Source organism: Burkholderia catarinensis, assembly GCF_001883705.2.
Taxonomy (GTDB): domain Bacteria; phylum Pseudomonadota; class Gammaproteobacteria; order Burkholderiales; family Burkholderiaceae; genus Burkholderia; species Burkholderia catarinensis.
Window position 1 is genome coordinate 225,358 of sequence record NZ_MDEQ02000010.1, and the last position, 56,173, is coordinate 281,530.

51 protein-coding genes, 1 other RNA gene and 1 riboswitch (2 of these 53 running past the window's edge) are annotated in these 56,173 nt (G+C 68.8%); of the genes, 27 read left to right on the forward strand and 25 right to left on the reverse strand.

What is annotated here, in order from left to right; all coding sequences use genetic code 11:
- Positions 1-199 carry the 3' end of an MFS transporter gene (locus BFF94_RS18445; protein WP_128845733.1) on the forward strand. It extends 1,106 nt beyond the left edge of the window, so 199 of the gene's 1,305 nt are visible here — the last part of the coding sequence; the start codon falls outside the window, past its left edge; its stop codon occupies positions 197-199.
- Positions 200-293: 94 nt separating this feature from the next.
- On the opposite strand, the gene BFF94_RS18450 is transcribed toward BFF94_RS18445, so the two are convergent.
- The 3 genes from BFF94_RS18450 to hemC are packed head-to-tail and all read right to left on the reverse strand — an operon-like array spanning position 294 to position 4,458.
- A complete protein-coding gene (locus tag BFF94_RS18450) occupies positions 294-1,481 on the reverse strand; it encodes a heme biosynthesis protein HemY (RefSeq protein ID WP_128845730.1) in 1,188 nt (395 codons plus the stop codon).
- Positions 1,482-1,483: 2 nt separating this feature from the next.
- The gene (gene hemDX, locus BFF94_RS18455) at positions 1,484-3,457 is read right to left on the reverse strand and encodes a fused uroporphyrinogen-III synthase HemD/membrane protein HemX (protein WP_219139629.1); all 1,974 of its coding nucleotides are present in this window, start codon (positions 3,455-3,457) and stop codon (positions 1,484-1,486) included.
- On the reverse strand, positions 3,457-4,458 hold the full coding sequence (hemC, locus tag BFF94_RS18460) for a hydroxymethylbilane synthase (protein WP_219139630.1): 1,002 nt from the start codon (positions 4,456-4,458) through the stop codon (positions 3,457-3,459). Before hemC ends, hemDX begins: the two co-directional genes overlap by 1 nt.
- Positions 4,459-4,666: 208 nt before the next feature.
- On the opposite strand from hemC, the gene ppc reads away from it, so the two are divergent.
- A complete protein-coding gene (gene ppc / locus BFF94_RS18465; protein ID WP_219139631.1) occupies positions 4,667-7,693 on the forward strand; it encodes a phosphoenolpyruvate carboxylase in 3,027 nt (1,008 codons plus the stop codon).
- A gap of 118 nt (positions 7,694-7,811) precedes the next feature.
- On the opposite strand, the gene BFF94_RS18470 is transcribed toward ppc, so the two are convergent.
- A complete protein-coding gene (locus BFF94_RS18470) occupies positions 7,812-8,564 on the reverse strand; it encodes a class I SAM-dependent methyltransferase (RefSeq protein ID WP_219139632.1) in 753 nt (250 codons plus the stop codon).
- A gap of 223 nt (positions 8,565-8,787) precedes the next feature.
- On the opposite strand from BFF94_RS18470, the gene BFF94_RS18475 reads away from it, so the two are divergent.
- The 3 genes from BFF94_RS18475 (at position 8,788) to BFF94_RS18485 (ending at position 11,922) form a co-directional block, all read left to right on the forward strand.
- Positions 8,788-9,597: a helix-turn-helix transcriptional regulator gene (locus tag BFF94_RS18475; protein WP_219139633.1), complete on the forward strand. Its 810-nt coding sequence runs from the start codon at positions 8,788-8,790 to the stop codon at positions 9,595-9,597.
- Positions 9,598-9,734: 137 nt separating this feature from the next.
- The gene (gene argH / locus BFF94_RS18480) at positions 9,735-11,144 is read left to right on the forward strand and encodes an argininosuccinate lyase (RefSeq protein ID WP_128842752.1); all 1,410 of its coding nucleotides are present in this window, start codon (positions 9,735-9,737) and stop codon (positions 11,142-11,144) included.
- Positions 11,145-11,238: 94 nt separating this feature from the next.
- Positions 11,239-11,922, forward strand: a complete 684-nt coding sequence (locus tag BFF94_RS18485; protein WP_128842753.1) for an HAD family hydrolase — start codon at positions 11,239-11,241, stop codon at positions 11,920-11,922.
- Between the two features lie 83 nt (positions 11,923-12,005).
- Here the strand turns inward: BFF94_RS18485 and BFF94_RS18490 are convergent, their stop codons facing one another.
- From BFF94_RS18490 to apbC, 5 genes are all read right to left on the reverse strand, one after another.
- On the reverse strand, positions 12,006-12,806 hold the full coding sequence (locus BFF94_RS18490) for a lysozyme inhibitor LprI family protein (protein ID WP_372454234.1): 801 nt from the start codon (positions 12,804-12,806) through the stop codon (positions 12,006-12,008).
- A 26-nt stretch (positions 12,807-12,832) separates the two neighbouring features.
- Positions 12,833-15,112: an arginine/lysine/ornithine decarboxylase gene (locus BFF94_RS18495; protein WP_128842755.1), complete on the reverse strand. Its 2,280-nt coding sequence runs from the start codon at positions 15,110-15,112 to the stop codon at positions 12,833-12,835.
- Between the two features lie 81 nt (positions 15,113-15,193).
- Entirely contained in the window at positions 15,194-15,763 is a 570-nt protein-coding gene (dcd, locus tag BFF94_RS18500; RefSeq protein ID WP_128842756.1) for a dCTP deaminase, read from the reverse strand.
- A gap of 195 nt (positions 15,764-15,958) precedes the next feature.
- The gene (gene sodC, locus BFF94_RS18505; RefSeq protein ID WP_219139634.1) at positions 15,959-16,495 is read right to left on the reverse strand and encodes a superoxide dismutase [Cu-Zn]; all 537 of its coding nucleotides are present in this window, start codon (positions 16,493-16,495) and stop codon (positions 15,959-15,961) included.
- A 133-nt stretch (positions 16,496-16,628) separates the two neighbouring features.
- A complete protein-coding gene (apbC, locus tag BFF94_RS18510; RefSeq protein ID WP_219139635.1) occupies positions 16,629-17,720 on the reverse strand; it encodes an iron-sulfur cluster carrier protein ApbC in 1,092 nt (363 codons plus the stop codon).
- 349 nt (positions 17,721-18,069) lie between these two features.
- On the opposite strand from apbC, the gene BFF94_RS18515 reads away from it, so the two are divergent.
- The 4 genes from BFF94_RS18515 to BFF94_RS18530 all read left to right on the forward strand — a co-directional run bounded on the left by BFF94_RS18515 (position 18,070) and on the right by BFF94_RS18530 (position 23,778).
- Positions 18,070-18,714 carry a YiaD family glycine zipper/OmpA-like lipoprotein gene (locus BFF94_RS18515; RefSeq protein ID WP_128843294.1) on the forward strand — a complete coding sequence of 215 codons (645 nt, stop codon included), beginning with the start codon at positions 18,070-18,072 and terminating at the stop codon, positions 18,712-18,714.
- 372 nt (positions 18,715-19,086) lie between these two features.
- The gene (metG, locus tag BFF94_RS18520; protein WP_128843295.1) at positions 19,087-21,240 is read left to right on the forward strand and encodes a methionine--tRNA ligase; all 2,154 of its coding nucleotides are present in this window, start codon (positions 19,087-19,089) and stop codon (positions 21,238-21,240) included.
- Between the two features lie 296 nt (positions 21,241-21,536).
- Positions 21,537-22,655 (forward strand): radical SAM protein, encoded by a 1,119-nt coding sequence (locus BFF94_RS18525; protein ID WP_246637361.1) that lies wholly within the window; start codon positions 21,537-21,539, stop codon positions 22,653-22,655.
- Complete coding sequence (locus BFF94_RS18530) at positions 22,639-23,778, forward strand: DNA methyltransferase (RefSeq protein WP_128843296.1); 1,140 nt, start codon at positions 22,639-22,641, stop codon at positions 23,776-23,778. The genes BFF94_RS18525 and BFF94_RS18530 overlap by 17 nt, the downstream gene beginning before the upstream one ends.
- A gap of 24 nt (positions 23,779-23,802) precedes the next feature.
- On the opposite strand, the gene BFF94_RS18535 is transcribed toward BFF94_RS18530, so the two are convergent.
- A complete protein-coding gene (locus BFF94_RS18535) occupies positions 23,803-27,834 on the reverse strand; it encodes a translocation/assembly module TamB domain-containing protein (RefSeq protein ID WP_219139636.1) in 4,032 nt (1,343 codons plus the stop codon).
- Positions 27,835-27,862: 28 nt separating this feature from the next.
- The gene (locus BFF94_RS18540) at positions 27,863-29,689 is read right to left on the reverse strand and encodes an autotransporter assembly complex protein TamA (protein WP_219139651.1); all 1,827 of its coding nucleotides are present in this window, start codon (positions 29,687-29,689) and stop codon (positions 27,863-27,865) included.
- A gap of 265 nt (positions 29,690-29,954) precedes the next feature.
- On the opposite strand from BFF94_RS18540, the gene BFF94_RS18545 reads away from it, so the two are divergent.
- From BFF94_RS18545 to panD, 4 genes are all read left to right on the forward strand, one after another.
- Positions 29,955-30,143 carry a DUF3460 family protein gene (locus BFF94_RS18545; protein WP_128846807.1) on the forward strand — a complete coding sequence of 63 codons (189 nt, stop codon included), beginning with the start codon at positions 29,955-29,957 and terminating at the stop codon, positions 30,141-30,143.
- A 4-nt stretch (positions 30,144-30,147) separates the two neighbouring features.
- Positions 30,148-31,020 (forward strand): segregation and condensation protein A, encoded by an 873-nt coding sequence (locus BFF94_RS18550; RefSeq protein WP_128846805.1) that lies wholly within the window; start codon positions 30,148-30,150, stop codon positions 31,018-31,020.
- Positions 31,021-31,293: 273 nt separating this feature from the next.
- The gene (panC, locus tag BFF94_RS18555) at positions 31,294-32,133 is read left to right on the forward strand and encodes a pantoate--beta-alanine ligase (protein ID WP_128846802.1); all 840 of its coding nucleotides are present in this window, start codon (positions 31,294-31,296) and stop codon (positions 32,131-32,133) included.
- Between the two features lie 44 nt (positions 32,134-32,177).
- On the forward strand, positions 32,178-32,564 hold the full coding sequence (panD, locus tag BFF94_RS18560) for an aspartate 1-decarboxylase (RefSeq protein WP_128846800.1): 387 nt from the start codon (positions 32,178-32,180) through the stop codon (positions 32,562-32,564).
- A 130-nt stretch (positions 32,565-32,694) separates the two neighbouring features.
- On the opposite strand, the gene BFF94_RS18565 is transcribed toward panD, so the two are convergent.
- From BFF94_RS18565 to BFF94_RS18580, 4 genes are all read right to left on the reverse strand, one after another.
- Positions 32,695-33,354: a ParA family protein gene (locus tag BFF94_RS18565; RefSeq protein ID WP_128846797.1), complete on the reverse strand. Its 660-nt coding sequence runs from the start codon at positions 33,352-33,354 to the stop codon at positions 32,695-32,697.
- A gap of 136 nt (positions 33,355-33,490) precedes the next feature.
- Positions 33,491-33,904, reverse strand: coding sequence for a DoxX family protein (locus tag BFF94_RS18570; RefSeq protein WP_219139637.1), 414 nt, complete (start codon positions 33,902-33,904; stop codon positions 33,491-33,493).
- A 150-nt stretch (positions 33,905-34,054) separates the two neighbouring features.
- Positions 34,055-34,195 carry a hypothetical protein gene (locus BFF94_RS18575; protein WP_164497755.1) on the reverse strand — a complete coding sequence of 47 codons (141 nt, stop codon included), beginning with the start codon at positions 34,193-34,195 and terminating at the stop codon, positions 34,055-34,057.
- An 82-nt stretch (positions 34,196-34,277) separates the two neighbouring features.
- The gene (locus tag BFF94_RS18580; RefSeq protein WP_219139638.1) at positions 34,278-35,780 is read right to left on the reverse strand and encodes a cobyric acid synthase; all 1,503 of its coding nucleotides are present in this window, start codon (positions 35,778-35,780) and stop codon (positions 34,278-34,280) included.
- A 60-nt stretch (positions 35,781-35,840) separates the two neighbouring features.
- On the opposite strand from BFF94_RS18580, the gene cobU reads away from it, so the two are divergent.
- Genes cobU through BFF94_RS18600 form a run of 4 tightly spaced genes read left to right on the forward strand, consistent with a single transcriptional unit; the run spans position 35,841 to position 39,271 of the window.
- Positions 35,841-36,395 carry a bifunctional adenosylcobinamide kinase/adenosylcobinamide-phosphate guanylyltransferase gene (gene cobU, locus BFF94_RS18585; RefSeq protein WP_128847905.1) on the forward strand — a complete coding sequence of 185 codons (555 nt, stop codon included), beginning with the start codon at positions 35,841-35,843 and terminating at the stop codon, positions 36,393-36,395.
- Positions 36,389-37,333 (forward strand): adenosylcobinamide-phosphate synthase CbiB, encoded by a 945-nt coding sequence (gene cbiB / locus BFF94_RS18590; RefSeq protein ID WP_219139639.1) that lies wholly within the window; start codon positions 36,389-36,391, stop codon positions 37,331-37,333. Before cobU ends, cbiB begins: the two co-directional genes overlap by 7 nt.
- Positions 37,326-38,345, forward strand: coding sequence for a threonine-phosphate decarboxylase CobD (cobD, locus tag BFF94_RS18595; protein ID WP_219139640.1), 1,020 nt, complete (start codon positions 37,326-37,328; stop codon positions 38,343-38,345). The genes cbiB and cobD overlap by 8 nt, the downstream gene beginning before the upstream one ends.
- Positions 38,342-39,271, forward strand: a complete 930-nt coding sequence (locus tag BFF94_RS18600; RefSeq protein ID WP_219139641.1) for a cobalamin-binding protein — start codon at positions 38,342-38,344, stop codon at positions 39,269-39,271. Before cobD ends, BFF94_RS18600 begins: the two co-directional genes overlap by 4 nt.
- A gap of 28 nt (positions 39,272-39,299) precedes the next feature.
- Here BFF94_RS18600 and cobC read toward each other — a convergent pair whose 3' ends face one another.
- From cobC to BFF94_RS18625, 5 genes are read right to left on the reverse strand one after another with little or no spacing between them, the layout of a single operon-like run.
- The gene (gene cobC / locus BFF94_RS18605) at positions 39,300-39,884 is read right to left on the reverse strand and encodes an alpha-ribazole phosphatase (RefSeq protein ID WP_128846933.1); all 585 of its coding nucleotides are present in this window, start codon (positions 39,882-39,884) and stop codon (positions 39,300-39,302) included.
- On the reverse strand, positions 39,869-40,645 hold the full coding sequence (locus tag BFF94_RS18610; RefSeq protein ID WP_128846936.1) for an adenosylcobinamide-GDP ribazoletransferase: 777 nt from the start codon (positions 40,643-40,645) through the stop codon (positions 39,869-39,871). Before BFF94_RS18610 ends, cobC begins: the two co-directional genes overlap by 16 nt.
- Positions 40,635-41,690 carry a nicotinate-nucleotide--dimethylbenzimidazole phosphoribosyltransferase gene (gene cobT / locus BFF94_RS18615; protein WP_219139642.1) on the reverse strand — a complete coding sequence of 352 codons (1,056 nt, stop codon included), beginning with the start codon at positions 41,688-41,690 and terminating at the stop codon, positions 40,635-40,637. The genes BFF94_RS18610 and cobT overlap by 11 nt, the downstream gene beginning before the upstream one ends.
- Before the next feature lie 52 nt (positions 41,691-41,742).
- Entirely contained in the window at positions 41,743-42,558 is an 816-nt protein-coding gene (locus tag BFF94_RS18620; protein ID WP_219139643.1) for an ABC transporter ATP-binding protein, read from the reverse strand.
- Entirely contained in the window at positions 42,555-43,574 is a 1,020-nt protein-coding gene (locus BFF94_RS18625; protein WP_246637362.1) for a FecCD family ABC transporter permease, read from the reverse strand. The genes BFF94_RS18620 and BFF94_RS18625 overlap by 4 nt, the downstream gene beginning before the upstream one ends.
- 138 nt (positions 43,575-43,712) lie before the next feature.
- Positions 43,713-43,961: riboswitch (cobalamin riboswitch) on the reverse strand.
- Positions 43,962-44,115: 154 nt separating this feature from the next.
- Here BFF94_RS18625 and BFF94_RS18630 point away from each other — a divergent pair.
- The 5 genes from BFF94_RS18630 (at position 44,116) to BFF94_RS18650 (ending at position 46,491) form a co-directional block, all read left to right on the forward strand.
- Positions 44,116-44,466, forward strand: a complete 351-nt coding sequence (locus tag BFF94_RS18630; protein WP_128842930.1) for an ATPase — start codon at positions 44,116-44,118, stop codon at positions 44,464-44,466.
- The gene (locus tag BFF94_RS18635) at positions 44,463-44,777 is read left to right on the forward strand and encodes a cell division protein ZapA (protein WP_011352906.1); all 315 of its coding nucleotides are present in this window, start codon (positions 44,463-44,465) and stop codon (positions 44,775-44,777) included. The genes BFF94_RS18630 and BFF94_RS18635 overlap by 4 nt, the downstream gene beginning before the upstream one ends.
- An 81-nt stretch (positions 44,778-44,858) precedes the next feature.
- A non-coding RNA gene (gene ssrS, locus BFF94_RS18640) (6S RNA) lies at positions 44,859-45,040 on the forward strand.
- A 71-nt stretch (positions 45,041-45,111) separates the two neighbouring features.
- Entirely contained in the window at positions 45,112-45,573 is a 462-nt protein-coding gene (locus tag BFF94_RS18645) for an EVE domain-containing protein (RefSeq protein WP_128842931.1), read from the forward strand.
- A gap of 177 nt (positions 45,574-45,750) precedes the next feature.
- Complete coding sequence (locus BFF94_RS18650; protein WP_128842932.1) at positions 45,751-46,491, forward strand: SIMPL domain-containing protein; 741 nt, start codon at positions 45,751-45,753, stop codon at positions 46,489-46,491.
- 111 nt (positions 46,492-46,602) lie between these two features.
- On the opposite strand, the gene lgt is transcribed toward BFF94_RS18650, so the two are convergent.
- Entirely contained in the window at positions 46,603-47,493 is an 891-nt protein-coding gene (lgt, locus tag BFF94_RS18655) for a prolipoprotein diacylglyceryl transferase (protein ID WP_128842933.1), read from the reverse strand.
- A gap of 91 nt (positions 47,494-47,584) precedes the next feature.
- The gene (locus BFF94_RS18660; protein ID WP_219139645.1) at positions 47,585-48,514 is read right to left on the reverse strand and encodes a LysR family transcriptional regulator; all 930 of its coding nucleotides are present in this window, start codon (positions 48,512-48,514) and stop codon (positions 47,585-47,587) included.
- Positions 48,515-48,650: 136 nt separating this feature from the next.
- Here BFF94_RS18660 and ilvD point away from each other — a divergent pair, with 136 nt between their 5' ends.
- The gene (gene ilvD / locus BFF94_RS18665; RefSeq protein ID WP_128842935.1) at positions 48,651-50,324 is read left to right on the forward strand and encodes a dihydroxy-acid dehydratase; all 1,674 of its coding nucleotides are present in this window, start codon (positions 48,651-48,653) and stop codon (positions 50,322-50,324) included.
- 127 nt (positions 50,325-50,451) lie between these two features.
- Positions 50,452-50,778: a c-type cytochrome gene (locus BFF94_RS18670; RefSeq protein WP_128842936.1), complete on the forward strand. Its 327-nt coding sequence runs from the start codon at positions 50,452-50,454 to the stop codon at positions 50,776-50,778.
- Positions 50,779-50,922: 144 nt separating this feature from the next.
- On the opposite strand, the gene BFF94_RS18675 is transcribed toward BFF94_RS18670, so the two are convergent.
- The 3 genes from BFF94_RS18675 to BFF94_RS18685 are packed head-to-tail and all read right to left on the reverse strand — an operon-like array spanning position 50,923 to position 53,672.
- Positions 50,923-51,684 carry a DUF2486 family protein gene (locus tag BFF94_RS18675; protein ID WP_128842937.1) on the reverse strand — a complete coding sequence of 254 codons (762 nt, stop codon included), beginning with the start codon at positions 51,682-51,684 and terminating at the stop codon, positions 50,923-50,925.
- A 25-nt stretch (positions 51,685-51,709) separates the two neighbouring features.
- Positions 51,710-52,126, reverse strand: a complete 417-nt coding sequence (locus tag BFF94_RS18680; RefSeq protein ID WP_128842938.1) for a DNA polymerase III subunit chi — start codon at positions 52,124-52,126, stop codon at positions 51,710-51,712.
- 34 nt (positions 52,127-52,160) lie between these two features.
- A complete protein-coding gene (locus tag BFF94_RS18685) occupies positions 52,161-53,672 on the reverse strand; it encodes a leucyl aminopeptidase (protein ID WP_128842939.1) in 1,512 nt (503 codons plus the stop codon).
- A 122-nt stretch (positions 53,673-53,794) separates the two neighbouring features.
- On the opposite strand from BFF94_RS18685, the gene lptF reads away from it, so the two are divergent.
- The 3 genes in view from lptF to BFF94_RS18700 are tightly spaced (at most 27 nt apart) and all read left to right on the forward strand, a layout consistent with a single transcriptional unit that may run on beyond the window.
- Positions 53,795-54,886 (forward strand): LPS export ABC transporter permease LptF, encoded by a 1,092-nt coding sequence (gene lptF, locus BFF94_RS18690; RefSeq protein WP_128842940.1) that lies wholly within the window; start codon positions 53,795-53,797, stop codon positions 54,884-54,886.
- 3 nt (positions 54,887-54,889) lie between these two features.
- Positions 54,890-56,038 carry an LPS export ABC transporter permease LptG gene (gene lptG, locus BFF94_RS18695; RefSeq protein ID WP_128842941.1) on the forward strand — a complete coding sequence of 383 codons (1,149 nt, stop codon included), beginning with the start codon at positions 54,890-54,892 and terminating at the stop codon, positions 56,036-56,038.
- 27 nt (positions 56,039-56,065) lie between these two features.
- On the forward strand, positions 56,066-56,173 hold the beginning of the coding sequence (locus BFF94_RS18700; RefSeq protein WP_219139646.1) for a sirohydrochlorin chelatase. Its footprint extends 276 nt past the window's final position; the window shows 108 of its 384 coding nt (coding positions 1-108); the start codon lies at positions 56,066-56,068; its stop codon lies beyond the right edge, outside the window.

Here is a 56,173-nt window from a genome sequence, read left to right on the forward strand (position 1 = left end):
CGGCGGCACGGCAGCCGCGGCCGGCATCGCGATGATCAACTCGATCGGCAACCTGGCCGGCTTCCTGAGCCCGTACCTGATGGGCTGGCTCAAGCAGGCGACGGGCGCCAACGATGCGGGCATGGTCATGCTCGCGGGATTCCTCGTGCTCGGCGGGCTGCTCGCGCTGTCGGTGCCGAAGCGGCTGGTCGACCGATGATCAACGAACAAAAAAATGCCCCGAAGGCCGATTGGCGTTCGGGGCAGCTTGTGCGGCGCGGCGGGCCGCCCGTAACAGGCGGCGTCGGCCCGCGTCAGACCACGGTGATCGCGAGCGCGCTTTCGCGGTAGTGCTTCGCGGCCTTGTCGGTTTCACCGAGATGCTCGAACAGGCGTGCGAGCGCGCGATGCGTACGCACCTTCAGCGCCTCGTTGTCGGCCAGCTTCAGTGCCGACTCGAGGAACGACTGCGCCTTGCCCCACAGTTGCTGCTGCTGGCAAAGGCGGCCGAGCGCGAACAGCAGGTCGGCATCCTCCGGGTGATCCTTCTTCCACCCTTCCGCCTTCTGGATCAGCGGCAGCGCATCGGCGCCGGCCGTGTCCGGATAACGGCGCAGCAGGCGTGCATCCCAGTTGTGCGCGAGCGCTTCCTCGACGATGCGGCGCGCTTCGTTGCGGCGCTCGAGCGGCACGAGCAGGTCGGCCGCAAGATCGGCAAGCCGTGGCGACTGGCGCTCGACCGGCGACAGCGACTGCCACACCTCGAGCAGCGCATCCGGGTCGTGACGGCGTTCGCGCAGCAGGTTTTCCGCGGCCTGCTGGCGCAGCCGCACGGCCGCGGCAGGATGCAGCGCCTCGCGCTTCTCGAGCGCCTTCGCAAGCTTCAGCACCTCGGCCCAGTTCTTCAGTTGCTGCTGCGCGCGCAGCGCGACCTGCTGCGCATGAATGCGCTTGCCGCCCGCTTGCAGGTCGGCCAGCGCGGCGAGCGCGCCGTCGGCATCGCGCGCGTCCGCGCGCATGTCGGCCGCGGCGAGCAGCCGTGCATCCTGCCATTCGGGCGCGTCGACCTTCGACAGCCAGTCGTCGCGGCGCGTGTATTCGTGCATCCGGTGCGCGGCGGTGGCCGCGACGAGACTCGCCGCGCCCTGGTTCGCATCGACCGACAGCGCTTCACGCGCGGCCTTTTCCGCGCGCGAGAAGCGGCCCGCGTACAGGTTCGCGATCGCATCGCGCAACGACGCCTGCGCCTTCTCGTTGCGTGAGCGCGCACGATACGCGGCGACCCGCCGCGGCATGCGCCAGATGTTGCGCACGATGCGCAGCAGCGCGTACATGACGATGAACAGCACGACGACGGCGATCACGAACAGGTTCAGCGACACGTCGATACGGTACGGCGGATAGACAAGCAGCACCTGCCCCGCGTCGAAACGGCCGACGGTGGCGAGCGCCGCGGCGATCGCGAACAGGACCGCGAGCCAGACGATTCCTCGAAGCGTCATCGTTACCCCCGGCTCTTGAACTGCTGAACGGCGTTCAGGCTTGTGTTCAGGTTCGGCACCGCGACCGTCAGCGATGCGCCGTCAACCTGCTTGAGCAGATCCTCGACGGTCTGCGTGTCCTTCGACGCCTGATCGAAATATTTCCCGAGCGACGCCTGCGCGGCGTGCAGGTCGGCCTTCATCGCGCTGTCGTTGCGCGCAAGCAGCGACAGCCGCGCGGTGAGCAGGCGCAGCTTCACGTTCTCGCGCACGAAGTAGCCCTGGTCGGGCGACGCGAGCATCGCGTCCGCGTTGTCGATCCGGCGCACCTGCACGAGGCTCTTCAACTGCTGGCCGAGACCGGCCGAGAAGTCGTGCCACCACACCTTCCAGCGCGGCTCGCCGGCCACGGCCGACGACGCGGCGTCAACCGGTGCGGCCGCCTGCGGCGCCGCGTGCGGCACGATCGCCTCGCCGGACAGCGGCAGCGCGTCGATCTTGCCGATCGCGTCGTCGAGCTTGATCGCGAGGCCCGTGAGATCCGCCGCCGGTGCAGCCTTCAGCTTCTCGATGTCCAGCGCGAGCGCCTTGCGCACCGTGACGGCCTGCGCGCTCTGCGACGTCGCGAGACGCGCGTCGGCGTTCTGCAGCGCGATCAGTGCGAGCTGCGTGTTGCCCGTCAGCTGAAGCTGCTGGCTCGCGCTCGACAGCATCTGGTCGACTTCCTCGAGCATCCACGCATCGCGGTTGCGCGACAGGTCCTGGTATTGCTGCTGCAGCGCCTGCTGCGCGCTCTGCGCGTCGGCGAGCTTGCCGTCGAGTTGCGCGAGCTGCGTGTCGACCTGGTGCGTGCTCGCGAGCGCCTGCTCGGTCTTCATGCGCGTCTCGGCCGTCTGCGCGTCGAGCGCCTTCTGGCGCGCGACGAACGTGCCGTCGAGCCGGTCGATCTTGCGGTTCAGCGCATAGCCGCCGACACCGGCCGCGCAGCCGAGCACGACGACGACGAACCACAGCACCGCGCTGCCGCCGCGGCGCACATGCGGCTCGGGCGCGATATAAGGGGGACTGGACGGCGGCGCGGATGCGGCGGCCGGCTTGGAAGCGACGCTTTTGGAATCGTTGGTATCTGTCATGCGTTTAGTCACCGGTGCGGCTGTCGCCGGTTGGACGGCCTCGTCGGCCATCGTTCGAAACGCGCGGACGATGCGCTCATCGCCCGCGCCGGTCAGCGTAATCCTATCAAAACCCAATGCACGCGCGGTCTGCTCGATCCGCGGGTGCGGCGTCACGAGCGACGCATGCTTCAGCGCGTCGATCTCGGCCTCGTTCAGGTGCGCCCGCGCGAGTTCGTGCAGGTTGCGCACGCCCTCCGAGCTCGTGACGAGCCACGCATGCGGCGCGCCGTCGAGCAGCGCATGCACGCGCTCCCACGCGCCGACGCGCGGCTCGGGCACGACGCGCCGGTACGCGGCGGCGAGCGTGACGTCCGCGCCGGCCTCGCGCAGCCGGTCGGCGAGCCATTCGCGCCCGCCGTCGCCGCGCACGATCAGCACGCGCTTGGCCGCCAGCGCCTGCGCGCCGCCGAACGCGGCCTCGATGCACGCGAACAGGCTTTCCGAATCGTAATGGGGCACCCCGCCGTCGGCCGGGGCCTGCGGTGCGATCACCCGATGCGCGGGCGCCGCGATGCCGTGACGCTCGAGCGCCGCGACGCTGCCGGGCCCGACCACGCCGACCGGCAGCGCGTTCGGCCAGATCGCGCCGTACTGCGCGAGCGCGCGGTCGATCGCGTTCGGCGACACGAAAATCACCAGCGCGTAGTCGGCGAGCGCCGCGAACGCGGCGTCGAGCGGCGCCGGATCGTCGACCGGCGCAATGTCGATCAGCGGGAATTCGAGCACGTCGCAGCCGGCCGCGGCCAGTTGCGACGCGAGCGTGTCCGACTGGCCGTCCGGGCGCGTCAGGACCGCGGTGAACGCGCGCGCGCCGCCCGCCATCAGGCGTCGCCCTTGCCGGACTGCGAGCCCGCGAGCAGCGCCTGGACGATGCCGAGCGCGCCTTGCGCCTCGAGCTCGTCGGACACGGCGCGGCCGAGCGCAAGCGCATCGGCGACGGTCACGACGGCCGCGCACTCCTCGACCGTCAGCACGCGCTTGCCGTCGGTCGTCGACACGCGGCCCGTCAGGTACAGTTCGCCCGCGCGCCACACCGCATGCGCGGCGAGCGGCACCTCGCAGCTGCCGCCGAGCGCGCGCGACACCATCCGTTCGGCCTCGACCGCGAGCGCGGTCTGCGGGTCGTGCAGCGGCGCAAGCCACGCGGCGACGTCGTCGCGGTGCGCGGCAATCTCGATGCCGAGCGCGCCCTGGCCGGCCGCCGGCGGGCTGGCTTCGACGTCGAGCAGCGCGCGGATCCGCGCTTCGAGGCCGAGGCGCTTCAGGCCGGCGGCCGCGAGGATGATCGCCGCGTAGTCGCCGCGGTCGAGCTTCGCGAGGCGCGTGTCGAGGTTGCCGCGCAGCGGCAGCACGTCGAGGTGCGGATAGCGCGAACGCAGCATCGCCTCGCGGCGCAGGCTCGACGTGCCGACCACGGCGCCGGCCGGCAGCGCGTCGAGCGACGCGTAGTCGTTCGACACGAACGCGTCGCGCGGGTCCTCGCGCTCCATGATCACGGCAAGCGAGAAGCCGTCGGGCAGCGCCATCGGCACGTCCTTCAGCGAATGCACGGCGAGATCGGCGCGGCCGTCGGCCAGCGCGTTCTCCAGTTCCTTCACGAACAGGCCCTTGCCGCCGACCTTCGACAGCGTGCGATCGAGAATCTGGTCGCCGCGGGTCGTCATCCCGAGGATTTTCACGTCACAAGCTGGATATAATTTGCGCAGCGCATCACGCACATGTTCGGCTTGCCACATCGCCAGGCGGCTTTCGCGCGAAGCAATCGTCAACGTCGCGGGCGGCTGTGCCTGCTGCGGCCCGGCCGCAAGGGTCTCGGAATTCATTGCTGGAACATCGAAGGACGGGATTGAAGATCGAACAATGGTAGCACGCACGCCCCGGGCCGCCCGGGCCTGGAGCCTGCGCCCGACCGGCCCCTGCGCGGGTCGCGGCGCCGATGTGCGGATGTGCCGCACGTAGCTGGTTGCTTGACCGCAGTTCCCGCAGTTTTCGCAGTTCCTTTTGACTCGAGCTTTCCCAAGGAAACCCATCGTGAAGTCTTCCGGATCGGCGCGTACGGCGCGCCGCAATGCTGCCCTGTCCTCCTCCGACGCCCCGACGGGCACCGTCGCCACCGCCGCGAACGGCCGTGCGAAAACGGCAACGAAACCGAAAGACCCGATACCTCAGACAAAACGCGCGGCGAAAGCCGCCGGCCCGGCTGCCCGCCCCGCCGCCCGCACGGCCGGCGCACCGAAGTCCGGCACGCGCACGCGCGAGGACAAGGACGGCCCGCTGTTCGAGGACATCCGCTTCCTCGGCCGCCTGCTCGGCGACGTCGTGCGCGAGCAGGAAGGCGACACCGTGTTCGACGTCGTCGAGACGATCCGCCAGACCGCGGTCAAGTTCCGCCGCGAGGACGACAGCGAAGCCGCGCAGACGCTCGAGAAGAAGCTGCGCAAGCTGACGCCGGAGCAGACGGTGAGCGTCGTGCGCGCGTTCAGCTATTTTTCGCATCTCGCGAACATCGCGGAAGACCGCCACCACAACCGCCGCCGCCGCATCCATGCGCTGGCCGGCTCCGCGTCGCAGCCCGGCACGGTCGCGTACGCGCTCGACCAGCTGAAGACGACCGGCAACGCGTCGAAGCGCCTGCTGCAGCGCTTCTTCGACGATGCGCTGATCGTGCCCGTGCTGACCGCACACCCGACCGAAGTGCAGCGCAAGAGCATTCTCGACGCGCAGCACGACATCGCGCGCCTGCTCGCCGAGCGCGACCAGGAGCTGACCGCGCGCGAGCGCCAGCACAACGAAGCGATGCTGCGTGCGCGCGTGACCGCGCTGTGGCAGACGCGGATGCTGCGCGACGCGCGCCTGACGGTCGGCGACGAGATCGAGAACGCGCTGTCGTACTACCGCGCGACGTTCCTCGACGAGCTGCCCGCGCTGTACGGCGATATCGAGGCCGCGCTCGCCGAGCACGGCCTGTCCGCGCGCGTGCCCGCGTTCTTCCAGATGGGCAGCTGGATCGGCGGCGATCGCGACGGCAATCCGAACGTGACGGCGCCGACGCTCGACGAGGCGATCAACCGCCAGGCCGCGGTGATCCTCGAACACTATCTGGAACAGGTGCACAAGCTCGGCGCCGAACTGTCGGTGTCGAACCTGCTCGTCGGCGCGAACGACGCCGTGAAGGCGCTCGCGGCCGCATCGCCCGACCAGTCGCCGCACCGCGTCGACGAACCGTATCGCCGCGCGCTGATCGGCATCTACACGCGGCTCGCCGCGAGCGCGCGCGTGCGCCTGGGCGAAGGCACGGTGCCCGTGCGCAGCGCGGGCCGCGGCGCGGCGCCCGTGCGCGCGATCCCGTATGCGGATTCCGAAGCGTTCGTCGCCGACCTGAAGGTGCTGACCGCGTCGCTCGACGAACACCACGGCACGTCGCTCGCCTCGCCGCGCCTCGCGCCGCTCGTGCGCGCGGCCGAAGTGTTCGGCTTCCATCTCGCGAGCATCGACCTGCGCCAGAGCTCCGACATCCATGAAGCCGTGGTCGCCGAGCTGTTCGCGCGCGCGGGCGTCGAGGCCGACTACGCGGCGCTCGCCGAGGAAGACAAGCTGCGCGTGCTGCTCGCCGCGCTCGCCGATCCGCGCCCGCTGCGCTCGCCGTACCTCGAATACTCGGCGCTCGCGCAGAGCGAGCTCGGCGTGTTCGAGAAGGCGCGCGAAGTCCGCGCGCAATTCGGCGCGCGCGCGGTGCGCAACTACATCATTTCGCATACGGAAACCGTGAGCGACCTCGTCGAGGTGCTGCTGCTGCAGAAGGAGACGGGCCTGCTCGAAGGCGCGCTCGGCGTGCCCGGCGGCGATGCGAGGAACAGCCTGATGGTGATCCCGCTGTTCGAGACGATCCCCGACCTGCGCGACGCGTCGCGCATCATGCGCGAATACTTCGCGCTGCCGGGCGTCGATGCGCTGATCGCGCACCAGGGCGCCGAGCAGGAAGTGATGCTCGGCTACTCGGACAGCAACAAGGACGGCGGCTTCCTCACGTCGAACTGGGAGCTGTATCGCGCGGAACTCGCGCTCGTCGACCTGTTCCGCGACTGCAAGATCACGCTGCGGCTGTTCCACGGCCGCGGCGGCACGGTCGGCCGCGGCGGCGGCCCGACCTACCAGGCGATCCTGGCGCAGCCGCCGGGCACCGTGAACGGCCAGATCCGCCTGACCGAACAGGGCGAGGTGATCGCGAGCAAGTTCGCGAACCCCGAGATCGGCCGGCGCAACCTCGAGACGGTCGTCGCCGCGACGCTCGAGGCATCGCTGCTGCCGCAGTCGAACGCGCCCGCGCAACTGCCCGCGTTCGAAGCCGCGATGCAGACGCTGTCCGACTCGGCGATGGCCGCGTACCGTGCGCTCGTCTACGAAACGCCGGGCTTCACCGACTACTTCTTCTCGTCGACGCCGATCACCGAGATCGCCGAGCTGAACATCGGCAGCCGCCCGGCTTCGCGCAAGCTGCAGGATCCGAAGCAGCGCAAGATCGAGGATCTGCGCGCGATTCCGTGGGGCTTCTCGTGGGGCCAGTGCCGGCTGCTGCTGACGGGCTGGTACGGCTTCGGCAGCGCGGTGAGCGCGTATCTCGACGCCGCGCAGGACGACGCCGAACGCACGAAGCGCGTCGCGCTGCTGAAGAAGATGAACAAGACCTGGCCGTTCTTCGCGAACCTGCTGTCGAACATGGACATGGTGCTCGCGAAGACCGATCTCGCGGTCGCGTCGCGCTATGCGCAGCTCGTCGCCGATCGCAAGCTGCGCAAGCACGTGTTCGAGCGGATCGTCGCGGAATGGGAGCGCACGTCGCATGCGCTGGCGGAAATCACCGGGCAGGAAGGCCGCCTCGCGACCAACCCGCTGCTCGCGCGGTCGATCAAGAACCGCTTCCCGTATCTCGATCCGCTGAACCACCTGCAGGTCGAGCTGATCAAGCGTCACCGCGCGGGCGACACGAACGCGCGGCTGCGCCGCGGGATTCACCTGACGATCAACGGGATCGCGGCCGGCCTGCGCAACACGGGCTGATCCGCATGCGGCGCGGGCTCGTTCCGCGCCGGCCGGCATCGTGAAAGCCGCGATACGCCACGGTGCGTATCGCGGCTTTTTTCATGCGAACGCGCAACAGCGCCGGCGTGCCGCTCGTTCAGTGCGCGTCGATCAGCAGCGCATCGTGCTCGAACGAACCGTCCGGCCGCACCGCGTAATACCCGCGCACCTCGTCGGGCGCATGCGCCCACAGCGCGCGAATGCCCGCGACGCTGTCCGCCGGCGTGCGGATGCGGGTAACCCACGTGTCGAAATCGATCGGCAGCCGCCAGCGGCTGTGCACGTGCGCATCGAAACCGGCAGCGCGGAACATCGCGAGCCACTCGTCCGCACGGTAGTCGCGCACGTGCGACGCGTCGCGCAGCACTTCCGCGGCCTGCAGGTACGTGTCGAGAAGCGGATGGTCGTTGCCCGCGATGTCGATCATCAGCACGCGGCCGCCCGGTTTCAGCACGCGGCGCGCCTCGGCGAGCGCCGCGCGCATGTCATGCCAATGGTGCGCGCTCATCCGGCTCACCACCCAGTCGAACGCCGCTGTATCGAACGGCAGCCGTTCGGCCGGGCCCTGCTGCGTGCGGATGTTCGCGAGCCCGCGCTCGCGCGCGGCCGCGTCGACGGTCGCGAGCATCGGCGCGGCGAGATCGTACGCGACCACGTCGCGCACGTGCGGCGCGACGGCGAAGCTCGCGTGGCCGGCGCCGCAGCCGAGATCGAGCACCGCGGCATCGGGCGTCGCGCGCACCGCGTCGGCGAGCGTCTGCAGATCGGCGCCCGTCGCGTGGACCGTGCTCGTCAGATAGGCGGCGGCCGTCGTGCCGAATGCGTCGGCGACCTGGTCGTGGTGTTTCATCCTTCGCTCCTTTGTGCGGTCGACCGGAGCCGACACGAGTTGGCGCTTCAGTGCCTGTTCCAGCCCCATGCAACGCGTTTTGTGGGACGTTCGCTGCCCTGCCGGTGCGCGAGCCGCTACAATAGGCCTGCACTTGTACCAGTACAAGTTAAGCAGTTATTCTGGTATTCGATACACCTGTCTGATCGTTGCCGCGTTCTCGCCTTCACTTCGCCGTTTCCGCATGAACCATCCGTCCTCCGCCCCCGTCCCGCCGCTCGACGCCACGCCCGCCCGTGCGCTCGGCGAATTCATCCGCGCCCACCGCGAGCGGCTGTCGCCGCAGGCCGTCGGCCTGCCGCCCGGCCCGCGCCGCCGCACGCCGGGGCTGCGGCGCGAGGAAGTCGCGCAACTGTGCGGCGTCAGCCCGACCTGGTACACGTGGATCGAACAGGGCCGCCCCGTGTCGGCATCGGCCGACGCGCTCGCGCGGATCGCCGTCGCGCTGCAATTGTCGAAGGCCGAGCGCGCGTACCTGTTCGAGCTGGCCGCGCAGCGCGACCCGGCCGAGCCCGACGTCGCGGGCGGCGACCTGCCGCCGACGCTCGCCGCGACCGTCGCGGCGATCGCAACGCCCGCGTACGTGCTCGACCGGCAATGGAACGCGCTCGCCTGGAACGCGCCGGCCGCCACGCTCTTTTCCGGCTGGCTCGACGGCGAGCACGACCGCAACCTGCTGCGCTTCACGTTCATGTCGCCGGCCGCGCGCACGCTGATCGTCGACTGGGAAACCCGCGCGCGGCGGCTCGCGGCCGAATTCCGCGCCGATTCGATCCGCCACCTGGCCGACGCGCCGACGCGCGCGCTGATCGACGCGCTGACCGCCGGCAGCGATGCGTTCGCGCAGTACTGGGCATCGCAGGACGTGTTCGAGCGCGAAGGCGGCCTGCGCGAATTCGACCATCCGGCCGACGGCCGTCTCGTGTATCAGCAGATCACGCTGAAGCCCGCGCACCGCGAGGACCTGAAGCTGGTCGTGCTCGTGCGCGGCTGAGCGCAACGGCCCGCACCGGCAACGCCCGGCGGCCCGCCGCGAACGGCTGCGGGCCGCGGCGGGCCGGCCCGCGAATGTTAGAATCGCGGGATTCCCTCGGCGGCGCACGCCGCCCAACTCCCCTTCGAAGAATCGCCATGACGTCCCAACTGCACAAAAAGGGCGAGGCCTGGTCGGCCCGCTTCTCGGAACCGATGTCGGAACTGGTCAAGCGCTACACGTCGTCGGTGTTTTTCGACAAGCGCCTCGCGCTCGTCGACATCGCCGGCTCGCTCGCGCACGCGAACATGCTCGCCGCGCAGAAGATCATCAGCGCCGACGACCTGGCCGCGATCGAACGCGGGATGGCGCAGATCAAGGGCGAGATCGAGCGCGGCGAATTCGAATGGCAGCTCGACCTGGAGGACGTCCACCTGAACATCGAGGCGCGCCTGACCGCGCTGATCGGCGATGCGGGCAAGCGCCTGCACACGGGCCGCTCGCGCAACGACCAGGTCGCGACCGACATCCGCCTGTGGCTGCGCGGCGAGATCGACCGGATCGGCGGCCTGCTGAGCGACCTGCGCGGCGCGCTGCTCGACCTCGCGGAGCAAAACGCCGGCACGATCATGCCGGGCTTCACGCACCTGCAGGTCGCGCAACCCGTCACGTTCGGCCACCACCTGCTCGCCTACGTCGAGATGTTCTCGCGCGACGCTGAGCGCATGCGCGACTGCCGCACCCGCGTGAACCGCCTGCCGCTCGGCGCGGCCGCGCTCGCGGGCACGAGCTACCCGATCGACCGTCACGCGGTCGCGAAGACGCTCGGCTTCGACGGCATCTGCGCGAACTCGCTCGACGCGGTATCCGATCGCGATTTCGCGATCGAATTCACGGCCGCCTCCGCGCTCGTGATGACGCACGTATCGCGTTTCTCCGAAGAACTCGTGCTGTGGATGAGCCCGCGCGTCGGCTTCATCGACATCGCCGACCGCTTCTGCACCGGCAGCTCGATCATGCCGCAGAAGAAGAACCCGGACGTGCCCGAGCTCGCACGCGGCAAGACGGGCCGCGTGAACGGCCACCTGATGGCGCTCCTGACGCTGATGAAGGGCCAGCCGCTCGCGTACAACAAGGACAACCAGGAAGACAAGGAACCGCTGTTCGACACGGTCGATACCGTCGCCGACACGCTGCGGATCTTCGCCGAAATGGTCGCCGGCATCACCGTGAAGCCGGACGCGATGCGCGCGGCCGCGCTGCAGGGTTTCTCGACCGCCACCGACCTCGCCGACTACCTCGTGAAGCGCGGGCTGCCGTTCCGCGATGCGCACGAAGCCGTCGCGCACGCGGTGCGGATCTGCGACGATCGCGGCATCGATCTGGCCGACCTGACGCTCGACGAGATGAAGCAGGAACTGCCGAACGTCGCGCACCTGATCGGCGACGACGTGTTCGGCTACCTGACGCTCGAGGGTTCGGTCGCGAGCCGCAACCACCCGGGCGGCACCGCGCCCGACCAGGTGCGCGCCGCCGTCAAGGCTGCCCGCGCCGCGCTCGGCCAGTAAGCCCGCTGTTCCGGACGGACGCCTTCGGCGTCCGTTTTTCATTCGGGCGGCCATCGCGCCGCCCATCGCCTTCCCCGCTTCCTGGATACCGCCGATGACCTTCTCCGCCGCGCTCTTCGACATGGACGGCCTGCTCGTCGATTCCGAGCGGACCATCATGAACACGTGGATCGACGTGTCGAATGCGCACGGGGTCGCGCTGACCGTCACCGACTACCTGCAGATCGTCGGCCGCTCGTTCGCCGAAGGCCAGGTCATCCTGGCTCGGCTGATCGGCAACACCGAGACGTTCGACGCCGTACGCCTGCGCGTGCGCGAACAGCTCGCCGCGCCCGAACCGCATCCGAAGTTTCCGCTGAAGCCCGGCGCGCTCGCGCTGCTCGACGCGCTCGCGCAGGCCGGCATTCCGTGCGCGGTCGCGTCGTCGTCCACGGGCGACGTGATCCGCGCGCGGCTCGACGCGGTCGGCGTGCTGCCGTTCTTCCGCGCGATCGCGGGCGGCGACGAAGTCGCGCGCGGCAAGCCCGACCCGGCCGTCTACCGGCTCGCGGCCGAACGCCTCGGCGTGCCGGCACACGCGTGCGTCGCGTTCGAGGACAGCGACTTCGGCGCCCAGTCGGCCGCCGGCGCAGGCGCATCGGTCGTTACCGTGCCCGACCTGAAGGCGCCGACGCCCGAAATCGTCGCGCTGAGCCTGCACGTGCTCGCATCGCTCGACGAGGCGGTCGCGCTCGTGCCGTCGTGGTTCGGCCGGCACGACACGCAACAGCCCGCGTAGGCGGCACGCTGCCCAATGCAAAACGGGCACCCGATGGGTGCCCGTTTCGCTTTATCGCCGAACAACCGGCATCGCGGTTGCGTTCATTTGTTGCCGGCCGTCTCCGACAGCCGTTTCATCGTCGCGATGCGCGCGCCGATCAGGTCGACACGGCCGTCCTCGCCGACGAGCGGCGCCGTCGAATCGCGGAACCCGACCCACGCGCGCTGCGCGCGCACGAGCGTCGCGGCCGAATGCGCCGGCATCTTGCGGCGCAGCTTCTGGTAATAGCGGTTCAGGTCGAACAGCGCGTGTTCGCACGCGGCATCCTGTTCGCACGGCCGCACGCGACGCACGGCCGGATCGCGCGGCGCGTTCGCCGGCTTGCCGTTCAGCGTGGCCGCACCCTGTGCCGCGCCGGCGCCGCCCTGCGTGCCGCTCGTGGCCGCTACCGGGACGGCAGCGGGCGGCGGCGCATAGCGATCGGCCGCGCCGCGCAGCGCCAGCGCGCGATCGCGCACGGGTTGCAGCTGCATGTCGGCGCTCGACATCGTGTATGCCGTGCCGCGCGTCGTGTCGTACACGGCCGTCAGCAAATGCATTTCGTCCTTGCGCCACGTCAGCCAATGGCGTTGGCTGTCCTGCCAGCCGCGCTTCGCGTCGGCCGGCGCATCCTTCAACAGGCGCTGGTACGCGCCGTCCATCACTGCCTGCCACTGCTGCTGCGCTTCGCCCATGCACTGGATCTGGCCGGCCGTCGACGACCGGTCGCGCCGCGCGAGGCATTGCCGCATCGCGACGTCGATCGGGTCGGCCGCCGCGACTTCCGCATGGGCGACGCCCATCCCTGCCAGCCCCGCCGACCCTGCCGCCCAGACGACGAGCGCGGCCACCGCCGCGCGCATCGCCTGGATTCGTCCGTGCGCCGCCATCAGTCGCGCACGCAGTCGACGAAGTACTCGACGCGGCCGTTCACCTCTTCCGCGACGAGGCCGTGGATGTCGGTGTGGAAGCCCGGGAAACGCTCGTTGAAGTCGCGCGCGAACCGCAGGTAGTTCACGATCGTCTTGTTGAAGCGCTCGCCCGGGATCAGCAGCGGAATGCCCGGCGGGTACGGCGTGAGCAGGATGCTCGTCACGCGGCCTTCGAGCTCGTCGAGCGGCACGCGGTCGATCTTGCGGTGCGCGAGCTTCGCGAACGCGTCCGACGGCTTCATCGCCGGCTCCATGTCCGACAGGTACATCTCCGTCGTCAGGCGGGCGATGTCGTTCGCGCGGTACACGTCGTGGATCTGCGCGCACAGGTCGCGCAGGCCGACGCGCTCGTAGCGCGGATGCTGCGCGACGAATTCCGGCAGCACGCGCCACAGCGGCTGGTTGTTGTCGTAGTCGTCCTTGAACTGCTGCAGCTCGGTCACCATCGAGTTCCAGCGGCCCTTCGTGATGCCGATCGTGAACATGATGAAGAACGAGTACAGGCCGGTCTTCTCGACGATGATCCCGTGCTCGGCCAGGTACTTCGTGACGATCGCGGCCGGAATGCCCGTCTCGCCGAACTCGCCGTCGACGTCGAGCCCCGGCGTGATGATCGTCGCCTTGATCGGGTCGAGCATGTTGAAGCCTTCCGCGAGCGGGCCGAAGCCGTGCCAGTGGTCGTTCGGCTTCAGCATCCAGTCTTCGCGCGAACCGATCCCTTCTTCCGACAGGTTGTCCGGGCCCCACACGCTGAAGAACCAGTCGTCGCCGTATTCGGCGTCGACCTTGCGCATCGCGCGGCGGAAATCGATCGCCTCGGCGATCGATTCCTCAACGAGCGCGGTGCCACCCGGCGGCTCCATCATCGCGGCCGCGACGTCGCACGACGCGATGATCGCGTACTGCGGGCTCGTCGACGTATGCATCAGGTACGCCTCGTTGAAGCGGTGCTTGTCGAACGTGCGGTTCTCCGAATCCTGCACGACGATCTGCGACGCCTGCGAGATGCCCGCGAGCAGCTTGTGCGTCGAGTGCGTCGCGAACACGAGCGCGCCCGTGCGCGGGCGGCCGTCGCCGATCGCGTGCATGTCGCGGTAGAAATCGTGGAACGTCGCGTGCGGCAGCCACGCTTCGTCGAAGTGCAGCGTGTCGAGCAGGTCGCCGAGCAGGTCCTTGATCATCTCGACGTTGTAGACGACGCCGTCGTACGTGCTCTGCGTGATCGTCAGGATGCGCGGCTTCATGTCCGGGTTCTCGCGCATCGCTTCGCGCGCGAACGGGTTCGCCTCGATCTTCTTGCGGATGTTCTCCGGCTTGAATTCGTCGCGCGGGATCGGCCCGATGATGCCGAAATGGTTGCGCGTCGGCGTGAGGAACACGGGGATCGCGCCCGTCATCGTGATCGCGTGCAGGATCGACTTGTGGCAGTTGCGGTCGACCAGCACGATGTCGCCCGGCGCAACCGTCGCATGCCAGACGATCTTGTTCGACGTCGACGTGCCGTTGGTCACGAAGAACAGGTGATCGGCGCTGAAGATGCGCGCCGCGTTGCGCTCGGACGCCGCGACCGGGCCCGTGTGATCGAGCAGCTGGCCGAGTTCGTCCACCGCGTTGCAGACGTCCGCGCGCAGCATGTTCTCGCCGAAGAACTGGTGGAACATCTGGCCGAGCGGGTTCTTCAGGAACGCGACGCCGCCCGAGTGGCCCGGGCAGTGCCACGAGTACGAGCCTTCATCCGCGTACTTGACCAGTTCCTTGAAGAACGGCGGCGCGAGCGAGTCGAGATAGACCTTCGCCTCGCGGATGATGTGGCGCGCGACGAACTCCGGCGTGTCCTCGAACATGTGGATGAAGCCGTGCAGTTCGCGCAGGATGTCGTTCGGCAGATGGCGCGACGTGCGCGTCTCGCCGTACAGGAAGATCGGGATGTCCGCGTTGCGGCGGCGCACTTCGGTGACGAACGCGCGCAACTCGATGATCGCGGTCGCGAGCTCGGGCAGTTCGCCGTCCGCGCCGGTTTCGCCGAGCATGAGTTCGTCGTCGTCGAGCGACAGGATGAAGCACGACGCGCGGCTCGACTGCTGCGCGAACGACGTCAGATCGCCGTAGCTCGTGAGGCCGAGGACTTCGACACCCTCCTTCTCGATCGCTTCGGCCAACGCCCGGATGCCGGAGCCCGAAATGTTCTCGGAGCGGAAATCTTCGTCGATGATGACGACGGGGAAACGGAACTTCATGGGCGATTCTCCAAAAAGAACGACCGCGGCGCGTCACGCGCAGCGGTCACCCGGAAACCGGTGAGACGATATGCAACCAGATCAGGTTTTCGGCAGCGTGACACCGCGCTGGCCCTGATACTTGCCGCCGCGATCGGCATACGACACGTCGCACACTTCGTCGCTCTCGAAGAAGAGCACCTGCGCAACGCCTTCGTTCGCATAGATCTTCGCCGGCAGCGGCGTGGTGTTCGAGAATTCCAGCGTGACGTAGCCTTCCCACTCGGGCTCGAACGGCGTCACGTTGACGATGATCCCGCAGCGCGCATAGGTCGACTTGCCGAGGCAGACCGTCAGCACGGTGCGCGGGATGCGGAAATATTCGACGGTGCGGGCCAGCGCGAACGAGTTCGGCGGAATGATGCACACGTCGCCCTTGAAATCGACAAACGAACCCTCGTCGAAGTTCTTCGGATCGACGATCGTCGAGTTGATGTTCGTGAAGATCTTGAATTCGTCCGCGCAGCGGATGTCGTAGCCGTAGCTCGACGTGCCGTAGCTGACGATCCGGCGGCCGTCCTCGGACGCGCGAACCTGATCGGGCACGAACGGCTCGATCATCTTGTGCTCTTCGGCCATGCGCCGAATCCATTTGTCGGCCTTGATGCTCATGCAAGCCTCCGCCGGGCCGTCCCAGGAAGGCTGGCCGTCCCGGCGGGGGACAGCGAACAAAGTGAGCGTTGGGGTCGTTTCATATCGGGGCGCCAGGAAACGCTGCGTGACAGTCGGGAAGGGCCGCTCGCGCGAGGCAGCGGCCGGGAAAGGCGCACATTTTACGCGATCATCGGCCCGCGCACGCGGCGGCCGTCAACGGATCACGCCGCAGGCGAGCGCGGGGCCCGCGCCATGCTGCGGAAACGCGGGATCGCTCGCTTCGCGGTGCACCAGCGCCGCACGGCTCAGCGCCGAGCGCACGCCGTCGAGGGCCAGATCGGGGGCGACGATGAAGCCGGCCGCGACGCCGTTCGCATCCGCATGGATGTTGCCGAGATCGCCGGCGACGCGGGCGCCCGCGCGCAGCCGGTCGGCGGCCGGCGCGAACACCTGGCCGGCGCTCGAGCCGTCGCCCGCGTTGCAGTCGCCGCGCTCGTGCACCTGCAGCGCGTGATCGCTGTTCGGCGGCAGGCCGACCAGGTTGTAGGTGACCTGAACGCCGTCCGGACGCTCGACGAACGTCACCGCGCCGCGCGCCAGCGAGCCGACCGTCGGCTGTAGTTGTGCGTCGGCCCGTTTTTCGTGCGACGAGGAAAAGGAGGTGCAGCCGGCCAGCAGGCCCAGCGCGGCGGCGGCCAGCAGCGCGCGCCGCGCGCGGCCGGCGCGCACGCCGTGATGTCGTTGTTTCATTCGATCCTCATGCCGGCTGACGGCCGTTTGACGCGACGGCCGCGCCGGGCGGGTAAAGGAACCCGGGAAAAGTCGCCATGATACCGCGCCTCGCGGCGCCGTAAACAGCGTGAGGCCCCGCCCCGCAAGGGTTTTACGTATTTTGAACAACGATCGACGGAAACTTCGACGTCATGTCGCGCGCGCGCTCGGCAATCGCCAGCGCCACCCCGCGCGCGATGTCGCGGTAGCGGCGCGCCAGCGCGCCGTCCGGATCGGCCGCGACCGTCGGCGTGCCGCTGTCGGCCCGCTCGCGGATCGCGATGTCGAGCGGCAGGTTGCCGAGCACGTTCACGTCGTAGTCCTTCGCCATCCGCTCGGCCCCGCCGGCGCCGAAGATGTGCTCCTCGTGGCCGCAATTCGAGCAGACGTGGATGCTCATGTTCTCGACGATGCCGAGGATCGGAATCCCGACCTTCTCGAACATCTTCAGGCCCTTCTTCGCGTCGAGCAGCGCGATGTCCTGCGGCGTCGTGACGATCACCGCGCCCGTGACGGGCACGCGCTGCGCGAGCGTGAGCTGGATGTCGCCCGTGCCGGGCGGCATGTCGACGATCAGGTAGTCGAGCTCGCGCCAGTTGGTCTGGCGCAGCAGCTGCTCGAGCGCGGAAGTCGCCATCGGGCCGCGCCACACCATCGGGTTGTCTTCCTCGATCAGGAAGCCGATCGAGTTCGCCTGCAGCCCGTGGCCGACGAGCGGGTTCATCGACTGGTTGTCGGGCGACTCGGGGCGCTGGCCGTGGATGCCGAGCATCGTCGGCAGCGACGGGCCGTAGATGTCCGCATCGAGGATGCCGACCGACGCGCCTTCCGCGGCCAGCGCGAGCGCGAGGTTGACGGCCGTCGTGCTCTTGCCGACGCCGCCCTTGCCCGACGCGACCGCGACGATGTTCTTCACGTTCGGCAGCAGCTTCACGCCGCGCTGCACCGTGTGCGCGACGATCTCCTGCGACACGGCGACGCGCGCGTCGCGCACGCCGGGCACGGCCTGGAGCGCCGCGGCGACGCGCGCGCGCACGTCGTCGTGCTGGCTGCGCGCCGGATAACCGAGCACCACGTCAAGCGCCACGACATCACCGTCGATCGCGACGTTGCGCACGCCCTTGTGCGCCGCATACGGCCGGCCGGTATTGGGGTCGACGACTGCCGCCAAAGCGGCGTCGACTTGTGCCCGGTCAATGCTCATCGAAACTCCATGAAAACGTTTTTCTCGCGCGCAAACGTCAAAAAATATCAAATTACGCTGCGAAAATCGGGAAAAGTGAAAGAATCTGTTGCATGCCATTGCGCGAACGCGCGACCCGGCGCACTCTTCGCCTGCGGCAAGCTATGGGGCCAAATCGGCCACTAACCGCCTATATTGTAGAGGCTCACGCATCGCATTGTCCGAACAGCCACGCTGACGGACAGGGCATGCGGCCGCCTCGGCGGCTGCCGCGAGCGCAGGCCTGCCCACCTTTTTCGTGGCGGCCCGCGCTGGGAGCCGTAACTGTTGTCGTCGTTGTCGACTCGTTCAACCAAGAGAGGAATCCAAGATGAACATGAAAATCGCGACTCGCCTGTCCGTCTTCGCACTGGCCGGCGCACTGCTGGCAGGTTGCGCCACGCAGCAAGGCTCGAACACGGCCGTCGGTACCGGCACGGGTGCGGCGCTGGGCGCAGGCATCGGCGCGCTGGCGGGCGGTGGCAAGGGCGCGGCGATCGGCGCGGGCGTTGGCGCCCTGGTCGGCGGTGTGACGGGTTACAACTGGCAAGCGATCAAGAACAAGCTCGCACCGTCGGCAGCGCAGACGGGCACGCAGGTGACCGAGCAGCCGGACGGCTCGCTGAAGCTGAACGTGCCGAGCTCGGTGACGTTCGCGACGAACCAGTACGCAATCACGCCGGCCTTCACGCCGCTGCTGAACGACCTGGCGACGACGCTGAACCAGAACCCGCAAGTGACGGCTTCGATCGTCGGCTACACGGACAGCACGGGCTCGGCACAGCTGAACCAGACGCTGTCGCAGAACCGCGCGCAAAGCGTCGTGAACGCGCTCGCGCAGCGCGGCGTCAACGGCGGCCGCCTGTCGGCGCAAGGCATGGGCGCATCGAACCCGATCGCGGACAACGCGTCCGAAGCCGGCCGCGCACAGAACCGCCGCGTCGAAATCTACCTGCGCGCATCGCAGGCGCAGTAAGCGCGCGACGAGGGGAATGCGCGGGCACGCCGCCCGCGCAGCCCCGCCGGACAAGGCTTCCGTCGGGGCTGGTAACAAACCGAAAAAAATTTCGAACTTCTGTCGCAGGCCGCGGTCAGTATTTACGGTACGCGGCTGGTGTTGCCGGCGCGTCACCATTCTCCTCTTGTCGTTGTTGCTCCGGGGCCGTATCCGCCCCGGTTTTTTTTGCCCGCAGAATTCGTGCTGCACCGCACATCACGTCGAGCACGCCGCTCGAGCAGCCCCGCCCCTTCCGGCGCCCGGTCCGCGGCGCCCGCCCGCGTCGCCGAAGCGCGCCCCTGCTAGAATCGCAGTTTCCCGTCGTATTTCCGCCGTTCCTCTACAGACCCTATGTCCGCATCCGACCTCACTTCCGTGCAGGCTGCGGCGCCGCAAGGCGGCCGCCAGATCCTCGTTACGTCCGCACTGCCCTATGCCAACGGGCAGATCCACATCGGCCACATGGTCGAGTACATCCAGACCGACATCTGGGTGCGGGCGCTGCGAATGCACGGCCATGAGGTCTACTACATCGGCGCCGACGACACGCACGGCACGCCGATCATGCTGCGCGCGGAGAAGGAAGGCCTGAGCCCGAAGCAGCTGATCGACCGCGTCTGGACCGAGCACAAGCGCGACTTCGACAGCTTCGGCGTGTCGTTCGACAACTTCTATTCGACCGATTCGGACGAGAACCGTGTACTGAGCGAGAAGATCTACCTCGCGCTGCGGGAAGCCGACCTGATCGCCGAGCGCGAGATCGAGCAGGCGTACGACCCCGTCAAGGAAATGTTCCTGCCCGACCGCTTCATCAAGGGCGAGTGCCCGAAGTGCCACGCGAAGGACCAGTACGGCGACAACTGCGAGGTGTGCGGCTCGACCTACCTGCCGACCGAACTGCTGAACCCGTATTCGGTCGTGTCGGGCGCGACGCCGGTGCGCAAGACGTCGAAGCACTACTTCTTCCGCCTGTCCGACCCGCGCTGCGAGTCGTTCCTGCGCGAATGGGTGAGCGGCCTCGCGCAGCCGGAGGCGACCAACAAGATGCGCGAATGGCTCGGCGACGCCGGCGAGGCCAAGCTCGCCGACTGGGACATCTCGCGTGACGCGCCGTACTTCGGCTTCGAGATCCCGGGCGCGCCCGGCAAGTACTTCTACGTGTGGCTCGACGCGCCGGTCGGCTACTACGCGAGCTTCAAGAACCTGTGCGACCGCAACGGCATCGACTTCGACGCGTGGATCCGCCCGGGCTCGACGACCGAGCAGTACCACTTCATCGGCAAGGACATCCTCTACTTCCACACGCTGTTCTGGCCCGCGATGCTCGAGTTCTCGGGCCACCGCACGCCGACCAACGTGTTCGCGCACGGCTTCCTGACGGTCGACGGCGCGAAGATGTCGAAGTCGCGCGGCACGTTCATCACCGCGCAGAGCTACATCGACACGGGCCTGAACCCCGAATGGCTGCGCTACTACTTCGCCGCGAAGCTGAACGCGACGATGGAAGACATCGACCTGAACCTCGACGACTTCCAGGCGCGCGTGAACAGCGACCTCGTCGGCAAGTACGTGAACATCGCGAGCCGCGCGGCCGGCTTCCTGATCAAGCGCTTCGACGGCCGCGTGCAGGACAGCGCGATGAACCATCCGCTCGTCGCGAAGCTGCGCGACGCGATTCCGCAGATCGCCGCGAACTATGAAGCGCGCGAATACAGCCGCGCGCTGCGTCACACGATGGAGCTCGCGGATGAAGTGAACGCGTACGTCGACGGTGCGAAGCCGTGGGATCTCGCGAAGGATCCGGCCAACGCGGTCGCGCTGCACGAAACCTGCAGCGTGAGCCTCGAGGCCTTCCGCCTGCTGTCGCTCGCGCTGAAGCCGGTGATGCCGCGCGTGGCCGTTGCCGTCGAGGCGTTCTTCGGGATCGCACCGCTCGCGTGGGCCGATGCCGCGAAGCCGCTGTCGTCGGAACAACCGATCAAGGCTTACCAGCACCTGATGACGCGCGTCGACGCGAAGCAGATCGAAGCGCTGCTCGCCGCGAACCGCGATTCGCTGCAGGCCGAAGCAACCGGCGCGGCCGCCGCGGGCGCGAGCGCCGCGAAGGATGCGAAGAACGCCAAGGCGAACGCGAAGCCGGCCGTCGTGAACGGCGCCGACGACGCCCCCATCTCGATCGACGATTTCGCGAAGATCGACCTGCGCATCGCGAAGATCGTCGCGTGCCAGGCCGTCGAAGGCTCGGACAAGCTGCTGCAGCTCACGCTCGACATCGGCGAGGAAAAGACCCGCAACGTATTCTCGGGCATCAAGTCCGCGTACCAGCCCGAGCAGCTCGTCGGCAAGCTGACGGTGATGGTCGCGAACCTCGCACCGCGCAAGATGAAGTTCGGCCTGTCCGAAGGGATGGTGCTCGCCGCATCGGCCACCGACGAGAAGGCGGAGCCGGGCCTCTACATCCTCGAGCCGCACAGCGGCGCGAAGCCCGGCATGCGCGTGAAGTAAACAACACACGCCGCCGCTTGAGCAAGAAGGCCCCGCACGATACGTGCGGGGCTTTTTTTATAGCGTGGCGCGCGCAGCACCACCCGGCGTGCAGCGCGGGCGAGTTCCGCTACCATAGCGACAACATCGGGCCCGCCGGATTCCGAAGACAGCATCGAGCGGTCGCCCCCAGGCAGTGGCGGCGGGCTTCGCCTCACAACAACGACATGACACGCACCTCCGACGCCCCGCCAGCCGAACGGACGCGTGCTTCGCCGCGCCCGAGCCGAGTTCGCGCAGCGATCACGATTCCGCTCGTGCCGATTGCGGACGCCAACGCCGTCGCGCCGCTCGTCGCGCGCAGCCGCGCGTTCGACGCGCTCGCCCGGCGCTTCGCATGGCTCGCGTTGCGCGAGCCGCCCGCTGACGACAGCCGCCGCTGGCATGTCCATACCGTTGCCGGCCGAACGATCCGCTTCGCACAGCCGCTCACGTTCACGCCCTACGCCGCGGCACAGCCCTGCTCCGCACGCTGCCGGTTCTGCTCGGAAACGCTGGTCGACGAAACCGCATCGGGCCCGGTAGCGGCCGGCTTGCGTCCTCCGGACGACTATTTCGACACGCTGCGGCGTGCGCTGCGGGCCCTGCGCGGCGTGCCGCTGTCGTACTCGCTGTCCGGGCTCGAGAACACGGACGATTCGCGCTGGCTGCTATCGCTCGTCGCGACGCTCGGCGCGGCCGGCGACGACGGTCCGGACGCGACCGGCAGCGTGCTGTACACGAATGGCGCCGGGCTCGTCGAACACGGCGACGCCCTGCTGCCGGCGCTCGCGGACTTCGGGCTGTCATGGCTCGAATGGTCGCGTCATCACGACCGCGACGACACGAACCAGTCGATCATGCGCTTTCGGCCCGGCCAGCACGTGATGCACCAGCACGCATTCGAAATGGCGTTTGCCGCCGCGTGCGAGCACTTTCCGGTCAAGCTCGTCTGCATCGTGCAGCGCGGCGGCATCGAGACGCCGGCGGACGTGCTCCGTTATCTGGCCCATGCACGCGCGCTCGGCGCCGGCGCGGTGATCTTCCGTGAATTCTCCGCGCTGCCCGACACCTACCGGCACAACGCGACGCGGCGCTACATCGACCGCACGCGCGTTCCGATCGACGCGTTGCTGCTGGCCTGCGCAACGGACGCCGCGTTTTCCGCGCAGTGCGAACCAATCGCGCTGACAGGCGGCTACTACTTCTGGAATGCGCGCTGGGCCCATCGCGACGGCTTCGAAGTCGTGTTCGAGACCTCCGACTACGGCGCGATGCGCGAGCACGAGCTGCGCGACGCCGTGTACAAGCTCGTGTTCCACCCGAACGGCAACCTGTGCGCCGGCTGGCAACCGACGCGCGACATCCTGTGGAGCAACGATGACCGTCGTGACTAGCTGGCTGCGTCTGACCGACGAGGCCGCCGACACCACCCTGCCCGCCGACCTGCGCGCGCGGGATTTGTTTGCCGCGCGCGATTGCGGCTGGGTCGAGCAGATGGTGCCGTTCATCGGCAGCCACGCGACGCCGGGCGGCTGGATCGTCGATCCGTTCGGCGGCTTCGGCACGACGCTCGTCGCCGCCGCGCGATGCGACGTGCCGGCGCTCGGCGTCGAGATCGACCCGGAGCGCGTCGCATTCGCACGCGAGCGACTCGCGCGCACGGACGCGCTCCCCGCCCGCTATCCGGTGCTGGCCGGCGACCTGTCGAGCGACGCGACGCAGGCCGCGGCACGCCACGCGGGCGGCCCGTTCACGCTTTGCCTGACGAGCGTGCCGTACTTCGGCTGCCCCGGGCTGCTCGACAGCCCGCGCGACGGGCAACTGTACGGCATCGACTGCTACGCGCCGTATCTCGAACGAATGCGCAACGTGTTCGCGGGCGTGCATGCGCTGCTCGAACCGGGCGGCTGGTGCATCGCGATGGCGCAGAACCTGCGGGTCGGCGGTCGGTTCGTACCGCTCGCGTGGGATGTCGCGCGGCTGCTCGGCGAGCGCTTCGTGTTGCACGAGGAACGCGTGCTGATCTACGAACGCGCCGGCGGCCCCGCGCCGCACGGCGCCGGTGCCACCGACCGCACGCATGAATACGCGCTCGTGTGCCGCAAGGCGCCGCTCGCGAGCGATACCGACGCGGCCCGCGCGCTGGTTGCCGCGATGACGCGCGACGGTTTCGCCTTCGCAGTGATCGGCGGCTTCGCGCGACGGCTCGCGGCGGCTGCGGACGATGCCGTTACCGATGCGCCGCTGAACGACGTCGACCTCGTCGTCCCGCCCGACGATGCAGACCTGTCGCGGCTGCTGCAATGGCTCGACACCGACGGCTTCTCGATCGAATCGTGGAACGCGCGCGTGACGCCGCCGGTGGCGGCTGCGGCGCTGCAATACCGCCACTACTTCCGCGCACGACGGATCGATGCACGCGGTCGCTGGTTGCAGGTCGACGTGACGGTCGCCGCTACGCGGGAAGGATTCGACGCATGCATCCGCGCCAACCCGAGGCCGGGCGCGATGAGCTGAGCGGGGCCGGACAGCGCCCCTTCATCACCGCTGGCTGAACCAGCGATCGAAGCGCCGCGTGTAGTTCAGGTCGACGCCCTGGAACGTGCCGCCGTACGCGGACACCGACCAGAAGCGCGTCAGGTTGATCGTCGCCTTGAACGCGTTGCTCGCCGATTGCAGGCCCTGCTCGAAGCCGAGCACGAAACGCTCGTTGATCGCCTTCGACACCTGCACGACCTGCGGATCGGTCAGGCCGACATCGCTGCGGCCGATCGAGAACTCGTCGAGGCCGATGCTCTGCGCGACGCGCTTGCCGGTCACGCTGCCGAGCAACCCGAGCGCCGCCGTCATCGCGCCCTGCTGGCCGACGTTGTTGCCCTGGTCGGTGCCATGCCCGAACAACAGCCACGACAGCTTTTCGTTGTCGGTGACGTTCGGTTCCGACACGAGCTTGACCGTCAGCGACTGGATCGTGCCCGTCACCTGCACGCCGGCCTCGACCTCCTGGTTGCGCCGCATCGCGAGGATGTTGACGCCCGGGTTCGACACGGGACCGTTGAACGTGAAGAAGCCGTTCTCGACCGCGAGCTTGCGGCCGAACGACGTGTACGTCGATCCTTCGGTCACGCGCACGTTGCCGACCGCGCGCAGCGGCACGCCCGGCGCGCTCATCACGGTGATCGTGCCGCGCAGCCCGAGATCCGCGCCGTGGCCCTTGAAGCGGAAGTTGTTGCCGAGGCCGATGTCGATGTTCGCGCGCGGCGCGAGCGACGGCGCCGGCTTGTCCGCGACCGGCTGCGGCTTCGCGGCCGCGGTGCCGGTCGGCGTCTCGCCGCGCACCGTGCCGTCCGGCTGCACGATCACGACATCGTCGGACAGGTGCGGCGCCGATTCCTCGGGCAGGTCGAACAGCGCGCGGTCGACGACGAACTTGCCGTCGATCGACAGCGCGCCGCGCGGCCCGTCGTTCGCGACGGTCGCCTTGCCCGACAGCGACAGCTTGCGGTCCGGCGCCGCGAACAGCTCGAGCTTGTCCGCGACGATGCTCGCGGTCAGGTCGGGCGCCTCGCCGTCGAGGCGCACGCGGCCGAGCGCGCGCAGCGTGCCGTCGCCGCCGCGGAATTCGACCTGCTGGAATTCGACGAGGTTTTCCGACAGCTTGATGCGCACGATGCCGTCCTTCAACTGCACGCCCTGGTCGACGAGCGTCGCGGACAAATCGTCGCCCGTCAGCATCCCCGACAGGTTCGGCTTCACCGGCGTGCCGGCGACCGTCAGCTTCAGCGCCGCGCGCCCGCCGAGCAGGTAGCTCGGCCCGAACAGGTTGCCGGTCGTCTTCAGCGCCGGGATGTCGGCGTCGATGCGGCCCGACAGCGGGCCATCGTCGACGACGCCGAACATGCCGTCGCGCAGCGCGAACGGCACCATGACGTTCGCGTCGAGCGTGCCGATCCGGTTCGCCTTCGCGAGCGCCGTCACGTTGAGCCGGTTGCCGGGCACGAAGCTCGCGCGCGCGGACAGGTCGGTCAGCCCGAGCGACGCGATGCCGCGCCCGCTCTCGATCGTCACGTCGCCGCCGCGGCGCTTCACCTGCACATGGCCCGTCGCATTCGCGCCGAGCGAGAAATCCCAGTCGGCGTCGAGCACGACGTCGGTCCGCAGCGGCGGCCGCTGGCCGGTCAGCTCCTGGCGGACCTCGAGGAAGCGCGCGACCGACGCGCCGCTCACGGAGCCCGCCGAGCGCATCTGGCCGTGATCGAACACGAACGACTTCAGGTCGATCGCCGCGCCTTCGAGCGTAAGGCGCGTCGCGCCGAGCGTCACGCGGCCGGCGCCGGCCGACACGGCCAGCGGCGCCTGCAGCGCGACAGCCGGCGTGCCGCGGTTCGCGAGACGCGTGACGGTGCCGTCCCAGCGCATCCCGTCGCGGTTCTCGACCACGCCGCCGTTCGCCGCGAACGTCATGTCGATCACCCGGCCGCCGGTCGTCCCGAGCGCCGATGCGTCGAGCGTGTGCTTCGCGCGCGTGCCGTCGAGGTTCGCGCGCAGCGATTTCAGCTTCAGCGAGCCGAGCGCGATGTCGGTGGCGTCGGCCGTGAACACGAGTGCGCCGTGCGCGCCGTCGCGGATGTCCGCGCGGCCCTGCGCGGCGCCGATCCGGTTCGATCCGACGACGACGTGCTCGGCCTTGTAGGTGGCCGTCACGTTCGGGTGCGCAAAGCTGCCGGTCAGGTCGCCCTGCGCCTGCACGAGCCCCTCGACACCGAAGCCGAGCCGGTCGAGCTGCGGCGCATCGACAACGAAGCGCAGCCGGTCGCCGGGCGCGCCGAAGCTGCCGCGCAGATCGACGTGGTTGCCCGCGATCGACAGGTTCGCGTTGCTCGGCAGGATCCGCGAGCCGGCGAGCTGCACGACGCCGGCGCCGGTCAACGGCACGCCGTCGTACAGGCTGTCGCCGAGCTTGAAGGTCGCCTTCGTCGACACCTGCGGCGCGAACGCGCCCGACGCCGTCAGCGTGCCCGACACGCGCGTCTCGCCGCGCTTGGCCGGTGCCTTTGCCGCCTTGCCGCCGCCCGCCTTCGGCGCGCTCATCGCGGCGAGCAGCAGCGGATCGAACGCCGTCAGCGTCGCCTTCGCGTCGTAGCTCGAATGGGCATCGTGGCGGAACACGCCCGTCAGGTCGATACGGCCCTTGCCAGCCGTCACGCGCGTGTCGGTGAGCACGGTCTGCTGCGGCGTCAGCGCGACCTTCGCGCGCGCGCCGAGCGCAAGCTTCGGATCGTTCAGGTTGAAATCGACGGTCGTCACGTCGCCCGCGAGCGTCACGCCGAGCGGGCCGCCGAGGCGCATCGGCCGCAGCTCGGCGACGAAGGCGTTCAGGTCGAGGTTCGCGACCTTCAGGTCGAAGCGGCCCTTGCCGCCCGTCAGCGTGCCGTTGCCCGTCACGCTGCCGTCGCGGATCAGCTTCAGCGCGAGATCGTCGATCCGCTGCGCGTGCGCGTCGAGATGCACGTTCGCGTGCGCGTCGATCACCGGCAGCAGGTGATCGACGAGCGTGCCGGGCTTCGCGTTGACGATCGACACCGGGCCCGTCACCGCGAAACCCTGCGCGGGCGCCGCGCCTGCCGGCACGGTCACGGGCGCGAGCTCCGCGCGCACCGCGAGATCGGCGGCCGGCGCGCCGGGCGCGAGCGCCTGCGGGTTCACGTGATCGAACGCGAGCGACGCGCGCGTGAGCGGCACCGTGCCGAACGGCGCGGCCTCGACGTGCGCGCGCCCGTTCAGCTTCATCCCGCTTGCATTGACATCGGCGACGAGCGCCTCGAGCGAGCCCGACACGCGCGCGCGCGCATCGACCGGCTCGTTGGACAGCTTGCCCGCATAGGTGGCTTCGCCCGTCAGCGCGAACGGCTTCACGCCGTCGAGCTTCGCGCGCGCGGTCAGCGCGCCGTACGGCGTATCGACGCCGTCGAGCACGAGTTCGTGGTGACGGCCGTCGCTGCGGCCGTTCAGCGCGAGGTGGTCGAGCTGCGTCGTCGAACCGCCGTCATGGATCGCGAGGCGATCGACGCGCAGGTCGTCGATCCGCAACTGCAGCGGCAGGCTCAGGTCCTGCGGCGCCGCACTCGGCGTCGACGGCCCCGGCGCGATCCGCACGTCGATCGTGCCGGCGCGAAGATAGGCGATGGACAGCCGCCACGGCGCGCGGGTCAGTGCCCAGCGGCCGTCGAGCCGGTCGATGCGGATCTCGGTGCCGGTGCCGTCGGGACTCGTCCATGCGAACCCGCGCAACCGCACGCCGGTCGCGAGCGAGCCGCCTTCGAGCGTGCCCGCGAGCCGTGCGCCGAGCACGCGCCCGGCCACCTGCCATGCGAGCCGCGTGCCGCGCTCGGTCGTCGCCGCAGCCAGCACGAGCCCGGCCGCCAGCACGACGAGCAGCACGACCGTCGCGAGCGTCCACGCGACGACGCGCACCGCGCGCCCGCGGCGCGGCGCGCGCGGCGGGGTGTCGGGCGCGCCGTCGGGCGAGTCCGGGTCGTGAGGCGGCGGCGTGTCGTTCGGGTCCTTCGTCATGCGGTTCGTCGTCGATGAAGCGGTACGTTCAGAAAGCGATGCCGAGCGTCAGGTACGGGCGCACGCTATGGTTGCGCAACCCGTACGCGACGTCGACGTTGATCGGGCCGACGGGGCTGCGCCAGCGCGCGCCGATGCCGACGCCCGGGTAGAACACGCGCTCGCCCCACGCATCGGTGGCGGTGCCGATGTCGAAGAACGTCGCGGCACCCCAGTCGCGGTTGAACCAGTGCTGGTATTCGGCGGTGCCCGTCATCAGGTACTTGGTCGGCAGCACGGAGCCGTCGACGCTGTTGCCGATGCTCTGGTAGCCATAGCCGCGCACCGAATTCGAGCCGCCCGCGCGGAACAGCAGCGACGCGGGCACGCCGGTCGAGCTGCCGCTCGTGAACACGCCGCCGAGTTCCGCGCGGAACACGAACAGGTCGCGCTTGCCGACCGGCACGTATTGCTGGCCGCGCGCGTAGCCGCGGATGAAGGTCTGGTCGGTCAGCACGCCCTTGACCGCGAAGCCGGCCTCCGCGTGAATCAGGTTGCCCGAGCGCGGGAACAGCGGATCGTCGACGTTGCGGCGCGTCCAGGCCCACTGCGGCACGAGCGCGCGGCTCGTGGTCGGCCCCGCGCCGTTCTGGTCGAGCCGGTCCTGGTAGTACATCAGCGAATACGCGTAGTCGATAAACTGGCCCGTGCGCGTGCGCTGCGCGCCGATCCGCGCGCTGTAGATGCGCGTGTCCGACACGTTGGTGTTCGTATAGGACGCCAGCACGCTGTTGGTCCACCCCTTCTCGCCCGGCGGCATCGACAGCTGGACCTGGCCGTACTGCTGGATCTGGTCGACCCGGCCCGATACGGTCAGCGGCCACGCGGCGCCGAACGTGTCGAGATACGTATAGGAGCCCTGCACGTGCGGCCCGGTATCGGTTGCAAAGCCGACGCCGCCGCGGATGTTGTTGTACGGGAACTCGCTGACCTTCACGTGCACGGGCGTGCGCTCGGGCTTCGACGTATCGTCGCCGACGTCGATCGCGACGCTCGCGTAGTACGGCGTGTTCTGCAACTGCCGCTGCAATTCGGTGATCCGCCGCACGTCGTAGATCTCGCCTTCGGACAGCGGATTGACGTTCGTGACGATCTTCTCCGGATAGCGGCGCACGCCGTCGACATCGACCTTGCCGATCGTAAACGTCGGGCCGCTGTCGAACGTGACCGCGAGCGTCGCGCGCTGCGTGCGCGGGTCGATGCGCGCCTCGGACGACGCGATCTTCGCGCCGAGATAGCGACGCGACTGCAGTTGCGTGAGCGCCGCGCCCTTCGCGCTGTCCCAGTCGGACTGCGTGAACGGGTCGCCCGGCTTCAGCGAGAACGCGAAACGCGTCGCGGCCTCCTGCTTCGGATCCTCGGTGTCGACGGGCCCCTTGAACGTCAGGTCGACCGTCGACACGACCGTCTGCTTGCCCGGATCGACCGCGATGCGCACGTCGCGCTTGCCGTCGCGCATGCGCACGTCGGTGCGCACGACCGGCGAGAAATAGCCGGCCGTCGCGGTCAAGTCGCGCACCTGCTGCGGCGTGGCGGTCACGAGGAAGTCGAACTGGTCGTCGCTGATGTCGTCGCGCTTCGCGAAGCGCGCGATATCGAGATGCGACTTGAGGAGCTTGCGGATCGAGCGCGGCGCGTCGATGTCGACGTCGTACTTCGCGTAGGCCGGCAGCGCGAAGAGCGCGGCGAGACAACCCGCGAGGGTCGCCCGCGCGGCGTGAGCCGCGGCGCCGGTGCCGCGCCGCGCGCGATTGCGTTCCACGCGCGGACCCGCGTCATGCGCCGTAAGTGCTTGCTGGTTCGCCTGCCCCGCCAAATAAACCTCGCCCTCGGTTGTCACGGTTTTGTGGAAAACCCTGTATTTGACCACAGGGTGCCGGCGTCAAATCTTAATGTTTGTAAACCTCGCCGCGGGCGAGCGCGACTGCGGCGTCATGCTCGCCGGCACTCGCCCGGGCACCGGCTGCGCTCCGGCTCGCCGTTTCGACGCGCGATTGACGCCGGCCGTTCCCTCGATGCGGTAAAATCCCGCCATCGAGAATCCGGCGCGTCGTGCGCCGCCCGAAACGGAAAACCCAGCCATGCCGTACCAGTCCGACGTCACGCAGTTCCTGAACCAGCTCAAGCAGCAGAAGCCGACGCTCGAAGAAGAGCAGCGCACGGGCCGTTCCCTGCTGTGGGACAAGCAGCCGATCGACCTCGAAGAGCGCGCCGATCAGCAGGAATCGCGCGTGAAGCAAACGTCGTACGTCTACTACCAGAACTTCTGACGACGTGAGCGCCGCCGACGAGGCCAGCGCCGCCCGGCAGGACGACGCGATCGCCGCGCCCGCGGGCGCCGATTCGACGCCCGACACGGTCGATGGTGTCGCGGCGTTCGCTCGCCTGTACGGCGAGCCGCTCTTCAAGCTGCCGCATGATCTCTACATCCCGCCCGATGCGCTCGAGATCTTCCTCGAGACGTTCGAAGGCCCGCTCGACCTGCTGCTTTACCTGATCCGCAAGCAGAACTTCAACGTGCTCGACATCCCGATGGCGCAGGTCACCGCGCAATATCTGGGCTACGTCGACCAGATCCGCACGTCGAACCTCGAGCTGGCGGCCGAGTACCTGCTGATGGCCGCGATGCTGATCGAAATCAAGTCGCGGATGCTGCTGCCGGTCAAGAAGGCCGACACCGGCGAGGAAGCCGAGGATCCGCGCGCCGAACTCGTGCGCCGCCTGCTCGAATACGAGCAGATGAAGCTCGCGTCGCAGCGGCTCGACCAGTTGCCGCAGCTCGGCCGCGACTTCCTGCGTGCCGACGTCTACATCGAGCAAAGCGTCACGCCGCGCTTCCCCGACGTGAATTCGGACGACCTGCGCGCCGCGTGGGCCGACGTGCTCAAGCGCGCGAAGCTCGTCCAGCACCACAAGATCTCCCGCGAGGAGCTGTCGGTGCGCGAACACATGAGCCTGATCCTGCGCCGGCTGCAGAACGCGCGCTTCATGGAGTTCGCCGACCTGTTCGACACGTCGCGCGGCGTGCCGGTCGTCGTCGTGAACTTCATCGCGATGCTCGAACTCGCGCGCGAATCGCTCCTCGAGATCACGCAGGCCGAGCCGTTCGCGCCGATCTACGTGCGCCTCGCGTACCTGCCCGCGTAAGGCCCGCGCCCGCCCTTCGCTTTCTCCCGCTTCAATCCGGCACTCGCCGCTTCGCCGCGGCGGCTGGCCGCGCACCGTATCCGCGCGACCCGTTACCGGCACGCCCGGATAAAAAGTGAACGATCGTACTTTTTTCGATGCGTTTGGCGGCCAAATCCTCTACAATCCGCCGACGTCCGATGCGCCGCCCGCGCGCCGGCGTTCTCCGCTTCGACCCCGACGCCGCTGCCGCGGCGCCAACGCGCGCCTGCGCGAGGAACCCGCTACCCGATCATGAAAGTCATCAGCTCGATCCATGAACTGCGCGACCAACTGCGCGGACAGAACCGCACGGCGTTCGTGCCGACGATGGGCAACCTGCACGAAGGGCACCTGTCGCTGATGCGCCTCGCGCGCCAGCACGGCGACCCGGTCGTGGCGAGCATCTTCGTCAACCGGCTGCAATTCGGCCCGAACGAGGATTTCGACAAGTATCCGCGCACGCTGCAGGACGATATCGAGAAGCTGCAGAAGGAAAACGTCTATGTGCTGTTCGCGCCGACCGAGCGCGACATGTACCCGGAACCGCAGGAATACCGCGTGCTGCCGCCGGACGATCTCGGCGGGATACTCGAGGGTGAATTCCGGCCCGGCTTCTTCACCGGCGTGTGCACGGTCGTGTCGAAGCTGATGGCCTGCGTGCAGCCGCGCGTCGCCGTGTTCGGCAAGAAGGACTACCAGCAGTTGATGATCGTGCGCCGCATGTGCCAGCAGCTCGCGCTGCCGGTCGACATCATCGCCGCCGAAACCGTGCGCGACGAGGACGGCCTCGCGCTGTCGTCGCGCAACCGCTACCTGTCGGCCGACGAGCGCCGGGAGGCGCCCGAACTCGCGAAGACGCTGCAGCGCATGCGCGAAAGCCTTCTGGGCGGCGAGCGCGACCTCGGCAAGCTCGAGCAACAGGCGCGCACGCACCTGGCCGATCGCGGCTGGGCCCCCGACTACCTGTCGATCCGCCGCCGCGCGAACCTGATCGCGCCGAGCGCAGCCGAACTCGAAGCCGGCGAGCCGCTCGTCGTGCTCGCGGCCGCGAAGCTCGGCGCGACGCGCCTCATCGACAACCTGGAAATCTGACGGGCCGCCCGCCCGCGCCTCTCACGACGCATCACGGAGACACCATGCAGCGCCACATGCTCAAATCGAAGATCCACCGCGCGGCCGTCACGCACTGCGAGCTGCACTACGAAGGTTCGTGCGCGATCGACGAGGACCTGCTCGAAGCATCGAACATCGTCGAAAACGAACGCATCGACATCTGGAACATCAACAACGGCGAGCGCTTCTCGACGTATGCGATCAAGGGCGAGCGCGGCAGCGGGATGATCTCGCTGAACGGCTCGGCCGCGCGCCGCGCGCAGCTTGGCGACCTCGTGATCATCGCGGCGTTCGCGATGGTCGACGAAGCCGAGCTGCAGGCCGGCTGGAAGCCCAAGCTCGTGTTCATCGACGAGGGCAACAAGATCAAGGGCCACCGCGATCACGTGCCGACGCAGAACTGGACGTAACCTGACCGGCCGCCCGCGTGCCGTGGCGCGCGGTGCGGCTGTGCCGCTTGCGGTCGAAGGGCCGGATCCCGTGCCGCACGAGATCCGGCCCTCTTTCATTCCACGGGATGCCGGCCGGTCGGCCGCGCGATCAGGACGCCCTGGCAGCCCTCTCCGCCTTCGGCACGCTGTGCTCGGCCCATTCGACGATCGGCCGCCACTGTTCGAGATCCTTGTCGACACGGCTCTTCGCGACGTCCCACAGCGTCAGGCCGTGCGCGGCGATCTGCACGTAGTTCTGCGTGTCGCGCACATAACCGAGCACCGGCAGGCCAAGCCCTTCGACGAACCGGTGCAGCTGGTCGGACGAGCGCGTGCGCGCATCGACCCGCATCCCGACGATCCCGACCTCGACGTTGCCCTTGCGCACGGCCTTCTCGCCGGCGAGGCGCTCCAGAAACTGCTGGGTCGCGAGAATATCGAACATCGACGGCTGCAGCGGCACGATCACCTTGTCGGCCAGTTGCAGCGCGACGTTGAGCCGGTTGCCGTGCAGGCCGGCCGGCGTATCGATCACCGCATATTCGAGGCCGCGCGGCGGCTTCGACGGCGCGTCCGGATCGAGATCCCACGCCTCGATCGCCGGCAACCCGGCCGGGCGCAGGTCGAGCCACGCATGCGCGGACTGCTGCCGGTCCAGGTCGGCGAGCGCGACCCATGCGCCCTGCGCCGCGAAATAGCCGGCAAGATTGGTGGACAGCGTGCTCTTTCCCACGCCGCCCTTCGGATTCGCCACCACGATCACCGTCATGAATTCCCCCGAAAAAGCCACGCGGCGCCGGCCGCATGGCAGGCGCCGCTCGATTGCGGATACAGGGAGCGATGATATCGGCAAACGGGGTATCCCCGGAACGGGTTGCTGCGCGCCGCGCGCCCGTTACACCCCCTTACGCGCGCTGAACCGCGGCCTCCCGTGCGCCGATCGCGAACGCGCCGCCGCCCAGCAGCGCCTGTACGGCCAGCGTGACGGCCCAGAACGCCGGATATTCCCAGCCGCCGTGCGGCGACGAGAAGCTCCAGCCATTCGGCAGATGCGCGGCGGTCGCGCCGAGCATGAACGGCAGCAGCACGAGCGCGGCGACGCGCACGCGGAAACCCGCGAGCAACGCCAGGCCGCCCGCCAGTTCGACGAAGGTCGTCAGGTACGCGAGCCAGCCCGGCAGGCCGATCGATGCGAAGAACTGCGCGGTGCCGGGCAGCGTGAAGACAAACACCTTCTGCGCGACGTGCGCGAGGTACAGCACGCCGAGCGCGACGCGCAGCAGCGTCGCGGCAAAATCGTTCAGGCGATTGGGGTTCATGGCGAATTCCTTCATGAGTGGATGAGAATGGATCGCACTCTATTCGAATCGATTCGACCGATAAACACGCCAATTCGCTTTAATTGATTCCCACCAGGAACGAATTGAATCAAAAAAAGGGGCACGACCGATCATGCCCCGCTACCTGCGTCAGTAACCGCTTTTGCCTTGTGTGGCGTCGCCGGAACCGGGCTGGCTGCCGCCCGGTCCGTACGAATCGCAGGCGTGCGCAACCGCCGACGCACCCAGCAGCGCCGCGAGCAGCACGCTCCACCACCATCGAGCCTTCATCGTCGCACTCCTCCAGGCGGACCTCCACCCTCCTGTGTTGTACGCGATCCGGCGGAAAAAGCGAGGGCGGCCCGGCGTCGCGTCAACGAAATTCGGCGTACAGCGCGCCGAGGTCGAGATGTTCGGCAAACGTGTCGGCCAGCCGCTCCAGCGATGCCTCGCGCAGCGCCGGATAGTCGATGAGTTCCGCGCCGTCGAGCCCGGCCCACGCGAGCAGCGCCGCGCACGCATCGGGCGAGTCGAACAGCCCGTGCATGTAGGTCGCGAGGATCTGGCCATCGGCGGAAACCGCGCCGTCCGGGCGCGCGCCGTCCCGAGCGCCGTCGGCCGCCAGCGTCAGCGCGGGCGCCGCGAGCGCGGGCCCGCGCGTGTCGCCCATGTGGATCTCGTAGCCGCGCACGGCGGCCTCGCCCGGCAGCGCGAGATGCCCGGTCACGTTCTTCAGCGTCTTGTCGGGCCGCAGCACCGTGTCGAAATCGAGCAGCGCGAGCCCCGGCACGCTGCCGGGCGCGCCTTCGAGGCCGAGCGGATCGTCAAGCGTGCGGCCGAGCATCTGCATCCCGCCGCAGATGCCGATCACCTTGCCGCCGTAGCGCAGGTGGCGACGGATCAGCGCGTCCCAGCCCGCGTCGCGCAACCATGCGAGGTCGCGCTGCACGCTCTTCGAACCCGGCAGGATCAGCAGGTCGGCGTCCGGCACGGGGCCGCTCTTCCAGTACGTGAATTCGACCTGCGGATGCGCGCGCAGCGGATCGAAATCGGTGTGGTTGCTGATGCGCGGCAGCGCGGGCACGACGACGCGCAGCATGCCGGCGTCGCCGCGTGAGGCGGCGCTGCGCGCCTGCGCGGGCAGCATGTCCTCGGCGTCGAGCAGCAGGCCGTGCAGGTACGGCAGCACGCCGAACACCGGCTTGCCCGTCTGCGCGCGCAGCCAGTCGAGCCCCGGTTCGAGCAGCTTGATGTCGCCGCGGAAGCGGTTGATCACGAAGCCGCGCACGCGCGCGCGCTCGCTGTCCGACAGGCACGCGAGCGTGCCGACCAGGTGCGCGAACACGCCGCCGCGGTCGATGTCGGCGACGAGCACGACCGGGCAGTCGACGCGTTCGGCAAAACCCATGTTCGCGATGTCGCCGTCGCGCAGGTTGATCTCGGCCGGGCTGCCGGCGCCCTCGACGATCACCGTGTCGTAACCGGCGCGCAGGCGCGCGTACGACTCGAGCACCGCATCGAACGCGACCGGCTTGTAGTCGTGATACGCACGCGCGTCGAGGTTCATGCGCGCGTTGCCGTGAATGATCACCTGCGCGCCGCGGTCGCTCGTCGGCTTCAGCAGCACGGGGTTGAAATCCGTATGCGGCGCGACGCCCGCGGCCAAGGCCTGCAGCGCCTGTGCGCGGCCGATCTCGCCGCCGTCGGCCGTCACCGCGCTGTTGAGCGCCATGTTCTGCGGCTTGAACGGCGCAACGCGCGCACCGGCGCGGCGCGCCAGCCGGCACAGGCCCGCGACGAGCGTGCTCTTGCCCGCATCGGACGTCGTGCCCTGGATCATCAGCGTGCCGTGCGGCCGCGGCTCGGGTGCATTCATCGTGTCAAGGTCGTCGCGAAGCAAAGGCCGCATTATCTCCCGCGCCGTTACAATCACGCGATGATTCCGCACGACCTCACCTTCGTCCTCGGCGGCGCACGCTCGGGCAAGAGCGCGCATGCCGAGCGGCTCGCCGCCGACAGCGGCCGCCCCGTCACCTACATCGCGACCGCGACCGCCGCCGATGCCGAATTCGCGCAGCGCATCGCGCACCATCGCGCGCGCCGGCCGGCCGACTGGGGTTTCGCCGACGCGCCCGTCGACCTCGCCGGCACGCTCGCGCGGCTCGACGATCCGCGCGCGTGCCTGCTCGTCGACTGCCTGACGCTGTGGCTCACGAACCTCCTGTGCCCGGCCGACGGCGAACCGCTCGACGATGCGCAGTACGCGGCGCAGGTCGAGCGGCTCGAGCACGCGTTGCGCGGCGCGCGCGCGAAGGTGATCGTCGTCAGCAACGAGATCGGGCTTGGCGTCGTGCCGCTCGGGTCGGTCACGCGCCGCTACGTCGACGAGCTCGGGCGCCTGAACCAGCGCGTCGCTGCACTCGCGACGCGCGTGACGCTGCTCGTCGCCGGGCTGCCGCTCGACCTCAAGACGGGAGCGCCGTCATGCTGATGCTGTCACTGCCCGTCGTCGCGATGCTCGCGGTCGCGGCCGCGATCGTCGACCGCGCGATCGGCGAGCCCGCCGGCTGGCATCCGCTCGTCGCGTTCGGCCGGCTGGCCGCGCGCATCGAAGGCGCAATGAACACGGGCCGGCGCGGCCGCGTGATCGGCGTCGCCGCGTGGATCGCGGCGGTCGTGCCGCCGGTGGCCGTCGCGGCATGGCTCGTATCCGTGCTGCCGTGGCCGCTCGCGGCCGCGCTGCACGTCGCGCTGCTGTGGTTCGCGCTCGGCGCGAAGAGCCTCGCCGACCATGTCGCGCCGATCGCCGCGGCGCTGCTGCGGAGCGATCTCGACGCGGCCCGCACGCTGACCGCGCGCATCGTGTCGCGCGACACGAGCGACGCGGACGAAGGCGCGTTGTCGCGCGCGGCCGTCGAATCGGCGCTCGAGAACGGCAACGACGCGATCTTCGGCGCACTCTTCTGGTTCGTCGTCGCCGGCGGCCCCGGCGCGCTGCTGTTCCGGCTCGCCAACACGCTCGACGCGATGTGGGGCTACCGCACGCCGCGCTTCCTGACCTTCGGCTGGGCCGCCGCGCGCCTCGACGACGCGCTGAACTGGATTCCCGCCCGCCTCACCGCCGCGAGCTACGCGCTGCTCGGCGACACGGCCGCCGCATGGCGCTGCTGGCGCACGCAGGCACGCCACTGGGATAGCCCGAACGCGGGCCCCGTGATGGCCGCGGGCGCCGGCAGCCTGAACGTGCAGCTCGGCGGCCCGGCCGTCTATCACGGCGAGATCGAGGATCGCCCGGCGCTCGGCACCGGTGCGACGGCGAGCGCCGTCCACGTCGTCGCCGCGCTGTCGCTCGTCACGCGCACGCTTGCACTGTGGCTCGCGCTGCTGGTCGCGAGCGGCGCACTCGTCATGGCCACCCATCATGTCTGATACACGCATCGCGCACGGCGGCAACCTGCATGAAGCCGCCCGCCGCCACGGCATTCCGTACGACGCGTGGCTCGACCTGTCGACCGGCATCAATCCGGTCGGCTATCCGGTGCCGCCCGTCCCGGCCGATGCGTGGCGCCGGCTGCCCGACGACGGCGACGGCCTCGCGGCCTGCGCCGCGCGGTACTACCACGCACCCGATCCCGCGCACGTGTTGCCGGTCGCCGGCAGCCAGGCCGCGATCCGCGCATTGCCCGCGCTGTTGCCGGCCGGCGACGCCGGCGTCGCGGCGCTCGCCTACGGCGAATACGCGCCCGCCTTCGCGCGTCACGGCCATCGCGTCGTCCCGCTCGACATCGGCTCGGACGTGCTGCCCGCGACGCTGCGTCACGTCATCGTCGGGAATCCGAACAACCCGACCGCCGAGTTCGTGACGGCCGAGCGCCTGCTCGGCTGGCATGCGCAACTGGCGGCGCGCGGCGGCACGCTGATCGTCGACGAGGCGTTCGCCGATACGGGCGCGACGCAGTCGCTCGCAGCGCAGGTCGATCGCCCGGGGCTCGTCGTGCTGCGCTCCGTCGGCAAGTTCTTCGGTCTCGCCGGCATTCGCGCAGGCTTCGTGCTCGCGTGCCCCGACCGCATCGTCGTGCTGCGCGACATGCTCGGCGCCTGGACAGTCGGCGGCCCCGCGCGCCACGCGGTCGCCGCGGCATTTGCCGATCGCGCATGGCAGGCCGCCGCACGCGAACGGCTCGCGGCCGACGGCGAGCGGCTGGCCGCGCTGCTGCGCGCGCACGGCTTCGCGGTTCGCGCGACGCCGCTCTTCTGCTGGACCGACGACCCGCGCGCCGCGGCGCTACATGCGGCACTCGCGGCACGCGGGATCTGGACGCGGCATTTCGCAACGCCGTCGAGCGTGCGTGTCGGCCTGCCGGGCAGCGAAGCCGAATGGCAGCGCCTCGGCGAGGCGCTCGCGCACTGCGTGCCGCTGCTGCAACAGGAATCCGCATGACCCCGCCCATGTTCCGCCGGCTGGCGCCGGTCGTGGCGATGCTGGCTGCGCTCGCTCACGCGCCGCTCGTCCACGCCGATGTCACCCATGTCACAACGCGCGACGACGCCGGAAATACCGTCACGCTGCCCGCACCCGCGCAGCGCGTGATCAGCCTCGCGCCGCACGCGACCGAACTGATCTACGCAGCCGGGGGCGGCGCGAAGCTCGTCGGTACCGTCACGTACAGCGACTATCCGCCCGCCGCGCAAGCGGTGCCGCGCGTCGGCGACAACAAGGCGCTCGACCTCGAGCGGATCGCCGCGCTGAAGCCCGACCTGATCGTCGTCTGGCGGCACGGCAACGCCGAGCGGCAGACCGACGCGCTGCGCGCGTTGCATATCCCGCTGTTCTTCAGCGAACCGAAGCATCTCGACGACGTGTCGTCGTCGCTGCGCCGGCTCGGCACGCTGCTCGGCACGCAACCCGCTGCCGACGCGGCCGCGGCCGCCTATACGCGCGACATCGCGGCGCTGCGCACACGCTACGCGGCGCGAGCGCCCGTCACGATGTTCTTCCAGGTCTGGGACCGGCCGCTGATGACGCTCAACGGCGCGCACCTGATCAACGACGTGATCGAACTGTGCGGCGGCCGCAACGTGTTCGCATCGCTCAGGCCGCTCGTGCCGACCGTCACCGACGAGGCCGTGCTCGCGGCGAATCCGGAAGCAATCGTGACGACCAGCGCCGGCGCGACTCGTTCGGACGAGCCGCTGCCGAGCCTTGCGCGCTGGCGCGCGTGGCCCGCACTGACGGCCGCTGCGCGCAACAACCTGTTCGCGATCGACGGCGATCTGCTGACGCGGCCGTCGCCGCGGATCGCGCAAGGCGCGGCCGCGCTGTGCGAGGATCTCGATGCCGCGCGTGCGCGGCGGCCGGCACGCTGATTCCTCGCAGCGCGCGTATCGCGCGAGCCTATTCGTCCCAGTGCACGACTTCCCAGGCTCGCGCGTCGTCGTCCGCGCGCAGCCAGACGACCCCGCCCGTCGGCACCGGCCGCGACAGCAGCGTATCGAGCGGCACACCCAACACATGCGATGCGAACGCGCGGATCACGCCCGCATGCGTGACCGCCCATTGCGGCCCGTCGAGCTGCGCGACCGCGTCGACGCGCCGTGCAACCCGCGCGGCAAACCGCGCGACGCTTTCGCCGCCATGCGCGCACGCATGCATCAGGTCGGCCGCCCACGCATCGAGTGCCGCCCGGTCGATATCGTCCCAGCGCCGCATTTCCCATGCGCCGAAATCCATTTCCTGCCAGCCCGCATCACGCCGCAGCGGCACATCGAACGCCTGCGCGAGCCGTTCGGCGACCGATGCACAGCGCATCAGCGGGCTCGTCCAGACCTGTTCGGGCGGCGGTGCGCCGATAGCCGACAGATGCGCCTGCACTGCCTGCGCGCAGGCGTCGGCCGGCACGGCGAGCGGCACGTCGCTGCGGCCGTAGCAGATGCCCGGCTCGACGCCGACGGCAGAATGACGGATCAGGACGACGTCCATCCGAGCACCACCAGATAGATCGCCAGTTCGCCCAGTTGCTGCGCGAAGCCGAGACAGTCGCCCGTATAGCCGCCGATCCGCTTCACAAAATAGCGTGCTACCCAAGCACGCACGAGCACGAGCGCAACGCATGCGGCGACGCCCATGCGCCAGTCCGGCCAGAACAGCCAAGGCAATCCGAATACCGCCGCGGCGCACGCCGAGCGCGCACCCATCCGTTGCGCGACCGGCTTCGCCTTCCCTTCGGGCCGCACATAGTCGAGCGACGTCAGCAGGCTCACGGCCGCCGCACGGCTCGCCGCATGCGCGGCGATCATCGTCCATGCGGCACGCAGCGGCGGCATGGCCGCGAGCGCCTGCCATTTCAGGCCGAGCGCGATCACGAGCGCGACCGCACCGAACGTGCCGATCCGCGAGTCGTGCATGATGCGCAGCACGTCGTCGCGTGTGTAACCGCCACCGAACGCATCGCAACTGTCCGCGAGGCCGTCTTCGTGGAATGCGCCGGTCGCGAGCAGCGTCGCGGCCATCGACAGCCCGACCGCGATCGACGCGGGCAGCATGCGCAGCGCGGCGAGATAGACGAGCGCGCCCCACGCGCCGACACATACGCCGACGAGCGGGAAATAGCGCGCGGCCTGGTCGAGATCGCCGGCCGCGTAGCCGATCGCGCGCGGCACGGGCACGCGCGTGAAATAGCCGAGCGCGACGAAGAAGTAGCGCAGTTCGGCACGCACGCCGCCCGCGCGATCAGGCGTCACGATTGTCGACGCCGGCGGACTCGAAGCTCGCCATCTCGCTGAGGAACGCGGCTGCCGCACGCACGAGCGGCAGCGCGAGCGCCGCGCCCGTGCCTTCGCCGAGCCGCAGGTCGAGCGCCAGCAGCGGTTTGGCGCCGAAATGCTCGAGCATGCGCCGGTGCCCGGCCTCGTGCGACGTATGCGAGAACACGCAGTAGTCGCGCACGCCGGGCGCGATGCGTTCGGCGACGAGCAGCGCGGCCGTCGCGATGAAGCCGTCGACGAGGATCGTCATCCGCTCGCTCGCGGCCGCCAGATACGCGCCCGTCATCATCGCGATCTCGAAGCCGCCGAACGTCGCGAGCACGTCGAGCGGCGCGATCGCGTGCGAGTGTCTGACGAGCGCGTGGCCGAGCACCGCGCGCTTGTGCGCGAGACCCTGGTCGTCAAGGCCCGTACCGCGCCCGACGCATGCGTCGATCGGCACGTCAAGCAGGCGACTCATCAGGCACGCGGCCGACGACGTGTTCGCGATCCCCATCTCGCCGAAGCCGATCACGTTCGTGCCGAGCGACGCATGCAAGCGCACGCGCGCCGCGCCGGCCGCGAGCGCCGTCATCGCCTCGTCGGGTGTCATCGCCGGCTCCGCCGCGAAGTTGCGGGTACCGCGCGCGACCGGCAGCGACACCAGCCGGTCCGACAGCGGCAGCGGCGACGCGACGCCCGCATCGACGATCTCGAGCGTGCTCTGCGCGACACCCGAGAACGCGTTGATCGCCGCGCCGCCGGCCAGGAAGTTCGCAACCATCTGCGCGGTCACCGCTTGCGGATAAGGACTGACACCCTCGGCCGCGATCCCGTGATCGCCGGCGAACACGATCGTCACGGGGCGCTGCACGACCGGCCGCTCGGTGCGCTGGATCAGGCCGATCTGCAGCGCGACCGCCTCGAGCTGGCCGAGGCTGCCGGGCGGCTTGGTCTTGTGGTCGATCACATGCTGAAGGCGTTTGCGCAGCGCTTCGTCGAGCGGCGCGATCGCGGGCGGGAAATGGGTCGGAGTCGTCATCGAAGAGCCGTGTCGTTGGCGCGGTATGCGCCGCGTATCGGGAAAGGAAACCTCATTGTCGCTCGGGCCACGCCGGCAGCAGCGCGTCGCGACCGTTCTCGCGGATCAGCACGAGCGGATAGCCGAACGCGTCGCTCGCGCGTTCGGGCGTCAGCACGTCGTGCACGGGGCCGGCCCACACGTGGCCGCGGCCGTCGAGCAACAGCGCGTGCGTCGCGAAACGCCGCGCGAGATTCAGATCATGGCACGAGAACAGCACCGTGCGCGGGCCCGCATCGAGCCACGCAGCCAGCGCGGTCAGGCAGTCGATCTGATGATGCAGGTCGAGATGCGCGAGCGGCTCGTCGAGCAGCATCAGCGGCGCATCCTGGCACAGCGTCGCGGCCAGCGCGACCCGCTGCCGCTCGCCGCCCGACAGCGACAGCACGTCGCGCGATGCGAGCGCGGCCAGATCGAAAGTCGCGAGCGCGTCGCGCGCGGCCGCACGATCGCCGTCGCGCTCCCAGCCCCAGCCGCCGAGATACGGAAAGCGATTGAGCAGCACCGTGTCGAACACGCTCGCGCTGAACGCATCGTGCAGTTGCTGCGGCATCAGCGCGCGGCGCTGCGCGAGCTGCTCGGGCCGCCACGCGGCAAGCGGGCGGCCGTCGATCTCGACAAGTCCGCCGGCTGGCAGCAGCAGCCCCGCGAGCGTCGCGAGCAGCGTCGTCTTGCCCGCGCCGTTCGGCCCTGCGACGCACCAGATCTCGCCGGGGCGGAAGGCCTGCGTGAAGCCGTCGAGCAGCGTGCGCGCGCCGGCCTTCAACGTCAGGCCGACGGCCGCGTAAGTCATGTCGCCGGCGGCGGCGTGCAGTGCGGCACCCGTCATCGCATCGGTCTCCTCAGCAACATCCACAGGAACACCGGCACGCCGATCAACGCGGTCATCACGCCCACCGGCAATTGCGCGGGCGCAATCGCGGTGCGCGCGAGCAGGTCGGCCGCCATCACGCCGCCACCACCCGCGAGCATCGCGGCCGGCAGCAGCATCCGCTGGTCGTTGCCGAACGCGAGCCGCAGCGCGTGCGGCACGACGAGGCCGACGAAGCCGATCGTGCCGGCCGTCGTCACCGCGGCCGCGGCGGCCAGCGACGCCACGAGATAGATCCTCACGCGCAGGCGCGCGACGGGCACGCCGAGCGCGAGCGCGGTCGCGTCGCCGCGCAGCAGCGCGTTCAGTTGCGGCGCGGCCGGCAGCGCGACGCACGCGGCCAGCAGCAGCGCGCCCCCCGCGAACCATGGCGCCGTCACGCCGTTCAGGTCGCCCGTCAGCCAGAAGATGATGCCGCGCAGCCGCGCATCGGGCGCGAGCGACAACAGCAGCGTGACGAGCGCGCCCCACCCCGCCGCGATCACGACGCCCGTGAGCAGCAATCGCGGCGACGCGTCGCGCGACTCGCCACGCCACAGCTCGCGGCGCGCGAGACCGAGCACGAGCGCGACCGACACGAGCGAGCCGGCGAACGCCGACGCGTCGACGAGCCACCACGCGCCGCCCGCGATCATCGCGACGAGCGCGAAGCCGGCCGCGCCGCCGGACACGCCGAGCACGTACGGCTCCGCGAGCGGGTTGCGCAGCAGCACCTGCAGCAGCGCACCGGCCAGCGCGAGCAGCGCGCCGCATGCGAAGCCCGCGAGCGCGCGCGGCAGGCGCAGCGTGCGGACGATGTCGGCGAACAGCGCGTCGCCGCCATGCGGCACGAGCGACGCAAGCGCCTGCCACGGCGACATCGGCACGCTGCCGATCGACAGCGACGCGACGAACAGCAGCGCGACGACCGCGGCCAGCGCGGCCCAGATCGCGGCGGCGCGCGCGGCGCTCATGCCGCGCGCAGCCCCGCGCATGGCGCGCGCTGCATCCGCTTACTGCTGCCGGCCAGGCGTGACATGGACGCCGCGCGGACGATTGGGGTCAGCATCGAAGAAAATTCCGTGAAGCGTTGCGCGCCCCGCCTCCCCGCAGGCCGCGCGTCTCGAAGCCCGTTCGGGCTCCCCGTCTCGGCCGGTATCCGGGCTGGCGGCGTACCGGCTCGCCTTCCCGCGCGATGACGCGCAGTGGCCCGCGCTCCGTGTGCGATACCTGCACGCGGAACGCGCCCGAGCCGGCCTGCGTCACGCGACGCGGCCGCTTACCGTTGCGGGGGCAGCGCAGGTTGGCGAGCGGGAGCCCGCGCCCTGCTTCCCGTTTAACCGCGCGTTCCACGCGCGAGCACCGAGGCGGCGCCAGTTTAGGAGCGGGTCGCACGAGCGTCAAGGAAGCGTCCGGACACGCACGGGACGCGCCTATTCGCGCCAAGAAGCCGGGGTGTTACGACTGGAAACGTTACAGATGTCGGATTGCGCGTTATTCCGCGCTAAAATGCTGGGTCTTTAGAGGACGCAGCAAATGCTCAACGAACTCGAAACTTTATCTCAAAATATTGGCCGTCTGATTTCGCTGAACAAGCGCTATCACTCGGAACGGCTCGCGCTCGAGGAGCAGGTCGCGCAATTGCGCGCGGAAGCGGACACGGTCCGTGCGGAACTCGCGCAACTGCGCGACGAACGCAATGCGCTCGCGGTCGAGCGCGACACGCTGTCGGCAAAGATCGACGACGCCCAGGTGAAACTGAACGCGATTCTCGAAAAGCTGCCGCGCTCGAAAAGCGCGGAGCAAGCCGACAACCAGCTCGACCTGCTGGATGCGCAGGCGCGTACGGATGGCGATGACGCGGCCAGCCACGGAGAACATGCATGAGCACGAAGCAGATCGAAGTCTCGATTCTCGGTCAGGCCTACCGGCTCGCCTGTTCGGCCGAGACCGAAGCGGCGCTGCTCGAAGCGGTCGCGCGCGTCGACGCCGAAATGTCGAAAATCCGCTCGAACAGCTCGGTACGCGGCACCGATCGCATCGCCGTCATGGCGGCGCTGTCGCTCGCGTCCGAATTGCTGCGGCTGCAAACGAGCGTGCGGCACGGTGAAGCATTTCCGGCGGAGGAAATCCGTCGTACAATGCACCAGATGAACGAACAACTCGGCGCGGTGCTCGCACAGCACGAGACGCAGTAACGTTTTAATCGATGCGTCGATTCCGCTTGATCTCGACGATCAACGGTGGTCAAATTGGCGCATCGAAGCACAGTTCAGTCAGCTTCCCTGCCTGGTTCGCCAAGGTCATATATTCCTTGAACCAATGCCATGTGCACGGTTGCGGAAATTTGTAGCACGGGCGCGCGCGTCACTCTGTCTGATGTACCCGAAGTGCTGCTAACTGCGACCAATTCTGAACCTCAGGTTCAGGATGCCGGCCTAGCGGCCAAGGCGGGGACCTATCCAACGGCATCGGGCACGTCCCGGTGCCGTTTTCTTTTGTAGCAGCCTCTTTCTGCGTCGATCACGATCCATGCAATACTGGCTGATGAAGTCCGAACCGGACGAAGCAAGCATCGACGATCTCGCCAACGCACCACAGCGCTCGCTGCCGTGGACGGGCGTGCGCAACTATCAGGCGCGCAATTTCATGCGCGACACGATGAAGATCGGCGACGGCGTGCTGTTCTATCACTCGAGCTGCCCCGAGCCGGGCATCGCGGGCCTCGCCGAAGTGTCGTCGACGCCCTACCCCGATCCCACTCAGTTCGATCCGAAAAGCCCCTATTACGACCCGAAATCGGCACAGGAAGCACCGCGCTGGCTGCTCGTCGACGTTCGCTATGTGAAAAAGTCGCCGCTCGTGCCGCTCGCCGCACTGCGCGAACACGACGAGCTCGCCGACATGCGCGTGCTCGCACGCGGCAACCGGCTGTCGATCACACCCGTCACGCGCGCCGAATGGCGGTTCATCACCGAAAAGTTGATGAAGTAGGCGCACGCCAAAGGTCAAATCTGGTCAGCACGCGCTGCCTCCCCGGAACTCGCGGCCCTTTCGCGCGGCCTAAGCAACCGCTGTCGGCCGGTCGGGCCGGCTGTTTTTTTGTCGCGCGGTACGCCCGCGTCGCGCACGCATGATCCGCGTGCGCGCCCTCGCACAAGGAGTCCAACAATGACCAAGAAATCCGCACTCGCGCTGTCGCTTGCCCTCGCCGCCGCCGTTCCCGTCGCACTGACGCTCGCGTCGCCCGCCGCGCGCGCACAGACCGCGAACCCGCACTTTCCGGAGCCGGCGGGCGTGCTGTCGCTTTCGTCGCAGGCCAGCGCCGACGTGCCGCAGGACATCATCCACATCACGCTGTTCTACGAGCAGCAGGCAAAGGATCCGGGCAGCCTGACGTCCGCGCTGAACCAGCGCGCCGACGCGGCACTGTCGCAGGCGAAGGGCGTATCGGGCGTCACCGCGCACACGGGCGCATTCTCGGTGTATCCGAGCACCGATCGCGACGGGAAAATCTCCGCATGGCGCGGCCGCACCGAGGTCGCGCTCGAATCGCGCGATTTCGCCGCGGCGTCGAAGCTCGCGGGCCAGCTGTCGAACCTGATGCAGGTCGCGAACGTCGAGTTCTCGCTGTCGCCCGAAGCGCAGCGCACGGCCGAGCAGAAGCTCACGACCGAGGCGATCAAGTCGTTCCGCGCCCGCGCCGACGAAGCCGCGAAGGCGTTCGGCTATGGCAGCTACACGATCCGCGACGTGAATGTCGGCAGCGGCCGCAATGTACAGCCGTACACGCGCATGATGGCGATGGCCGCGGCGCCGATGGACAGCGCGAAGATGAGCGCGCCGATCGCGGTCGAAGGCGGCAAGGCCACCGTGTCGGTCACCGTCAACGGCTCCGTGCAGATGAAGTAACGCACGGCGCGCGGCACTCTGAAAAAAAACGCCGGCCCGAGGGCCGGCGTTTTTTTTTTCAGACTGCGCGTTGCCACTGCACGCGCCGATCGCACGTGCAGCGATATCGCATCACGCAGCGGCATGCGCCGCGCGACGGCGGTACGCCCAGACCATCAGCGCGATACCCGCGAGGATCATCGGCAGCGACAGCCACTGCCCCATCGACAGACCGAGCGCGAGCAGGCCGAGGAAGTCGTCGGGCTCGCGCGCGAACTCGACCGTGAAGCGTGCAAGGCCGTAGCCGATCAGGAACAGCGCGGACACGGCACCCATCGGCCGCGACTTCCGCGCGAACAAGAACAGCGCGAAGAACAGCACGATACCTTCGAGCGCGATTTCATAGAGCTGCGAAGGATGGCGCGGCAGCATCTGGTATTGCATGAACACGTCGGCGAGATGCCACTTCTCGACGAGCGCCGGATGCTTCGGCAGCCATGCCGCATCGTCGCGCATCGCGCCCGGGAACAGCATCGCCCACGGCGCGCTCGGATCGGTCACGCGCCCCCACAGCTCGCCGTTGATGAAGTTGCCGAGCCGCCCGGCCGCGAGCCCCGCCGGCACCATCGGCGCGACGAAATCGGTGACCTGCAGCCAGTCGCGCTTGCGCTGCCACGCGAACAGCATCATCGCGAGCGTCACGCCAAGGAAGCCGCCGTGAAACGACATGCCGCCTTCCCACACCTTGAACACGTCGAGCGGATGCGAGAAATAGAAATCGGCCTTGTAGAACAGCACATAGCCGAGCCGGCCGCCGAGCACGGTGCCGAGCACGCCGTAGAACATCATGTCGTCGATGTCCTTCACGGTCCAGCCCTGCGCCGCGACGTGCGGCAGCTTCAGGCGGATCCGGCCGACGACGATCGCCGCGATGAAGCCGACGAGATACATGAGGCCGTACCAGCGCACGGCCAGCGGCCCGAGATGGATCGCAACGGGGTCGAAATTCGGGTGAATGATCATGGGTTAGCGAAGAAGTTTTCGAATACGGTACGGCCGTCGCACACGCGCGCAGCACCGCACTTTGGACGGCAGCGGCCCGCCATCGTTCACGTCACGCGGCAACGCCCTGCGCGCGTACGACGTCGATGAAGCCGGCGAGCACGGGGCTCACGTCGCCCGTACGCCACACGAGGCCCGTCTCGACGACCGGTGCCTGACCGGCGAGCGGCCGGTAGACCACGCCGGTGCGCCGCAGGTTACGCAGCGATTGCGGCACCAGTGCGACGCCCATGCCGGCCGACACGAGGCTGACGATCGTCTGCATCTGGATCGCCTCCTGGCCGATGCGCGGAGTTTCCCCCGCCGCGCCGTAGCAGCCCGTAATGATGTCATAAAAGCCGGGCGCCAAACGACGCGGAAAGATCACGAGCGGCAACGCGGCGACATCGGCGAGATGCACGGGCTCGTCTTCAGGCGAGTTGGACATTGTGGCCGGCACTCCGGTGGCCGGCATGGCGACCACCAGCGGTTCGCGCACGACGGGCAGGTACGACAGCCCGGCCGCGTGACGCGGCGGCACGGGCGGAATGACGAGCCCCGCGTCGATGCGGCCGGCGACGAGTTCGTCGATCTGCACGTCGCTCGTCGCCTCAGCAAGTTGCAGGCGCACCTGCGGATAGCGCGCGCCGAACGCGCGCAGCAGCGACGGCAGCAGCCCGTAATCGGCGGTCGACACGAACGCGAGCGACAGCGAGCCGGCCTCGCCGCGCGCAAGCCTCCGCGCGAGCGGTGGCAGCGCATCGGCCGACGCAAGCAGCCGGCGCACGTCGGGCAACAGCGCCGCGCCGACCGCCGTCAGCGCCACCGAGCGCTTGGTGCGCACGAACAGCGCGACGCCGAGCCTGTCTTCGAGCGCGCGAATCGCCTGCGACAGCGGCGGCTGCGTCATCGACAGGCGTTCGGCCGCGCGGCCGAAATGGCGCTCGTCGGCAACGGTCGCGAAATAGCGCCACTGGCGCAGGTCGGGTGTCGGGTCGGCCATGCCTCACTCATTCGAAAAACGACTTAATAGGCGACAAATAATATATTGGACATCCCAATCCGGAAACTCCATTCTTGTTTGATCCGAACCGGCGCGCCGCTCGCGCGGCGTCGCCCAGACAACGATGGAGTCCCCCATGTCGTACAACCGTCGCTCGAAGCACATCACGCAAGGCGTGGCCCGTTCGCCGAACCGCTCGATGTATTACGCACTCGGCTACCAGAAGGACGATTTCGACAAGCCGATGGTCGGCATCGCGAACGGCCACTCGACGATCACGCCATGCAATTCCGGCCTGCAGCGCCTGTCGGACGCGGCCGTCGTGGCCGTGAAGGCGTCCGGCGCGAACCCGCAGATCTTCGGCACGCCGACGATTTCGGACGGCATGTCGATGGGCACCGAAGGCATGAAGTACTCGCTCGTGTCTCGCGAGGTGATCGCCGACTGCATCGAGACCTGCGTGCAGGGCCAGTGGATGGACGGCGTGGTCGTCGTCGGCGGCTGCGACAAGAACATGCCGGGCGGGATGATCGCGCTTGCGCGCCTGAACGTGCCGGGCATCTACGTGTACGGCGGCACGATCCGCCCCGGCCACTGGAAAGGCAAGGATCTGACGATCGTGTCGTCGTTCGAGGCCGTCGGCGAATTCACCGCGGGCCGGATGTCGCAGGAAGATTTCGAAGGCGTCGAGCAGAACGCGTGCCCGACGTCGGGTTCGTGCGGCGGCATGTACACCGCGAACACGATGAGTTCGTCGTTCGAGGCGCTCGGGATGTCGCTGCTGTACTCGTCGACGATGGCGAACCCCGACCAGGAGAAAGTCGATTCGGCGGCCGAATCGGCGCGCGTGCTCGTCGAGGCCGTGAAGCGCGACCTGAAGCCGCGCGACATCATCACGAAGGCGTCGATCGAGAACGCGGTGTCGGTGATCATGGCGACGGGCGGCTCGACCAATGCGGTACTGCACTATCTCGCGATCGCGCACGCGGCCGAAGTCGACTGGACGATCGACGACTTCGAGCGCATCCGCAAGCGCGTGCCCGTGATCTGCGACCTGAAGCCGTCGGGGAAGTATGTCGCGACCGACCTGCACCAGGCCGGCGGGATTCCGCAGGTGCTGAAGATCCTGCTCGACGCGGGGCTGCTGCACGGCGACTGCCTGACGATCACCGGCCGCACGATCGCGGACGAACTGAAGGACGTGCCGAGCGTGCCGCGCGCGGACCAGGACGTGATCGTCCCGATCGACCGCGCGCTGTACAAGGAAGGCCATCTTGCAATCCTGAAAGGCAACCTCGCGGAAGACGGCGCGGTCGCGAAGATCAGCGGCCTGAAAAACCCGGTGATCACGGGCCCCGCACGCGTGTTCGACGACGAGCAGAGCGCGATGGATGCGATCCTCGGCGACCGGATCCGCGCGGGCGACATCCTCGTGCTGCGCTACCTCGGCCCGCAGGGCGGCCCCGGCATGCCGGAAATGCTCGCGCCGACGTCCGCGATCATCGGCAAGGGGCTCGGCGAATCGGTCGGCTTCATCACGGACGGCCGCTTCTCGGGCGGCACCTGGGGCATGGTGGTCGGCCACGTCGCGCCCGAGGCGTTCGTCGGCGGCACGATCGCGCTCGTGCAGGAGGGCGACTCGATCACGATCGACGCGCACCGGCTGCTGCTGCAACTGAACGTCGACGATGCGGAACTCGCGCGCCGCCGCGCCGCGTGGCAACAGCCGGCGCCACGCTACACGCGCGGCGTGCTCGCGAAATTCGCGGCCCTCGCGCGGCCGGCGAACAAAGGCGCCGTCACGGGTTGACGCGGGTTCGTCACGACATGCGACCCCAATAAACATGGCCGCCGGGGGAACGCGCAAAACGTGCTTTCCCTTTGCTTTTATAATCTGCGGACCATGAAGCCGGCCGTCCCCGCCGGCGGAGAACTGCATGAAACAGACGATATTGCGCGTCCTGCTCGCCACGCTGCTGACCGGCAGCGCAGCGGCGGCGCGCGCCGACCAGGCCGACGGGCTCGCGCTCGCGCAGCGCAAGAACTGCATGGCCTGCCACGCGATCGGCAAACCGCTGATGGGCCCGTCGCTCCGCGACATCGCCGGCAAGTATGCAGCGCGCGGCGACGCCGGCGATTACCTTGCCCAATCGATCGTGAAAGGCAGCGTCGGCGTATGGGGCAGCGTGCCGATGCCTGCCAATACGCAACTGACGAACACCGAAGCCCACGCGCTCGCGCAATGGGTGCTGTCGCTACGCTGAACCCGATACCCCGAACGGGGATAACCGTTGTGCCGGGCTTCGCCGACAGGCGGGCCTGCGCCGGCTGACCGGTTCCTCACCGGCCGCTTCGCCGGCGCCTGCCGGAACCGCACCCTGTTTTTTGTCGCCGGAACGGCCGCACGCTCAGCCGGAATGACCGGCGCGGCGGCGTGCGATCTCTTCGTCGACCGCGTCGCGGACCCAGTCCATGACCTCGGTTTCCAGCGCCAGCGCCACCTCGCGCGTGATCTGGCCGACCAGCCAGGCCGAATGCTCATGCAGCGCGTCGCGACAGCGAGCCTCGATGGCCTCGCGCCCAGCCCCGGTCAGATAGTTCGTCACGCGATTGCGCAGGCGCTCGGCGATGCGCTGCGCATCTTCCGGCGTCAGCCCGGCTGCCGCCCCGCCGTCCGGCTGCGGCGCCTCGGACGGTACGACCGCCTCGGGCATCGCCGTCTCGGGCGCCTGTCCGACCGCTTCGCGCGCAACCGCGGCGAACGCGTGCTGCGGCACGTCGTCAGTCAGCGACGACCGCAGCGGCGCATTCATCGCCGCCGCGTCTTCGGCCACCACACGCTCCGATGCGCCGGGTTCGGCCGGCGCATCGGTCTCGCCCACCGCCGCAGCGGCAGCCGTCGCCACGTCGCCGGGCAGTTCGACCGCCGGCACGTGCGGAGTCGGCACGGGTTCGACCACGACGGATTCGGGGTCGGCCACGCTTTTCATGGAATCGACCGGCGCCGAACCCGCGGCGCCCGGCGCGATCACGTCGGTGAGCACCGGAATCGCCGCGCTGTCGTGCGGCTGCTGCGATACGTCGGGCGCGGGTGAACGCGCCGGCGCCGGCTTGCCCGGCACCAGCACGTCGGTCAGCGTCGGGATCGAGGATGAATCGGCTTCTGTCACGGCAACACTCCGTCGACGGTTGCGGCTAGCTGCCTTGCTTGTAATTGTTCAGCGCGTATCCGCGATCGCGGTAGAACCGGTAGCGGTCGCGGCCCGCGGCCAGTTCGTCCGGCGCGTTGCCGACCACTTCGAGCAGGCGCTCGAAGCGGGCGAACTGCGCCGGCACGGCCGCGCCGAGGTTCAGCAGCACGTGATGATGCGGCGTGCGGTCGAGATCGGCGGCCAGCACGATCGGCGTGCCGGCTGCGTGCTCGCTGTCGACGCCGCAATGCGGGATGAAATCGAGCGGCGAGAACGTCCAGAGCCGCTCGTCGAGCGCGCGCAGGCGCGCGGGCTCGGCGAGCACGACGACCGGCTGCCCGGCCTGGTAGGCCTTGCGCAGCAGCCGGCACGCGTACGCGAGCGAATCGCCGACGTTCGAGTGGAAATCGATCCGCGTCATTGCCCGCGTACCCGCATCGTCGTCAGCACCGCCATCACTGGCCGGCGCGGTCGATCAGGAACTGCGCGAGCAGCGGCACCGGACGGCCCGTCGCCCCCTTCGCGGCGCCGCTCTTCCATGCGGTGCCGGCGATGTCGAGGTGCGCCCACGGGTAGCTGTCGGTGAAGCGCGACAGGAAGCACGCCGCCGTCACGCTACCCGCCGGACGCCCGCCGATGTTCGCGAGATCTGCGAAGTTCGACTTCAGCTGATCCTGGTACTCGTCGTCGAGCGGCAGGCGCCATGCCGGGTCGTTCGCCTCGCGCGACGCGTCGAGCAGCTCGCCCGCGAGCGCGTCGTCCTTCGAGAACAGGCCGCTGTTGTGGTGGCCGAGCGCAATGATGCATGCGCCCGTCAGCGTCGCGACGTCGATCACGGCGGCCGGCTTGAAGCGCTCGGCATACGTGAGCGCGTCGCACAGGATCAGGCGGCCTTCGGCGTCGGTGTTCAGCACCTCGATCGTCAGGCCCTTCATGCTGGTGACGATGTCGCCCGGCTTCGTCGCGTTGCCGCCCGGCATGTTCTCGCAAGTCGGCACGATCGCGACGACGTTGATCTTCAGGCCCATCTCGGCGACCGCGCGCATCGTGCCGAGCACGGAACCGGCGCCGCACATGTCGTACTTCATCTCGTCCATGCCCTCGCCCGGCTTCAGCGAGATGCCACCCGTGTCGAACGTGATGCCCTTGCCGACCAGCACGACCGGCGCGGCCTTCGCGGCGGCACCCTGGTAGTGCAGCACGATGAACTGCGGCGGCTCGACCGACGCGCGCGCGACCGACAGGAACGAGCCCATCTTCAGCGCCTGGATCTGCTTAAGCCCGAGGACTTCGGCCTTCAGGCCCCAATCCTTCGCGATCGTCTTCGCGGTGTTGCCGAGATAGGTCGGCGTGCAGACGTTGCCGGGCAGATTGCCGAGGTCACGGGTGAGATCCATCCCGTTCGCGAGCGCGACGGCCTGCTTGACCGCGACCTTCGCGGCCTTTTCGTCGGACGGATCGACGCTGAACACGACGCGCTTGAGCGTGTGCGACGCCGGTTCCGGCTTGCTCTTCATCTGCGTGAAGCGGTAGGTCTCGTTGCGCAGCGCGAGAATCGCCGCGCGCACGCCCCAGTCGGAGCTGCGCTCGTCGACCGGCAGTTGCGCGAGCGTGAACGTGACCTGGACGATCTTGGTCGCCAGCAGCGCGCGCCACGCGGCCGTGACCGCGTCGTTATAGGCTTTCTGATTGAAAGCATCCTGCTTGCCGAGGCCGACGAGCAGCACGCGCGACGCGCCGATCCCCGACACTTCGTGCAGGAACAGCGTCTTGCCGCGCTTGCCGTCCATGTCGCCGGCCTTCACCACGCGCGCGATCAGCCCCTTGGTGGCCGTGTCGATGTCGAGCGCCGCGCCGGAAAGCGTCTGCGCCTCGAAGATGCCGAGCACGATGCAGTCGGACTTCCCGGTCAGGAACCCCTTGGCCTCGCCTTTGCTCCAATCACAGCCTTTTATGCTAAAGTCCATCGCGCTTGTCCTCGGATAAAATCTGGGCTAAGGATGAAAGCCGCAATTATCCGCTATTTTTCCCGTGGCGGCGCGAGCGCTCCACCACGCGTGCGCAGCCTCCCGCCCTCTTCTCATCAAGAATGATCTTCGAACGCTCCCTCCAGCGCGAGCTTGCGTATACGGCTGGCGCCGTGTTCATGGTGCTACTCACGATCATGCTCACGACGATGATGATCCGCATCGTCGGCTACGCCGCGTCCGGTGAAATCGATCCGCGGGACGTGCTCGTGCTGATCGGCCTGACCGTAATCGGCTACCTCGCCGTGATGCTCGTCGTCACGCTGTTCGTGTCGATCCTGTTCGTGCTGACCCGGTGGTACCGGGACTCCGAAATGGTGGTGTGGCTCGCGTCGGGCGTGAGCCTCACGCGCCTCATCAAGCCGATCGGCGTGTTCGCCACGCCGATCATCCTGCTGATCGCCTTCTTCGCATTCGTCGGCTGGCCGTGGTCGAACCAGCAGAGCAAGTTGATCAAGGCTCGCTTCCAGCAGCGCGACGAAATCTCGCTGCTCGCGCCGGGCCAGTTCCGCGAGTCGGCCACGAACCACCGCGTGTTCTTCATCGAGAAGATGACGCCCGACCAGAGCAAGGTACAGAACGTGTTCGTCACGTCGACCGAGAACGGCAAGGTCAACGTCGTCGTGTCGCAGACGGGTCATACGGAAACGCGGGACGGCAGCCGTTTCGTCGTCCTGGAGGACGGCCGCCGCTACGACGGCACGCCCGGCCAGCCGAACTTCAAGATCATGGAGTTCGAGCGCTACGGCGTGAAGATCACGAGCACGCCCGTCGTCAACGTGCCGACCACCAACAGCACGCCGACGCCCGACCTGCTGCGCAACCCGACGCGCGACAACCTCGCGGAATTCGCGTGGCGCGCCGGGCTGCCGCTGATCGCGATCAACCTGATGGTGCTCGGCATCCCGCTCGCGTACCAGAACCCGCGCCGCAGCCGCACGATCAACCTCGTGATGGCCGTGCTGATCTACCTCACGTACTCGAACCTGCTGAACGTCGTGCAGGCGCAGATCGAACAGGGCAAGATGTCGTTCGGCGTCGGCCTCGTCGGCCTGCACGTGCTCGTTGCGGTGATCGTCGCCGTCATCTTCTGGTTGCGCGTGCGCAATCGTCCGCTGTTTACACGCGCGCTGTTCGGCCGCTCGGGAGCATGATCGATGCGGCTCTATGAAAAGTACTTCGCGCGACAGATCTACGTCACGTTCGTCTTCATCCTGTTCGCGTTCTCGGGCCTGTTCTTCTTCTTCGACCTGATCAGTGAACTGAACTCGATCGGGCACGGCAACTACAAGTTCGGCTATGCGGTGCTGCGCGTTGCGCTGCAGACCCCGTCGCGCTTCTACGAAATCATCCCGGTCGCCGCGCTGATCGCCGCGATCTACGTGTTCGCGCAGATGGCCGCGAACTCGGAATTCACGATCTTCCGCGTGTCGGGCCTCGCGACCAACCAGGCGTTGCGCTCGCTGCTGAAGATCGGCGTGCCGCTCGTGATCGTCACCTACCTGATCGGCGAATTCGTCGGCCCGTACGCCGACCAGTTGTCCGAGCGCGTGCGGCTGCAGGCGCTCGGCGCGTCGGTGTCGTCGAACTTCCAGTCCGGCGTATGGGTGAAGGACACGCTCGCGGCCCGCGAAAACGGCGAGCAGGTCACGCGCTTCGTCAACGTCGGCAGCCTGTCGCCCGACTCGACGATCAGCAACGTGCGCATCTACGAGTTCGACTCGAAATTCCAGCTGCAGAATGTGCGGATCGCGCAGACGGGCCGCTACGAGCCGCCCGGCCACTGGCTGCTGAAGGGCGTCACCGAAACGGAACTGACGCCGATCAAGCCGATCAGCGGCCAGGCCCCCGACGCGCTGAACCCCGTCTACCGGTCGCAGCAGGTATCGCTGCCCGAATACCGGCTGCGCTCGGACCTGACGCCGCAGATCCTGTCGGTGCTGCTCGTGTCGCCGGAGCGCATGTCGATCATCAACCTGTTCCGCTACATCCAGCACTTGCGTGAAAACCAGCAGGACACGCAGCGCTACGACATCGCGCTGTGGCGCAAGCTGCTGTATCCGTTCGCGGTATTCGTGATGCTCGTGCTGTCGCTGCCGTTCGCCTATCTGCACACGCGGGCGGGCGTGGTCGGCGTGAAGGTGTTCGGCGGCATCATGCTCGGCATGAGTTTCCAGCTCCTCAATACGCTGTTCTCGCATATCGGCACGCTGAACACGTGGCCCGCGCCGCTGACGGCGGCGACGCCGGGCCTCATCTATCTCGCGCTCGGCCTGTTCGCGCTCAAGTGGGTCGACCGGCACTGAGCGCCGCGCCACGACGGAGGCTTCGACATGAGTTCGCACGGTATCGTCCTGTTCGGCCACGGCGCCCGCGACCCGCGCTGGGCCGAGCCGTTCGAGCGGCTCGCCGCGCGGCTGCGCGGGGCCGGCTCCCCCGCG

Bases quoted from the DNA above. Each gene is read 5' to 3' on its own strand.
- lptF (WP_128842940.1), top strand. From the start codon at position 53,795: ATGATCTTCGAACGCTCCCTCCAGCGCGAGCTTGCGTATACGGCTGGC.
- BFF94_RS18670 (WP_128842936.1), top strand. From the start codon at position 50,452: ATGAAACAGACGATATTGCGCGTCCTGCTCGCCACGCTGCTGACCGGC.
- BFF94_RS18470 (WP_219139632.1), bottom strand. From the start codon at position 8,564: ATGAAACACCACGACCAGGTCGCCGACGCATTCGGCACGACGGCCGCC.
- ilvD (WP_128842935.1), top strand. From the start codon at position 48,651: ATGTCGTACAACCGTCGCTCGAAGCACATCACGCAAGGCGTGGCCCGT.
- BFF94_RS18515 (WP_128843294.1), top strand. From the start codon at position 18,070: ATGAACATGAAAATCGCGACTCGCCTGTCCGTCTTCGCACTGGCCGGC.
- cobC (WP_128846933.1), bottom strand. From the start codon at position 39,884: ATGGACGTCGTCCTGATCCGTCATTCTGCCGTCGGCGTCGAGCCGGGC.
- BFF94_RS18565 (WP_128846797.1), bottom strand. From the start codon at position 33,354: ATGACGGTGATCGTGGTGGCGAATCCGAAGGGCGGCGTGGGAAAGAGC.
- BFF94_RS18530 (WP_128843296.1), top strand. From the start codon at position 22,639: ATGACCGTCGTGACTAGCTGGCTGCGTCTGACCGACGAGGCCGCCGAC.
- lptG (WP_128842941.1), top strand. From the start codon at position 54,890: ATGCGGCTCTATGAAAAGTACTTCGCGCGACAGATCTACGTCACGTTC.
- argH (WP_128842752.1), top strand. From the start codon at position 9,735: ATGACGTCCCAACTGCACAAAAAGGGCGAGGCCTGGTCGGCCCGCTTC.
- BFF94_RS18620 (WP_219139643.1), bottom strand. From the start codon at position 42,558: ATGACGGGTGCCGCACTGCACGCCGCCGCCGGCGACATGACTTACGCG.
- BFF94_RS18485 (WP_128842753.1), top strand. From the start codon at position 11,239: ATGACCTTCTCCGCCGCGCTCTTCGACATGGACGGCCTGCTCGTCGAT.
- BFF94_RS18685 (WP_128842939.1), bottom strand. From the start codon at position 53,672: ATGGACTTTAGCATAAAAGGCTGTGATTGGAGCAAAGGCGAGGCCAAG.
- metG (WP_128843295.1), top strand. From the start codon at position 19,087: ATGTCCGCATCCGACCTCACTTCCGTGCAGGCTGCGGCGCCGCAAGGC.
- BFF94_RS18650 (WP_128842932.1), top strand. From the start codon at position 45,751: ATGACCAAGAAATCCGCACTCGCGCTGTCGCTTGCCCTCGCCGCCGCC.
- BFF94_RS18600 (WP_219139641.1), top strand. From the start codon at position 38,342: ATGACCCCGCCCATGTTCCGCCGGCTGGCGCCGGTCGTGGCGATGCTG.
- BFF94_RS18490 (WP_372454234.1), bottom strand. From the start codon at position 12,806: ATGCGCGCGGCGGTGGCCGCGCTCGTCGTCTGGGCGGCAGGGTCGGCG.
- lgt (WP_128842933.1), bottom strand. From the start codon at position 47,493: ATGATCATTCACCCGAATTTCGACCCCGTTGCGATCCATCTCGGGCCG.
- BFF94_RS18475 (WP_219139633.1), top strand. From the start codon at position 8,788: ATGAACCATCCGTCCTCCGCCCCCGTCCCGCCGCTCGACGCCACGCCC.
- cobU (WP_128847905.1), top strand. From the start codon at position 35,841: ATGATTCCGCACGACCTCACCTTCGTCCTCGGCGGCGCACGCTCGGGC.
- hemC (WP_219139630.1), bottom strand. From the start codon at position 4,458: ATGAATTCCGAGACCCTTGCGGCCGGGCCGCAGCAGGCACAGCCGCCC.
- BFF94_RS18635 (WP_011352906.1), top strand. From the start codon at position 44,463: ATGAGCACGAAGCAGATCGAAGTCTCGATTCTCGGTCAGGCCTACCGG.
- BFF94_RS18535 (WP_219139636.1), bottom strand. From the start codon at position 27,834: ATGACGAAGGACCCGAACGACACGCCGCCGCCTCACGACCCGGACTCG.
- BFF94_RS18630 (WP_128842930.1), top strand. From the start codon at position 44,116: ATGCTCAACGAACTCGAAACTTTATCTCAAAATATTGGCCGTCTGATT.
- BFF94_RS18570 (WP_219139637.1), bottom strand. From the start codon at position 33,904: ATGAACCCCAATCGCCTGAACGATTTTGCCGCGACGCTGCTGCGCGTC.
- BFF94_RS18575 (WP_164497755.1), bottom strand. From the start codon at position 34,195: ATGAAGGCTCGATGGTGGTGGAGCGTGCTGCTCGCGGCGCTGCTGGGT.
- BFF94_RS18545 (WP_128846807.1), top strand. From the start codon at position 29,955: ATGCCGTACCAGTCCGACGTCACGCAGTTCCTGAACCAGCTCAAGCAG.
- BFF94_RS18680 (WP_128842938.1), bottom strand. From the start codon at position 52,126: ATGACGCGGATCGATTTCCACTCGAACGTCGGCGATTCGCTCGCGTAC.
- panD (WP_128846800.1), top strand. From the start codon at position 32,178: ATGCAGCGCCACATGCTCAAATCGAAGATCCACCGCGCGGCCGTCACG.
- panC (WP_128846802.1), top strand. From the start codon at position 31,294: ATGAAAGTCATCAGCTCGATCCATGAACTGCGCGACCAACTGCGCGGA.
- dcd (WP_128842756.1), bottom strand. From the start codon at position 15,763: ATGAGCATCAAGGCCGACAAATGGATTCGGCGCATGGCCGAAGAGCAC.
- apbC (WP_219139635.1), bottom strand. From the start codon at position 17,720: ATGAGCATTGACCGGGCACAAGTCGACGCCGCTTTGGCGGCAGTCGTC.
- BFF94_RS18580 (WP_219139638.1), bottom strand. From the start codon at position 35,780: ATGAATGCACCCGAGCCGCGGCCGCACGGCACGCTGATGATCCAGGGC.
- BFF94_RS18645 (WP_128842931.1), top strand. From the start codon at position 45,112: ATGCAATACTGGCTGATGAAGTCCGAACCGGACGAAGCAAGCATCGAC.
- cobT (WP_219139642.1), bottom strand. From the start codon at position 41,690: ATGACGACTCCGACCCATTTCCCGCCCGCGATCGCGCCGCTCGACGAA.
- BFF94_RS18450 (WP_128845730.1), bottom strand. From the start codon at position 1,481: ATGACGCTTCGAGGAATCGTCTGGCTCGCGGTCCTGTTCGCGATCGCC.
- hemDX (WP_219139629.1), bottom strand. From the start codon at position 3,457: ATGGCGGGCGGCGCGCGCGCGTTCACCGCGGTCCTGACGCGCCCGGAC.
- cbiB (WP_219139639.1), top strand. From the start codon at position 36,389: ATGCTGATGCTGTCACTGCCCGTCGTCGCGATGCTCGCGGTCGCGGCC.
- BFF94_RS18495 (WP_128842755.1), bottom strand. From the start codon at position 15,112: ATGAAGTTCCGTTTCCCCGTCGTCATCATCGACGAAGATTTCCGCTCC.
- cobD (WP_219139640.1), top strand. From the start codon at position 37,326: ATGTCTGATACACGCATCGCGCACGGCGGCAACCTGCATGAAGCCGCC.
- BFF94_RS18660 (WP_219139645.1), bottom strand. From the start codon at position 48,514: ATGGCCGACCCGACACCCGACCTGCGCCAGTGGCGCTATTTCGCGACC.
- sodC (WP_219139634.1), bottom strand. From the start codon at position 16,495: ATGAAACAACGACATCACGGCGTGCGCGCCGGCCGCGCGCGGCGCGCG.
- BFF94_RS18625 (WP_246637362.1), bottom strand. From the start codon at position 43,574: ATGCGCGGGGCTGCGCGCGGCATGAGCGCCGCGCGCGCCGCCGCGATC.